The 56,222-nt window shown below is 68.4% G+C and carries 55 protein-coding genes and 1 tRNA gene (2 of these 56 only partly in view); 36 read left to right on the top strand and 20 right to left on the bottom strand.

What is annotated here, in order from left to right; genetic code table 11:
* The 7 genes from BC358_RS03005 to BC358_RS02975 all read left to right on the top strand — a co-directional run.
* Positions 1–1,193, top strand: partial view of a nucleobase:cation symporter-2 family protein gene (locus tag BC358_RS03005; protein WP_066160676.1) — the 3' portion only. 295 nt of this gene lie to the left of the window's left edge; 1,193 of the gene's 1,488 nt are visible here — the last part of the coding sequence; its start codon lies beyond the left edge, outside the window; the stop codon is at positions 1,191–1,193.
* Between the two features lie 255 nt (positions 1,194–1,448).
* On the top strand, positions 1,449–2,480 hold the full coding sequence (locus BC358_RS03000; protein ID WP_079364590.1) for an ABC transporter substrate-binding protein: 1,032 nt from the start codon (positions 1,449–1,451) through the stop codon (positions 2,478–2,480).
* Entirely contained in the window at positions 2,480–3,316 is an 837-nt protein-coding gene (locus BC358_RS02995) for an ABC transporter ATP-binding protein (RefSeq protein ID WP_079364589.1), read from the top strand. Before BC358_RS03000 ends, BC358_RS02995 begins: the two co-directional genes overlap by 1 nt.
* 10 nt (positions 3,317–3,326) lie before the next feature.
* A complete protein-coding gene (locus tag BC358_RS02990; protein ID WP_079364588.1) occupies positions 3,327–4,091 on the top strand; it encodes an ABC transporter permease in 765 nt (254 codons plus the stop codon).
* Positions 4,091–4,567 carry a nucleoside deaminase gene (locus BC358_RS02985; protein WP_079364587.1) on the top strand — a complete coding sequence of 159 codons (477 nt, stop codon included), beginning with the start codon at positions 4,091–4,093 and terminating at the stop codon, positions 4,565–4,567. The genes BC358_RS02990 and BC358_RS02985 overlap by 1 nt, the downstream gene beginning before the upstream one ends.
* A gap of 24 nt (positions 4,568–4,591) precedes the next feature.
* Entirely contained in the window at positions 4,592–5,422 is an 831-nt protein-coding gene (locus BC358_RS02980; RefSeq protein WP_079364586.1) for an urease accessory protein UreD, read from the top strand.
* A gap of 140 nt (positions 5,423–5,562) precedes the next feature.
* Positions 5,563–7,248 (top strand): response regulator, encoded by a 1,686-nt coding sequence (locus tag BC358_RS02975; protein ID WP_079364585.1) that lies wholly within the window; start codon positions 5,563–5,565, stop codon positions 7,246–7,248.
* Positions 7,249–7,278: 30 nt separating this feature from the next.
* On the opposite strand, the gene urtE is transcribed toward BC358_RS02975, so the two are convergent.
* From urtE to BC358_RS02945, 6 genes are all read right to left on the bottom strand, one after another.
* On the bottom strand, positions 7,279–7,977 hold the full coding sequence (gene urtE, locus BC358_RS02970) for an urea ABC transporter ATP-binding subunit UrtE (protein ID WP_079364584.1): 699 nt from the start codon (positions 7,975–7,977) through the stop codon (positions 7,279–7,281).
* A 10-nt stretch (positions 7,978–7,987) separates the two neighbouring features.
* Positions 7,988–8,863, bottom strand: coding sequence for an urea ABC transporter ATP-binding protein UrtD (gene urtD, locus BC358_RS02965; protein WP_079364583.1), 876 nt, complete (start codon positions 8,861–8,863; stop codon positions 7,988–7,990).
* Positions 8,860–9,969, bottom strand: coding sequence for an urea ABC transporter permease subunit UrtC (urtC, locus tag BC358_RS02960; protein ID WP_079364582.1), 1,110 nt, complete (start codon positions 9,967–9,969; stop codon positions 8,860–8,862). The genes urtD and urtC overlap by 4 nt, the downstream gene beginning before the upstream one ends.
* Positions 9,966–11,555, bottom strand: coding sequence for an urea ABC transporter permease subunit UrtB (gene urtB / locus BC358_RS02955; RefSeq protein WP_079364581.1), 1,590 nt, complete (start codon positions 11,553–11,555; stop codon positions 9,966–9,968). The genes urtC and urtB overlap by 4 nt, the downstream gene beginning before the upstream one ends.
* Before the next feature lie 12 nt (positions 11,556–11,567).
* Positions 11,568–12,845 carry an urea ABC transporter substrate-binding protein gene (gene urtA, locus BC358_RS02950; RefSeq protein ID WP_079364580.1) on the bottom strand — a complete coding sequence of 426 codons (1,278 nt, stop codon included), beginning with the start codon at positions 12,843–12,845 and terminating at the stop codon, positions 11,568–11,570.
* A gap of 143 nt (positions 12,846–12,988) precedes the next feature.
* Complete coding sequence (locus BC358_RS02945) at positions 12,989–13,375, bottom strand: DUF3237 domain-containing protein (protein ID WP_256861404.1); 387 nt, start codon at positions 13,373–13,375, stop codon at positions 12,989–12,991.
* On the opposite strand from BC358_RS02945, the gene BC358_RS02940 reads away from it, so the two are divergent.
* A complete protein-coding gene (locus BC358_RS02940) occupies positions 13,295–14,119 on the top strand; it encodes a LysR family transcriptional regulator (protein WP_079364579.1) in 825 nt (274 codons plus the stop codon). The genes BC358_RS02945 and BC358_RS02940 overlap by 81 nt on opposite strands.
* Here BC358_RS02940 and BC358_RS02935 read toward each other — a convergent pair.
* From BC358_RS02935 to BC358_RS02925, 3 genes are read right to left on the bottom strand one after another with little or no spacing between them, the layout of a single operon-like run.
* Positions 14,086–15,054 (bottom strand): DMT family transporter, encoded by a 969-nt coding sequence (locus tag BC358_RS02935; protein WP_079364764.1) that lies wholly within the window; start codon positions 15,052–15,054, stop codon positions 14,086–14,088. The two genes, BC358_RS02940 and BC358_RS02935, sit on opposite strands and share 34 nt — an antisense overlap.
* Entirely contained in the window at positions 15,048–16,520 is a 1,473-nt protein-coding gene (locus BC358_RS02930) for an aldehyde dehydrogenase (NADP(+)) (protein ID WP_079364578.1), read from the bottom strand. The genes BC358_RS02935 and BC358_RS02930 overlap by 7 nt, the downstream gene beginning before the upstream one ends.
* Positions 16,521–16,528: 8 nt before the next feature.
* Positions 16,529–17,296, bottom strand: coding sequence for a FadR/GntR family transcriptional regulator (locus BC358_RS02925; protein ID WP_079364577.1), 768 nt, complete (start codon positions 17,294–17,296; stop codon positions 16,529–16,531).
* A 144-nt stretch (positions 17,297–17,440) separates the two neighbouring features.
* Between BC358_RS02925 and BC358_RS02920 the strand changes: the two genes are divergently transcribed.
* The 14 genes from BC358_RS02920 to BC358_RS02855 all read left to right on the top strand — a co-directional run bounded on the left by BC358_RS02920 (position 17,441) and on the right by BC358_RS02855 (position 32,750).
* Positions 17,441–18,259 carry an NAD(P)-dependent oxidoreductase gene (locus BC358_RS02920; RefSeq protein WP_079364576.1) on the top strand — a complete coding sequence of 273 codons (819 nt, stop codon included), beginning with the start codon at positions 17,441–17,443 and terminating at the stop codon, positions 18,257–18,259.
* Between the two features lie 9 nt (positions 18,260–18,268).
* The gene (locus BC358_RS02915) at positions 18,269–19,171 is read left to right on the top strand and encodes an SMP-30/gluconolactonase/LRE family protein (protein ID WP_079364575.1); all 903 of its coding nucleotides are present in this window, start codon (positions 18,269–18,271) and stop codon (positions 19,169–19,171) included.
* Positions 19,172–19,233: 62 nt separating this feature from the next.
* A complete protein-coding gene (locus BC358_RS02910) occupies positions 19,234–20,208 on the top strand; it encodes a TRAP transporter substrate-binding protein (protein ID WP_066160616.1) in 975 nt (324 codons plus the stop codon).
* A 133-nt stretch (positions 20,209–20,341) separates the two neighbouring features.
* Entirely contained in the window at positions 20,342–20,890 is a 549-nt protein-coding gene (locus BC358_RS02905) for a TRAP transporter small permease (protein WP_066160613.1), read from the top strand.
* A complete protein-coding gene (locus BC358_RS02900) occupies positions 20,890–22,170 on the top strand; it encodes a TRAP transporter large permease (RefSeq protein WP_079364574.1) in 1,281 nt (426 codons plus the stop codon). The genes BC358_RS02905 and BC358_RS02900 overlap by 1 nt, the downstream gene beginning before the upstream one ends.
* Before the next feature lie 10 nt (positions 22,171–22,180).
* Entirely contained in the window at positions 22,181–23,473 is a 1,293-nt protein-coding gene (locus tag BC358_RS02895; protein ID WP_079364573.1) for a glucarate dehydratase family protein, read from the top strand.
* A 143-nt stretch (positions 23,474–23,616) separates the two neighbouring features.
* Positions 23,617–24,534 carry a 5-dehydro-4-deoxyglucarate dehydratase gene (kdgD, locus tag BC358_RS02890; RefSeq protein ID WP_066160604.1) on the top strand — a complete coding sequence of 306 codons (918 nt, stop codon included), beginning with the start codon at positions 23,617–23,619 and terminating at the stop codon, positions 24,532–24,534.
* Positions 24,535–24,667: 133 nt separating this feature from the next.
* Positions 24,668–25,645, top strand: coding sequence for a tripartite tricarboxylate transporter substrate binding protein (locus BC358_RS02885; protein WP_079364572.1), 978 nt, complete (start codon positions 24,668–24,670; stop codon positions 25,643–25,645).
* 17 nt (positions 25,646–25,662) lie between these two features.
* Positions 25,663–26,619: a tripartite tricarboxylate transporter substrate binding protein gene (locus BC358_RS02880; protein ID WP_079364571.1), complete on the top strand. Its 957-nt coding sequence runs from the start codon at positions 25,663–25,665 to the stop codon at positions 26,617–26,619.
* A gap of 7 nt (positions 26,620–26,626) precedes the next feature.
* On the top strand, positions 26,627–27,952 hold the full coding sequence (gene gudD, locus BC358_RS02875; protein WP_079364570.1) for a glucarate dehydratase: 1,326 nt from the start codon (positions 26,627–26,629) through the stop codon (positions 27,950–27,952).
* 38 nt (positions 27,953–27,990) lie between these two features.
* Positions 27,991–29,103, top strand: a complete 1,113-nt coding sequence (locus tag BC358_RS02870; protein ID WP_066160591.1) for an SMP-30/gluconolactonase/LRE family protein — start codon at positions 27,991–27,993, stop codon at positions 29,101–29,103.
* Between the two features lie 35 nt (positions 29,104–29,138).
* Positions 29,139–30,095, top strand: a complete 957-nt coding sequence (locus BC358_RS02865) for a 2-hydroxyacid dehydrogenase (RefSeq protein ID WP_079364569.1) — start codon at positions 29,139–29,141, stop codon at positions 30,093–30,095.
* 31 nt (positions 30,096–30,126) lie between these two features.
* Positions 30,127–31,674: a galactarate dehydratase gene (gene garD, locus BC358_RS02860; protein ID WP_079364568.1), complete on the top strand. Its 1,548-nt coding sequence runs from the start codon at positions 30,127–30,129 to the stop codon at positions 31,672–31,674.
* A gap of 23 nt (positions 31,675–31,697) precedes the next feature.
* The gene (locus BC358_RS02855; protein ID WP_079364567.1) at positions 31,698–32,750 is read left to right on the top strand and encodes an aldose epimerase family protein; all 1,053 of its coding nucleotides are present in this window, start codon (positions 31,698–31,700) and stop codon (positions 32,748–32,750) included.
* A gap of 5 nt (positions 32,751–32,755) precedes the next feature.
* Here BC358_RS02855 and BC358_RS02850 read toward each other — a convergent pair whose 3' ends face one another.
* On the bottom strand, positions 32,756–33,793 hold the full coding sequence (locus tag BC358_RS02850) for a response regulator transcription factor (RefSeq protein ID WP_079364566.1): 1,038 nt from the start codon (positions 33,791–33,793) through the stop codon (positions 32,756–32,758).
* A complete protein-coding gene (locus BC358_RS02845) occupies positions 33,790–37,254 on the bottom strand; it encodes an ATP-binding protein (RefSeq protein WP_079364763.1) in 3,465 nt (1,154 codons plus the stop codon). The genes BC358_RS02850 and BC358_RS02845 overlap by 4 nt, the downstream gene beginning before the upstream one ends.
* A 168-nt stretch (positions 37,255–37,422) precedes the next feature.
* Between BC358_RS02845 and BC358_RS02840 the strand changes: the two genes are divergently transcribed.
* Genes BC358_RS02840 through BC358_RS02830 form a run of 3 tightly spaced genes read left to right on the top strand, consistent with a single transcriptional unit; the run spans position 37,423 to position 38,654 of the window.
* Entirely contained in the window at positions 37,423–37,725 is a 303-nt protein-coding gene (locus tag BC358_RS02840) for an urease subunit gamma (RefSeq protein ID WP_066160574.1), read from the top strand.
* A gap of 19 nt (positions 37,726–37,744) precedes the next feature.
* A complete protein-coding gene (locus tag BC358_RS02835) occupies positions 37,745–38,335 on the top strand; it encodes a HupE/UreJ family protein (protein WP_079364565.1) in 591 nt (196 codons plus the stop codon).
* A gap of 10 nt (positions 38,336–38,345) precedes the next feature.
* Positions 38,346–38,654, top strand: a complete 309-nt coding sequence (locus BC358_RS02830; RefSeq protein WP_079364564.1) for an urease subunit beta — start codon at positions 38,346–38,348, stop codon at positions 38,652–38,654.
* A 3-nt stretch (positions 38,655–38,657) separates the two neighbouring features.
* Here BC358_RS02830 and BC358_RS02825 read toward each other — a convergent pair whose 3' ends face one another.
* On the bottom strand, positions 38,658–39,650 hold the full coding sequence (locus BC358_RS02825; protein ID WP_206610751.1) for a hypothetical protein: 993 nt from the start codon (positions 39,648–39,650) through the stop codon (positions 38,658–38,660).
* Between the two features lie 354 nt (positions 39,651–40,004).
* Between BC358_RS02825 and ureC the strand changes: the two genes are divergently transcribed.
* From ureC to BC358_RS02795, 6 genes are all read left to right on the top strand, one after another.
* Entirely contained in the window at positions 40,005–41,723 is a 1,719-nt protein-coding gene (gene ureC / locus BC358_RS02820; RefSeq protein ID WP_079364562.1) for an urease subunit alpha, read from the top strand.
* Positions 41,724–41,743: 20 nt separating this feature from the next.
* Positions 41,744–42,331, top strand: coding sequence for an urease accessory protein UreE (gene ureE / locus BC358_RS02815; protein ID WP_079364561.1), 588 nt, complete (start codon positions 41,744–41,746; stop codon positions 42,329–42,331).
* Positions 42,288–43,028, top strand: coding sequence for an urease accessory protein UreF (locus BC358_RS02810; RefSeq protein WP_373270129.1), 741 nt, complete (start codon positions 42,288–42,290; stop codon positions 43,026–43,028). Before ureE ends, BC358_RS02810 begins: the two co-directional genes overlap by 44 nt.
* Before the next feature lie 11 nt (positions 43,029–43,039).
* Complete coding sequence (ureG, locus tag BC358_RS02805) at positions 43,040–43,708, top strand: urease accessory protein UreG (protein ID WP_066158501.1); 669 nt, start codon at positions 43,040–43,042, stop codon at positions 43,706–43,708.
* A gap of 31 nt (positions 43,709–43,739) precedes the next feature.
* Positions 43,740–43,827, top strand: a tRNA-Ser gene (locus BC358_RS02800).
* Between the two features lie 252 nt (positions 43,828–44,079).
* On the top strand, positions 44,080–45,672 hold the full coding sequence (locus tag BC358_RS02795) for a glycosyltransferase family 39 protein (RefSeq protein ID WP_079364560.1): 1,593 nt from the start codon (positions 44,080–44,082) through the stop codon (positions 45,670–45,672).
* Positions 45,673–45,679: 7 nt separating this feature from the next.
* Here BC358_RS02795 and hemW read toward each other — a convergent pair whose 3' ends face one another.
* Genes hemW through BC358_RS02770 form a run of 5 tightly spaced genes read right to left on the bottom strand, consistent with a single transcriptional unit; the run spans position 45,680 to position 50,143 of the window.
* Positions 45,680–46,900: a radical SAM family heme chaperone HemW gene (gene hemW / locus BC358_RS02790; RefSeq protein ID WP_079364559.1), complete on the bottom strand. Its 1,221-nt coding sequence runs from the start codon at positions 46,898–46,900 to the stop codon at positions 45,680–45,682.
* Complete coding sequence (rdgB, locus tag BC358_RS02785; RefSeq protein WP_079364558.1) at positions 46,897–47,505, bottom strand: RdgB/HAM1 family non-canonical purine NTP pyrophosphatase; 609 nt, start codon at positions 47,503–47,505, stop codon at positions 46,897–46,899. Before rdgB ends, hemW begins: the two co-directional genes overlap by 4 nt.
* Positions 47,502–48,230, bottom strand: coding sequence for a ribonuclease PH (rph, locus tag BC358_RS02780; RefSeq protein WP_079364557.1), 729 nt, complete (start codon positions 48,228–48,230; stop codon positions 47,502–47,504). The genes rdgB and rph overlap by 4 nt, the downstream gene beginning before the upstream one ends.
* 9 nt (positions 48,231–48,239) lie before the next feature.
* The gene (locus BC358_RS02775) at positions 48,240–49,139 is read right to left on the bottom strand and encodes a PP2C family serine/threonine-protein phosphatase (protein ID WP_079364556.1); all 900 of its coding nucleotides are present in this window, start codon (positions 49,137–49,139) and stop codon (positions 48,240–48,242) included.
* Positions 49,136–50,143, bottom strand: a complete 1,008-nt coding sequence (locus BC358_RS02770; RefSeq protein ID WP_066158518.1) for a serine/threonine-protein kinase — start codon at positions 50,141–50,143, stop codon at positions 49,136–49,138. Before BC358_RS02770 ends, BC358_RS02775 begins: the two co-directional genes overlap by 4 nt.
* A 61-nt stretch (positions 50,144–50,204) precedes the next feature.
* Between BC358_RS02770 and BC358_RS02765 the strand changes: the two genes are divergently transcribed.
* From BC358_RS02765 to rpoZ, 3 genes are read left to right on the top strand one after another with little or no spacing between them, the layout of a single operon-like run.
* On the top strand, positions 50,205–51,122 hold the full coding sequence (locus tag BC358_RS02765; protein ID WP_079364555.1) for a YicC/YloC family endoribonuclease: 918 nt from the start codon (positions 50,205–50,207) through the stop codon (positions 51,120–51,122).
* 4 nt (positions 51,123–51,126) lie between these two features.
* Positions 51,127–51,747: a guanylate kinase gene (gmk, locus tag BC358_RS02760; protein WP_079364554.1), complete on the top strand. Its 621-nt coding sequence runs from the start codon at positions 51,127–51,129 to the stop codon at positions 51,745–51,747.
* 28 nt (positions 51,748–51,775) lie between these two features.
* A complete protein-coding gene (rpoZ, locus tag BC358_RS02755; RefSeq protein ID WP_066158523.1) occupies positions 51,776–51,979 on the top strand; it encodes a DNA-directed RNA polymerase subunit omega in 204 nt (67 codons plus the stop codon).
* 78 nt (positions 51,980–52,057) lie between these two features.
* Here rpoZ and nadA read toward each other — a convergent pair whose 3' ends face one another.
* Positions 52,058–53,161, bottom strand: a complete 1,104-nt coding sequence (gene nadA / locus BC358_RS02750) for a quinolinate synthase NadA (RefSeq protein ID WP_079364761.1) — start codon at positions 53,159–53,161, stop codon at positions 52,058–52,060.
* 8 nt (positions 53,162–53,169) lie between these two features.
* A complete protein-coding gene (gene nadC / locus BC358_RS02745) occupies positions 53,170–54,033 on the bottom strand; it encodes a carboxylating nicotinate-nucleotide diphosphorylase (RefSeq protein ID WP_079364553.1) in 864 nt (287 codons plus the stop codon).
* Positions 54,034–54,114: 81 nt separating this feature from the next.
* On the opposite strand from nadC, the gene panB reads away from it, so the two are divergent.
* Both panB and panC read left to right on the top strand, forming a co-directional pair.
* A complete protein-coding gene (gene panB / locus BC358_RS02740) occupies positions 54,115–55,005 on the top strand; it encodes a 3-methyl-2-oxobutanoate hydroxymethyltransferase (RefSeq protein ID WP_079364552.1) in 891 nt (296 codons plus the stop codon).
* A gap of 42 nt (positions 55,006–55,047) precedes the next feature.
* The gene (panC, locus tag BC358_RS02735) at positions 55,048–55,914 is read left to right on the top strand and encodes a pantoate--beta-alanine ligase (protein WP_079364551.1); all 867 of its coding nucleotides are present in this window, start codon (positions 55,048–55,050) and stop codon (positions 55,912–55,914) included.
* Here the strand turns inward: panC and BC358_RS02730 are convergent.
* On the bottom strand, positions 55,911–56,222 hold the 3' end of the coding sequence (locus tag BC358_RS02730; protein WP_079364550.1) for an NAD(P)H-dependent glycerol-3-phosphate dehydrogenase. The gene runs 711 nt beyond the window's last position; only the last 312 of its 1,023 coding nucleotides appear in the window; the start codon falls outside the window, past its right edge; its stop codon occupies positions 55,911–55,913. The two genes, panC and BC358_RS02730, sit on opposite strands and share 4 nt — an antisense overlap.

Raw genomic sequence — 56,222 nt, 5'->3', positions numbered from 1 at the left:
ACACCACCCCCGGCACCGACGGCGCGCGCATGCTGTTCGGCGCCATCATCGGCGCGGGGGTCATCTCCATCGTGATCGCGCCGATGGTCAGCCGCCTGCTGCGCTTCTTTCCGCCGGTGGTCACCGGCACCATCATCGCCGTCATCGGCATCAACCTGATGCGCGTAGGCATCAACTGGATCTTCGGCAACCCGGTGGGCCCCACCGCGCCGTCGGTGGTGCCGCCGGAGCACAGCGAGTGGCTGAGCACGCTGCGCAGCGCCGCGGCCGCCGGCACCCCCGGCTACCCGCCTGTGCCGCAGGGCCTGACCCTGGCACCCACCGAGCCCAACCCGCGCTACGCCGCCCTGCCGGGCATCGCGGTGTCGGCCGTGGTGCTGGCCACCATCCTGCTGGTGGCCCGGTTTGCCAAAGGCTTCCTGGCCAACATCTCGGTGCTGATCGGCATCGTGGTCGGCGGGGTCATGGCGACGATGATGGGCATGATGCATTTCGACAAGGTCGGCCAGGCCAAGTGGGTGGACGTGGTGCTGCCCTTCCACTTCGGCATCCCCATCTTCGACCCGGTCATGGTGCTGACCATGACGCTGGTGATGATCGTGGTGATGATCGAATCCACCGGCATGTTCCTGGCCCTGGGCGAGATGACGGACCGCAAGATCGACCAGCCGGCGCTGGCCCGCGGTCTGCGCACCGACGGCCTGGGCACCCTCATCGGCGGCATCTTCAACACCTTCCCCTACACCAGCTTCTCGCAGAACGTGGGCCTGGTCGCGGTCACCGGCGTCAAGAGCCGCTTCGTCTGCGTGGCCGCCGGCGTCATCCTGCTGGTGCTGGGCCTGCTGCCCAAGATGGCGGCGCTGGTGGAGTCGCTGCCCACCGTGGTGCTGGGCGGTGCGGGTCTGGTGATGTTCGGCATGGTGGCGGCCACCGGCATCCGCATCCTGGGTGGCGTGGACTTCAAGACCCAGCGCAACAACGCCCTGATCGTGGCGATTTCCATCGGCGTGGGCATGATCCCGCTGATCGCGCCCAAGTACTCGCAGTGGATGCCGCACGCCATCCACCCGCTGATCGAGTCGGGCATCCTGCTGGCGTCGATCAGCGCCGTGCTGCTGAACCTGTTCTTCAACGGCGGCAAGGCCGATGAAGCCGCCGCCATCCACGCGGCAAAACAGGCCGAGGCGCACTGAACCGGGCCCCACGCTCCAGCGCTGGATTCACGTCCCCCAAGCTCCGCAGGGGCCCCACACGGGGCCCCTTTTTTGTGCACGCCGCACCAACACAGGGTTAGTCAGGATGACGCCTCCAGCGGGAGCCCCAAGAATCTGTATACACCTTCTGTGTTCAATGCACAGGCTGCGCCCGCGCCTGGCATCGAAATTGCTGACCCGCTTTCAGCACCCTTCCGCTTCCCTGAGCGCCCCACCCCGACGGAGACCCTCGCCATGAACAAACGCCACCTTCTCAAGTTCACCGCCGCCCTGGCCGCCGCAGCCGCTTTCGGCAGCGCCTCCGCCCAGACGCCCATCAAGTTCCAGCTCGACTGGCGCTTCGAAGGCCCCGCCGCGCTGTTCCTGCAGTCGGAAGCCAAGGGCTACTACAAGGCCGCCGGCCTGAACGTCACCATCGACGCCGGCAACGGCTCCGGCGGCACCGTCACCCGTGTGGCCTCCGGCACCTACGACATGGGTTTTGCCGACATGGCCGCGCTGATGGAATTCCACGCCAACAACCCGGACGCGCCCAACAAGCCGGTGGCCGTGATGATGGTCTACAACAACACGCCCGCCGCCGTGCTGGCCCTCAAGAAGAGCGGCATCACCAAGCCCGCCGACCTGAATGGCAAGAAGCTCGGCGCCCCGGTGTTCGACGCCGGTCGCAAGGCCTTCCCGATCTTCCAGAAGGCCAACGGCGTCGGCAATGTGACCTGGACCTCGATGGACCCGCCGCTGCGCGAAACCATGCTGGTGCGCGGCGACATCGACGCCATCACCGGCTTCTCCTTCACCTCGCTGCTCAACCTGGAAGCGCGCGGTGTGAAGACCGAGGACGTGGTCATCCTGCCCTATGCCGACCATGGCGTGAAGCTGTACGGCAACGTGGTGATCGCCAGCCCCAAGCTGATCAAGGAGAACCCGGCCGCGGTCAAGGCATTCCTCGCGGCCTTCGCCAAGGGCGCCAAGGAAGTCATGGCCAACCCGGCCGCCACCATCGGGACCGTCAAGGCACGCGATGGCATCATCAACGTGGCCCTGGAAACCCGCCGCCTGCAGCTGGCGGTGGACTCGGTGATCGCCAGTCCCGATGCGCGCAAGGAAGGCTTCGGCCAGATCGTGCCCGGCCGCATGGCGCTGATGGCCTCGCAGGTGTCCGACGCCTACGGCACCAAGAACCGCGTCGACGTGGCGCAGGTGTGGAACGGTTCCATGCTGCCGTCGGCGGCCGAACTCAACGTGCTGCCCCCGGCCAAGAAGTGATGCCCGCTGCACCCTCCGGGGCCGACCAGGCCTTCGTCCATTTCGACGGGGTCTGGCTGGCCTACAACGACGACCTGCTGGCGAAGAACATCTTCGCCGTCGAGGACATCAACCTGAAGGTGCGGCGAGGCGAGTTCATCGCCATCGTCGGGCCTTCGGGCTGTGGCAAGTCCACCTTCATGAAGCTCACCACCGGGCTGAAGATGCCCAGCATGGGCAAGATCACCATCGACGGCCAGCCCGTCAACGGCCCGCTGAAAATTTCGGGCATGGCCTTCCAGGCGCCGAGCCTGCTGCCCTGGCGCACGACGCTGGACAACGTGCTGCTGCCGCTGGAGATCGTCGAACCCTTCCGGCACCAGTTCAAGGACCGGCGCAAGGAGTTCGAGGAGCGGGCGAAGAAGCTGCTGGCCAGCGTGGGCCTGGGCGGCATGGAGAAGAAGTTTCCCTGGGAACTCTCGGGCGGCATGCAGCAGCGCGCCAGCATCTGCCGCGCGCTCATTCACGAACCCAAGATGCTGCTGCTGGACGAGCCCTTCGGCGCGCTCGATGCCTTCACCCGCGAGGAGCTGTGGTGCACGCTGCGCGACCTGTGGGAAGCGCAGCAGTTCAACGTCATCCTGGTCACGCACGACCTGCGCGAGAGCGTGTTCCTGGCCGACACGGTGTACTGCATGAGCAAGAGCCCGGGCCGCTTCGTGGTGCAGCGCGAGATCCCGATTCCGCGCACCCGCGACCTGGAAGTGACCTACACGCCCGAGTTCACCGACATCGTCCATGAACTCAGAGGGCACATCGGTGCGATGCGCAAGGCCGGCGCGACGATCAACCAGTGAAAGCCATCGCATGAACAAAAAGCAAGTCGAGCGCTGGTCGCCTTTTCTGCTGCTGGTCGCGATCATCGTGATCTGGGAAGTGATCTGCAGCGGCTTCCAGGTCTCGGAGTTCATCTTCCCCAGCCCCTCGCGCATCTGGGAACAGACGGTGGAGTTCAAGGAGGTGATCCTGGGCCACGCCTGGCGCACCTTCTGGGTCACCATGGCCGGGTTCGCCATCGCCATCGTGGTGGGCGTGCTGCTCGGCTTCCTGATCGGTTCGTCGCGCATCGCCTATGCGGCGGTCTATCCGCTGATGACGGCCTTCAATGCCCTGCCCAAGGCGGCCTTCGTGCCCATCCTGGTGGTGTGGTTCGGCATCGGCGCGGGGCCGGCCATCCTCACGGCCTTCCTCATCAGCTTCTTCCCCATCATGGTCAACATCGCCACCGGCCTGGCCACGCTGGAGCCCGAGCTGGAAGACGTGCTGCGGGTGCTCGGTGCCCGGCGCTGGGACGTGCTGGTCAAGGTGGGCCTGCCACGCTCCATGCCCTACTTCTACGGTTCGCTCAAGGTCGCCATCACACTGGCCTTCGTGGGCACCACGGTGTCGGAGATGACCGCCGCCAACGAAGGCATCGGCTACCTGCTGATCTCGGCCGGCAGCTCGATGCAGATGGGCCTGGCGTTCAGCGGCCTGCTGGTGGTCGGCATCATGGCCATGGTGATGTACGAGCTGTTCAGCTTCATCGAGAAGCACACCACCGGCTGGGCGCACCGCGGGAGCCAGGGCTGATGACCGACGACCAGATCGCGCGGCACCTGCGCCGCGCCAACGACGTGGCCCTGCGCGCGATGCAGATGGGCCGCCACCCCTTCGGTGCGCTGCTGGTGGCGCCCGACGGCGAGACGGTGCTGGCCGAGCAGGGCAACATCGACACCGTGCACCACGCCGAGGCCACGCTGGCGCGCACCGCATCGCTCAACTACCCGGCGGGCTTCCTCTGGAACTGCAGCCTGGTGACCACCTTCGAGCCCTGCGCCATGTGCGCCGGCACCGTCTACTGGGCCAACATCGGCCGCATCGTCTACGGCGCCAGCGAAGAGGCCCTGCTCGCGCTCACCGGCAACCACGCCGAGAACCCCACGCTGTCCCTGCCCTGCCGCGAGCTGATCGCGCGCGGGCAGAAAGCGATCGAGGTCATCGGCCCCGTCCCGGCGCTGGAGGCCGAGATGGTCGAACCCCACCGCAGTTTCTGGTCCCAGCGCTGACCGGGCGCCGCCTACACTCGCCCGATGCCCTGGCACGCCCGTCTTTCCCTCGACTACCAGCGACACGGTGAACGCACCGTCCTGCAGCACTCGCACGACGGCCCGCTGCGCATCTTCAAGAGCCTCTACCCCGAGGGCTACGCGGTCTGCCACAACGTGATCGTGCACCCGCCGGGCGGTCTGGTCGGCGGGGACGTGCTGGACATCGGCGTGCAGGTCGGCGCCGGCGCCCATGCCCTGGTCAGCACCCCGGGCGCCACCCGCTTCTACGCCAGCGACGAGGCCTTCGCCACACAACAGGTGCGGCTGCAGCTGGACGCGGGCGCGCGGCTGGAGTGGCTGCCGCTGGAGACCATCGCCTACCCCGGCTGCCGGGCCGACAACCGCTGGAGCGCCACCCTGGCCGAGGGCGCCGAGCTGATGGCCTGGGACGTCACCGCGCTGGGCCTGCCCGGTGCGGCCCAGCCCTACGAGCAGGGCGAGTTCCGGCAGCGGCTGGAGATTCCCGGCTGCTGGCTGGAGCAGGCGCGCATCGCCGCGCACGACCGGCGCCTGCTGGACTCACCCCTCGGTCTGGGCGGCCACCGCTGCCTGGGCACGCTGGTGTTCGCCACCGGCAGCCCGCTGGCGCGCGAGCGGCGCGAGCACCTGCTGGAGGTGGCGCGCGAAGCCCTGCAGCAAGCCCCGGCCGGGGTGGTGGCCGGCGCCACCTGCCCCAACGACCGGGTGCTGGCGGTGCGGGCCGTGGCGCCGCTGGTGGAGCCGCTGATGGCCGGCCTGCAGGCCGTATGGGCGGCGCTGCGCCCGGCGGCCTGGGGCCTGCCGGGCGACGCCCCCCGCATCTGGCGGGTCTGATCCTCCGTCGAACTGCCCGGGTTTTGCGGCGTTGTTCGGCCGATCGGGCCTGGGCCTGCCTGCACAGAATCGGGGCAGGATCCACCACGACCATCACCACCCCGGCCGCGCCCCCGCCCCCGCCCCCGCCCCCGCCCACCATGTCTGCCCCGCTCCATGACGCCAAAGCGCTCGTCATCGACGGCAACCCGCTGTCGCGGTCGATCATCGTCGGGCAGCTGCGGGACGCCGGCGTGGGAACCATCGTGCAGTGCCCCCGCGTCGCGGACGCCCGCACCAAACTGGAGACTTGGCCCTTCGACGTCGTGATCTGCGAGCAGTATTTCGACCGCGAGGCCACCACCGGGCAGGAACTGCTGGACGACCTGCGCCGCAACCAGTTGCTGCCGTTCTACACGGTGTTCGTGATGGTGACGTCCGAAGCCTCGTACAGCAAGGTGGCCGAGGCCGCCGAATCGGCCCTGGACGCCTACCTGCTCAAACCCCACACGGCCGCGGGCCTGGTGGAGCGCATCGTGCAGGCGCGCGACCGCAAGGACGCGCTCAGGCACATCTTCACCGCCATCGACGAGCAGCGGTTCGACGAGGCCGCGCAGATGTGCAAGGCGCACTTCGAGCAGCGCAAACCCTACTACCTCTACGCAGCCCGCATCGGGGCCGAACTGATGCTGCGCGGCGGCCACCTGCACGAGGCCGAGATGTTCTACGAGGCCGTCATCGCGGCCAAGACTCTGCCCTGGGCCAGGCTGGGCGTGGCCCGTGCGCAGGTCGAGGGCGGCTTCCAGCAGCGCGCCGTGACCACGCTGGAGAGCCTGATCGAGACCGACCCGGGCTACACCGACGCCTACGACATCATGGGCCGCGCCCAGTTCGAGCTGGGCAACTTCCAGGCCGCGCTCGCCACCTTCAAGCGCTCCACCATGCTCACGCCCTCGTCGGTCAACCGGCTGCTCAAGCACGGCATGATGGCCTGGTACGCCGGCGAGCGCGAGGAAGGGATCGAGATGCTCGACCGCGCCACCCGCCTCGGCCTGGACTCCAAGCTCTACGACCCCCAGGCCCTGGTGCTGCTCGCGTTCGCCCGCCTGGACAACGCCGAACACAAGGGCCTGCAGCGCTGCCGCGAGCAGATGGAACGCATCCGCGACCGGTACCCCGACAACCCGCGCCCGCTGCGGCTGCTGGAGGTGATCGAGGCGCTGGTCGCGATCCAGGACTACCAGACCGCGCAGGCGCTGGACGACGTGCGGCGTATGGCCAAGACCATCCACCAGCCGGCGTTCGATGTCGAGTCGGCCTGCAACCTGCTGGCGCTGATGACGCGGCTGGCGATGCGCTCGATCCAGCTCTACGAAGTCGACGCCGCGGTGGACACCATGGCACTGCGCTTCTGCACCAGCCGGGCGCTTACCGAGCTGCTGGTCTGCGCCGCCACGGGCCGCCAGGACTTCATCAACCGCGTGCGCAGCGGCCACGCCCACATCCTCAAGCAGACCGAAGAGGCCATGTCCCTGAGCCTCAAGGGCGATCCGCAGGCCGCGGTGGTCAAGCTGCTGAACGACGGGGAGCAGACGCTCAACGCCAAGATCATCGAGTCGGCCCACCTGGTGCTGCAGCGCTACGAGGCGCGCATCCCCGACCACGAAGAACTGCAAAAGAAGGCGCAGGCCATGCGCGAGCGCTACCGCACCACCGACATCCACGCCGGCCTGGGCGAACAGGCGCACACCGGCCGTGCGGCGGGCGGCATGTCCCTGTCGTCGGGCTACAAGCCGCCCCAGAAGAACGAAGGCCTGCTGGCCAACGTGAACGCTGTGGGGGCCTGACGATCCGGCGCAGCGGCGGAGCGTGGGGGCCTAGATCGCCACCAGCTGGCGGATGTTCTTCGCCTGCATTTCAGAGCCCGGCCCACTGGCGATCACCTCGCCGCGCTCCATCACCACGTACTGGTCGGCCAGTTCTTCCGCGAAGTCGTAGTACTGCTCCACCAGCACGATGGCCATGTTGCCGCGGTCGGCCAGCATGCGGATGACCTTGCCGATGTCCTTGATGATGTTCGGCTGGATGCCCTCGGTAGGTTCATCGAGAACCAGCAGCTTGGGGCCAGCCGCCAGCGCCCTTGCAATCGCCAGCTGTTGCTGCTGCCCGCCCGAGAGGTCGCCGCCGCGCCGTCCCAGCATCTGCTTGAGCACCGGGAACAACTCGAACAGCTCGGCCGGGATGGGCGTGCCGCCGGATTTGTAGGCCAGGCCCATCTGCAGGTTCTCCTGCACCGTCAGGCGGCCGAAGATCTCGCGGCCCTGGGGCACGAAGCCGATGCCGGCACGCGCCCGCTCGTAGGGCGTGGCCTTGTCGATGGCTTTGCCGTCGAAGGTGATGGCGCCGCTCTTGATCGGCACCAGGCCCATGAGCGATTTGAGCAGCGTGGTCTTGCCCACGCCGTTGCGGCCCAGCACCACCGTCACCTGGCCCAGCTCGGCCGTGAGGCTGACGTTGCGCAGGATGTGGCTGCCACCGTAGTACTGGTTGACGTCCTTGACTTCCAGAAGGCTCATGGCGGGTTCCTCAGCGGCCCAAATAGACTTCGATCACGCGCTCGTCGGCCTGCACCTCGTCGAGCGTGCCTTCGGCCAGCACCGAGCCGTCGCACAGCACCGTGACCTTCTCCGAGATCGCGCGGATGAAGCTCATGTCGTGCTCCACCACCATCAGCGAATGTTTGCCCTTCAGGGACAGGAACAGCTCGGCCGTGCGCGCCGTCTCCTCGTCCGTCATGCCGGCCACCGGCTCGTCCAGCAGCAGCAGCTTGGGGTCCTGCATCAGCAGCATGCCGATCTCCAGCCACTGCTTCTGGCCGTGGCTGAGCAGGCCGGCCTGTCGGCGCGCGCTGTCGGCCAGGTGGATGGTGCTCAGCACCTCGGCCAGGCGGTCCTTCTCTTCACCGGTGAGCGAGAACACCATGCTGCGTCCCACGCGCTTGTCGGTGGCCAGCGCCAGCTCCAGGTTTTCAAACACGGAGAGTTGCTCGAACACCGTGGGCTTCTGGAACTTGCGGCCGATGCCCAGCGCGGCGATCTCGGGCTCGCGGTAGCGCAGCAGGTCGATGGTGCTGCCGAAGAACACCGTGCCGCTGTCGGGCCGGGTCTTGCCGGTGATGATGTCCATCATCGTGGTCTTGCCAGCGCCGTTGGGGCCGATGATGCAGCGCAGCTCGCCGGGCGCGATGTCCAGGTTCAGCCCGTTGATGGCCTTGAAGCCGTCGAAGGACACGTGCACGTCTTCGAGGTAGAGGATGCGGCCGTGCGTGGTGTCCACCTCGCCCGCCTTCGCAACGCGGCCATAACCCGCGCTGCGGCCGCCCGATTCGGTCTGGCCTTGCAAGGCCGCGGTGTGCAGTTTTTCGTAGCGCTGCGCACCCGCTTCCATCAGGTCCGGGGTCATTTCCCTGCTCCCTTGAACTTCTTCACCAGCCCCACCACGCCCTGCGGCATCCACAGCGTCACGGCGATGAACAGCACGCCCAGGAAGTAGAGCCAGAACTCGGGGAAGGCCACGGTCAGCCAGCTCTTGGCGCCGTTGACCAGGAAGGCGCCGACGATGGGGCCGACCAGGGTGGCGCGGCCGCCGACCGCCGTCCACACCGCGATCTCGATGCTGGCCGCGGTGCTCATCTCGCCCGGGTTGATGATGCCCACCTGCGGCACGTAGAGCGCGCCGGCGATGCCGCACATCACGGCCGAAATGGTCCAGATGGTGAGCTTGTAGGGCAGCGGGTTGTAGCCGCAGAACATGACACGGCTCTCGGCATCGCGGATGGCCTGCAGCACGCGGCCGAACTTGCTGGCCACCAGCCAGCGCGCGAACACATAGAAGCCCAGCAGCGCCAGACCCGTGATGACGAACAGCGTCATGCGCATCTCCTGCGTCGCCAGTGGCATGCCGAGGATGCGCTTGAAGTCGGTGAAGCCGTTGTTGCCGCCCATGCCGGTCTCGTTGCGGAAGAACAGCAACAGCGCGGCGAAGGTCAGGGCCTGCGTGATGATGGAGAAGTACACACCCTTGATGCGCGAGCGGAAGGCGAAGTAGCCGAACACAAAGGCCACCAGGCCTGGCACCAGCACGATCAGCAGCAGCGTGGCGATGAAGCTGTCGCTCAGCGCCCAGTGCCAGGGCAGTTCCTTCCAGTCCAGGAAGACCATGAAGTCCGGCAGGTCGCTGCCGTAGTTTCCGTCGCGACCGATCTGGCGCATCAGGTACATGCCCATCACGTAGCCACCGAGCGCGAAGAACAGGCCGTGGCCCAGCGAGAGGATGCCGGTGTAGCCCCAGATCAGGTCCATGGCCAGCGCGCAGATGGCGTAGCACATGATCTTGCCCAGCAGGCCGACCATGTAGTCCGACAGGTGGAACACGCTGTCCGCCGGCACCAGCAGGTTGAGCACGGGCGCCAGGGCGCACACCACCAGCAGCGCGACCATGACACCGCTGAAGGCGCCACGCGTGAGCAGCGGGCCGGGGGTGGGGAGAGAGATCGAAGCGGTGCTCATGCTTCCCTGCCTTTGAAAGCGAAGATGCCCTGCGGACGTTTCTGGATGAAGACGATGATGAAGACCAGCACCGCGATCTTGGCCAGCACGGCGCCGGCCCAGCCTTCGAGGAACTTGTTCAGCAGGCCCAGGCCCAGCGCGGCGTAGACCGTGCCGGCGAGCTGGCCCACGCCGCCGAGCACCACCACCATGAAGCTGTCGACGATGTAGCTCTGGCCCAGGTCGGGGCCGACATTGCCGATCTGGCTCAGCGCGCAACCGGCGAGACCGGCGATGCCCGAACCCAGCGCGAAGGCGTAGGTGTCGATGCGCGCGGTGTTCACGCCCATGCAGCTGGCGATCGGGCGGTTCTGCGTCACGCCGCGCACGAACAGGCCCAGGCGCGTCTTCGAGATCAGCAGGGTCACGCCGATCAGCACGGCGGCCGCGAAGGCGATGATGAGGATGCGGTTCCAAGGCAGCGTGAGGTTGCCCAGCAGCGTGACGCTGCCGCTCATCCAGCTGGGGTTCTCCACGCCCACGTTCTGCGCGCCGAACAGGCTGCGCACGCCCTGCATCAACACCAGGCTGATGCCCCAGGTGGCCAGCAGCGTTTCCAGCGGCCGGCCGTAGAGGAAGCGGATCACGCTGCGTTCCATCGCTGCGCCCACCAGGGCCGAGGCGATGAAGGCCACCGGCATGGCGGCCAGCAGGTACCAGTCGAACCAGTCGGGCAGCGTGCTCTTGAAGAAGGCCTGCACCAGCCAGGTGGCGTAGGCGCCGATCATGATCAGTTCGCCGTGGGCCATGTTGATCACGCCCATCAGCCCGTAGGTGATGGCCAGGCCCAGCGCGGCCAGCAGCAGGATGCTGGCCAGGCTGATGCCGGTGAAGGCCTGCGAGAGGCCGCTGCTGATCGCCAGCGAGCGGTCGAGTGCCGACATCGCGGCGCCCAGCGCGGTCTTGACCGTGGCGTTCTCCTCGGCCTCCAGCCGGGCGGCCAGCAGGGGCTTGAGCGCCGGGTCGCCCATGCCGCCCAGCGCCTGCGCGGCGGCCAGGCGCTGCGCCTCGTCGTCGCTGGCCAGCTGCAGAGCGGCGCGCGCCCGCTCCAGGCTGGTGCGCGCCTTCGCATCGAGGGCGGTGTTGGCCAGCGCCTTGTCCACCAGGGGCAGCTGCGCGGCGTCGGGTTCGTCGAACGCAGCCTTCTGCAGCAGTTCCGCGGCAGCCTGCTGGGCGGGAGCATCGCTGCCGAACAGGTCGCGCACCGACAGCGCGGCTTCGAGTGCGCCGCGCAGCCGGTTGTTGACCATGGAATCTTCGGCCTCGTCGGCCAGGGTGACCGCGGCGCCGGTCACGGCGTCGGTCGCACTGCCGTCGTCGGCAATCAGCAGCACCTGCTCACCCTGCACCTTGACCGCGCCGTTGCCCAGCGCCTGCAGCAGCGCGAGCGTGCGCTCGTCGGGTTCGGCCGCCAGCCGGTTGATGGCGGCGATGCGGTCGTCGCTGTCGCCCACGGCCAGCGCCAGGGCGTCGGCCGGGGTGAGGGCATGGGCACTGGCTGCGCCGATCAGGCACAACAACGCAAGAAAGAAACGCAGCCAGCGCATCAGGACCCCCGCTTACTTCTTCTCGGGAACGTTCTTCTTGCCCTTGTTCTCGGCGATGTAGTCGCTCCACGGATCGGCCACGACCGGACCCGGGGTCTTCCACACCACGTTGAACTGGCCGTCGGCCTTCACTTCGCCGATGAACACCGGCTTGTGCAGGTGGTGGTTTTCCTTGTCCATCGTGCTGGTGAAGCCGCCCGGTGCCTTGAAGGTCTGGCCGGCCATGGCGGCGATGACCTTGTCGGTGTCGGTGGACTTGGCCTTCTCGACGGCCTGCGCCCACATGTTGATGCCGATGTAGGTGGCTTCCATCGGGTCGTTGGTCAGCGGCTTGTCCTTGTGGCCGGCGATGTTCTTGGCCTTGGCGTACGCGCTCCACTTCTTCACGAACTCGGCGTTGGCCGGGTTCTTGATGCTCATGAAGTAGTTCCAGGCGGCCAGGTGGCCCACCAGCGGCTTGGTGTCGACACCGCGCAGCTCTTCTTCACCCACCGAGAAGGCCACCACGGGCACATCCTTGGCGGACAGGCCGGCGTTGCCCAGTTCCTTGTAGAACGGCACGTTGGAGTCGCCGTTGATGGTGGAGACCACGGCCGTCTTCTTGCCGGCGGACGCGAACTTCTTGATGTTGGCAATGATGGTCTGGTAGTCGGAGTGACCGAAGGGGGTGTACTCCTCCATGATGTCCTCGTCCTTCACGCCCTTGGACTTCAGGAAGGCGCGCAGGATCTTGTTGGTGGTGCGGGGGTACACGTAGTCGGTGCCCAGCAGCACCCAGCGCTTGGCGCTGCCGCCGTCCTTGCTCATCAGGTATTCGACGGCGGGGATGGCCTGCTGGTTGGGCGCAGCGCCGGTGTAGAACACGTTCTTGCTCAGCTCTTCGCCTTCGTACTGCACCGGGTAGAACAGCAGGCTGTTCTTTTCTTCGAACACCGGCAGCACCGACTTGCGCGAGACGGACGTCCAGCAGCCGAACACGGCGGCGACCTTGTCCTGGTCGATCAGCTGCTTGGCCTTCTCGGCGAACAGCGGCCAGTTGGAGGCCGGGTCGACCACCACGGGCTCGAGCTTCTTGCCCAGCACGCCGCCCTTGGCGTTGATCTCGTCGATGGTCATCAGGGCCACGTCCTTGAGGACGGTCTCGGAGATCGCCATCGTGCCCGACAGCGAGTGCAGCACACCGACCTTGATGGTGTCGGCGGCGTGGGCGGTGAGGCCGAAGGCGCCCAGGGCGGTGGCGACCGTCAGGGCTTTGAGGGTGAATCGACGCGAGTTCTGACGTTGTTGCATGGCGCTTCTCCAGGGTTCAAAAACATCCGTTGGTGGGTCTGACTTTCGCCACCGCCAAGGCCTCGAAGGGCTTTGTGGTGGTGTCGGACGGATGCTAGGGAAGACCCTGAAAAGCGTCTGTACGCCGGGTGGCGTACGCGGGCTCAGGCTAGTTCGTACACGCGGATGCACACCGCCGCACGCGCCGGGCGCAGGCTGTGCAGGGTGCCCACGAAGACGCGGCGGTTGAGCCAGTCGTGCGGCCCGGCGGGCGCGCTGAGCTGCAGCACGCTGCGGGCGTAGCGCCCGGGGGTGGCGCTCTCGTCGATGAGCACGCGGTTGCGCACGGTGATGACGGCGCCGTCGTCGGTCTGCAGTTCGTACAGCGCATCCAGCTCCTTCACGCCGTCGGCGCGCAGCAGCTGGCGGTCGGCGCCGCCGGGCAGCACGGTGCCGCGCAGGCGCGGGCCATGGGGATGACGCAGCCGGCAGTCACCCTGCTGCTGGCCGACCTGGAGCGGCTGATGGAGGCGCCGCTGTTCGTGCGCCACGCGCGCGGCGTCACGCCCACGCCGCTGGCGCGCGAGCTGCTGCCGCTGGTGCGCCAGATGCTGGGCCGGCTGGAGGAAAGCGCCGAGCTGGTGGCCAGCCGGCTCGACCACCAGCAGGGCACGGTGCGCGTGGCCACCACCGCCGCTGGCGCCAACGGCCTGCTGGCGCAGGTGCTGCCGGGCTTCCTGGCGGCGCACCCGCAGGTGCAGGTGCTGGTGAACGAGGTGGACATCCTGGCGGTGTCGGCCTCCATCGACACTGGCTCGGCCGACCTGGTGTTCTGCCGCCAGCCCGCCGTGGTGCCGCAGGGCTGGCGCTTCGAGCCTTGCCAGGACGACCGCTTCGTGGTGGCCTGTGGCCTGCATCACCCGCTGGCGCGGCGCAAGCGGCTGGCGCTGGCCGATCTGGAACACGCCACCTGGCTGCCCAACGCCATGGGCAGCGCCGCGCGCGACCGCTACGAACAGCTGCTGCAGCAGCAGGGCTGGACCCCGCGCACCTGCCAGATCGTCACCCGCATCTCGCCCCTGACCTGGACGCTGCTGGACACCCGGCCCCTGCTGGCGCTCGTGCCGTTCAGCGTGCTGCGGCCTTGGGTGGAGCGCGGCCAGCTGAAGGTGCTGCCGCTGCCGCTGGACCTGCCCTTCGAGCCGCTGGGCGTGCTGCGGCCCGCTGAAGGCCTGGGGCCGGCGGGGGAGCGGCTGGTGGCTTATGTGCTGGAGGAAACGGGCCGGGGCGCCTGAGCCTCCGTCGTCACCAGCCAGATCCCCCCGCACACCATCACCAGCGCGGCCAGGTTGCGCCACTCCAGCACCGCCTCACCGAGGAACAGGGCCGAGAGCAGCGCGCCGAACACCGGGATGAGGAAGTTGAACACCGTCACCTGGCCCACGCGGTTGTGCTTGAGCAGCGCGGCCCAGAGCGTGAACGCCACCGCCGACAGCACGGCCATGTAGCCCAGCAGGGCCAGCGAGCCGGCGCTCCAGCCGCGGATGTCGCCGCCACCGGCCAGACCACCGAGCAGCAGCACCAGCCCGCCGATGCCCAGCTGCCAACCGGTCATCACCATCGGGTCGATGCGCTGCGACAGGCGCTTGCCGTAGATGCTGGCGGCCGAGAGCACGAAGGCGGCGATGACGATGAAGCCTTCGCCCAGCAGGGTGAAGCCGGCATCCAGCCCCTGCGTGCCGCCGCGCAGATTGACCACCATCACGCCCGCGAAGCCCACCGCGCAGCCGAGTGCCTTGCGCCGGCTCAGCCGGTCGTTGGCGTAGAGGAAGTGCGCCAGCAGCACGGAAAAGAAGGTGCCGGTGGCGTTGAGGATGGAGCCCTTCACGCCGGTGGTGTTCGCCAGCCCGACATAGAAGAACACGTACTGCAGCGCCGTCTGCGCCAGCCCCAGCAGGCCCAGCTGGGCCCACTGCACCGGCGCCAGCGCCCAGACGCGCCGGCCCGTCAGCTGCGCCATGACCAGCAGCAGGGCGCCCGCGAGCAGGAAGCGCCAGCCCGCGAACACCAGCTGCGCCGCCGTGTCGCTGCGCGCGATGCCCAGCAGCGCGTAACCGCCCTTGATGGCCGGGTAGGCGCTGCCCCAGAGCAGGCAGCACAGGGTGGCCAGCAGGATGAGGTAACGCGGGCGGCTGAAAACGCTGGTGGGGAGGCCGGTACCGCTCAGCACGGCACGCCGCCGCGCGCCAGCAGCCAGGCCGGTGCATCCTGCAAACACACCGGGCGCAGGAAGCGTTCCAGCGCGGCGTCACCGACCGAGGTGGTCATCGGCGCGGTGCTCGATGGCCAGGGGCCGCCGTGCTGCTGCGCGGCCGTCACGGCGACACCCGTGGGCACGCCCGCGAACAGCACGCGGCCGGCGATCTGCGTGGCGCCGCGCACGATGGCGCGGTTCTCGGCCGTGTCTTCATCGGCCCCCCAGACCGTCACGGTCAGGCTGCCGCCGACGGCGGCGAGCACGGCGTTCACCTCGGCCAGGCTGGCGCAGCGCACGATCAGGCTGCTGGGGCCGAACACCTCGTCGCGCAGTTCGTGGCGCTCGATGAAGCGCTGCGCGCTCACCTGCAGCAGCTGCGGGCCGGGCGCGGGCGCCACGCCCTGGCCCTGCAGCAGCGACCGCGCGCCCGCGTCCATGAAGCCTTTGATGCCGGCGTCGAAGGCCTTGCGCATGCCGGCGGTCAGCATGGGGTGGGGCTGCTGCCTGGCCAGCGCCTCGACCAGTTGCGGGATGAAGGCCTCGGTCTCAGGCCCGTCCACCAGCACCAGCAGGCCGGGGTTGGTGCAGAACTGGCCGCAGCCCAGGGTGATGGAGCCGGCCAGTGTGGTCGCCAGCTCGGCGCCCTTGGCGGCCAGGGCGGCGGGCAGCGCGATCAGCGGGTTGATGGAGCCGAGTTCGCCGTAGAACGGGATGGGGCGCGGGCGCGCGTTGGCCTCGGCCTGCAGCGCGGCGCCGCCGCGGGTGGAGCCGGTGAAGGCGCCGGCGGCGATCAGCGGGTGGCGGATCAGGCCGACACCGACCTCGACGCCTGCGCCCTGCACCAGGCCGATCAGGCCGGCGGGCAGCCCCTGCGCTTTGAGCACGCGCTGGATGATGGCGAACACCTGCTGCGACAGGACCGGGTGACCGGGGTGTGCCTTGACGACCACCGGGCAGCCAGCGGCCAGCGCCGAGGCGGTGTCGCCCCCCAGCACCGAGAAGGCGAACGGGAAGTTGCTGGCCGCGAACATGGCCACCGGGCCCAGCGGCATGCGCTGGCGCACCATGGCCGGGTGCCCGGCGGGCGGGCCACCGGCGACGGCGGGGTCGTCCAGCGATTCGAACGGAACGCCGCGCTGCGCGATGTCGGCGAAGCGGCGCAACTGGAAGGTGGTGCGGTCGAGTTCACCGTTCAGGCGCACCGGGCCCAGCGCGGTTTCCAGGTCGGCACAGGCGACCAGCTGCTCGCGCTCGGCCTCCAGGCCGTCGGCCAGCGCGCGCAGCAGGGCCGCGCGCTGTTCGCCGCTGCTGCGGGCCCAGTCGCCGAAGGCCGCGTGCGCGTCGGTGGCGGCGCGGTCGATGTCCTGTTCGGTGGACGGGGCCAGGGCGGCGCCGTGGGCTTCGCCGGTGCGGGCGTTGAAGGATTGCAGGGTGCTCATGGGTTCGTTCAGGCTTCGGGTTGTGCGCGGCGCAGGCGCTCGCGGCTGTTGGAGAGGTGGGTGCGCATGGCGGCGCGCGCAGCCTCGGGGTCCTGGCGCCGGATGGCGTCGAGGATGTTTTCGTGTTCGTGGTGCACGCGTTCCAGATACGGCAGCCGGCCCTCGGGGGCGCTGGCCGCGGTCTTGAGCCGGGTGCGCGGGATGATCATGGTGCCCAGGTAGGTCATCAGCTCGGCGAAGTGCCGGTTGCCGGTGGCGCGCGCCACCTCCACATGGAAATGGAAGTCGGACGGCACGGCGTCGGAGTCGGCGTGGATGGCGACGTTGAACGAGGCCAGCGCCGCCGCCATGGCCGAGAGGCTCTCGGGCGAGCGGCGCTGCGCCGCCAGCGCGGCCGCCTCGCTCTCCAGGCTGATCCGCAGCTCCAGCAGCTCGATCACGTCCGCGGCGGTGGCCACGTCTTCGGGCGCGATGCGGAAGGTCGGTTCGACAGCGCGCGGCTCGATCACGAAAGTGCCGATGCCGTGACGCGTCTCGACCAGACCGGAGGCCTGCAGGCGCGAGATGGCCTCGCGCACCACGGTGCGGCTGACGTCGAAGCGCGCCACCAGCTCCGACTCGCTCGGCAGCTTCTGGCCCGGGACCATCCGCCCCTCGCGGATGTCCGCCTCCAGCGAGGCCACGATCTCGGACACCAGGCCGCGGGGCCGGCGCATGCGCACGGGAGCTGCGGCTCCGGCGGGGGTCTCCTCACCTAGGGTTTTCACGGGGTCCATGGTTTTTTCCTTGACAGCCGGGGCGCGGATTTTCAAAATGGCGCCCACTTGTCTGACAACACACAACTGACATTCCAGACACGGTTGAACTGTAGCAAAGGCCCGCTGTTCTGTGCAACCGAATCGGAAAAAGCACCCAATATCATGGTTAACCCTAGGAAAACACACCACCGCATCCTCCTGACCGGCGCCGCCGGCGGCCTGGGCACCGCCCTGCGTTCCCGGCTGCTCGCGAACTGCGAGGTACTCAGGTTGTCTGACAAGATGGGCCTGGGTGAGGCGCAAGCCGGCGAAGAGACCGCACAGGCCGATCTGGCCGATGCGGCGGCGGTGGACGCGGCCGTGGCCGGCTGCGATGCCATCGTGCACCTGGGCGGCATCTCGGTCGAGGCGCCGTTCGAGGCCATCCTCCAGGCCAACATCCTGGGCGTCTATCACCTCTATGAGTCGGCGCGCCGACACGGCGTCAAGCGCGTGGTGTTCGCCAGCTCCAACCACGTCACCGGCTTCTACAAGCAGAGCGAGACCATCACCGCCGACCACCCGGCCCGCCCCGACAGCTACTACGGCGTCAGCAAGGCCTTCGGCGAGGACTTCTCGCGCTTCTACTTCGACCGCTACGGCATCGAGACCGCCTGCGTGCGCATCGGCTCCTCCTTCCCCGAGCCGAAGGACCGCCGCATGCTGGCCACGTGGCTGAGCTTCGACGACCTGCACCGCCTCATCAGCGCCTGCCTGTCCACACCGGTGCTGGGCCACAGCATCGTGTTCGGCATGTCCGACAACGCCGTGACCTGGTGGGACAACAGCCGCGCGAAGCACATCGGCTACGTACCGCAGGACAGCTCGGACGTGTTCCACGACGCGGTGTTCGCGCGCACATCCACCCCGGACCTGAACGACCCGGCCGCCATTTACCAGGGCGGTGGTTTCGTCAAGGCGGACCCCGTCAAGAAAGCCTGAGTGCGCGCCATGAGCGATCAAGCCGAGCTGCTGCTGGACGCCCGCAACGGCGTGGGCGAGAGCCCCGTCTGGGACGCTGCGCGCCAGTGCCTGTGGTGGGTGGACATTCCTGGCAAGCAGCTCTGGTGCTGGAGCGTCGCCAGCGGCCGCGCGCTGCAGTGGCCCACGCCCGAGCAGACCGGCTGCATCGCGCTGGCGGCCGGCAGCGAGGCCCTGCCCCACGGCCAGTGGATCGCGGCCATGGAAACCGGCGTTGCGCGCCTGACGCCGCAGACCGACGGCACGATGGACTGCGCGTGGATCACCCGCATCGACCAGCCCGAGGCCGGCATGCGCTTCAACGACGGCCGCTGCGATCGCCAGGGCCGCCTGCGCGCCGGCACCATGGTGATGGACATGTCGCTCGCGCGCGCCTCGGGCAGCCTCTACGGCCTCGACGGGACGCGGCTGCACGCACTGCTGGACGGCTTCATCACCCCCAACGGCATGGCCTTCAGCCCCGACGGCCGGACCATGTACCTCTCGGACTCGCACCCCGACGTGCAGACCGTCTGGGCCTTCGACTACGACACCGACACCGGCACGCCGCGCGACCGGCGCGTGTTCATCGACTTCAAGCCCCTGCCCGGCCGCCCCGACGGCGCCGCGGTGGACGAAGGCGGCTGCTACTGGATCTGCGGCAACGACGCCGGCCTGGTGCACCGCTTCACCCCCGACGGCCGGCTCGACCGCTCGCTGCCGGTGCCGGTGAAGAAGCCGGCCATGTGCGCCTTCGGCGGCGCCGGGCTCGACACCCTGTTCGTCACGTCCATCCGGCCCGGCGGTGATTTGTCCGATCAGCCGCTGGCCGGTGGCGTTTTTGCACTGCGTCCGGGCGTGAGGGGCCTGGACGAGCCGCGCTGCGTCCCCTGAACCCACCAACGCGCCGGCACGGTTTTCTTCACCTCAACCCAACCACCACAACGGAGACTTTGATGAAACTGCAACGCCGACTGATCGCCAGCATGGTGCTGGCCGCCCTGCTGCCCCTGACCGCACAGGCCCAGACCGTGCTGAAGTCGCACGACACCCACCCCGCCGGCTATCCCACCGTGGTCGCCGTCGAGAACATGGGCAAGAAACTCGAAGCCGCCACGCAAGGCCGCATCAAGGTGCAGATGTTCCCCGGCGCCGTGCTGGGCCAGGAAAAAGAAGCCGTGGAGCAGGTGCAGCTGGGCGCGATCCAGATGGCCCGCATCTCGCTGGGCGTGATCGGCCCGGTGGTGCCCGAGGTGGACGTGTTCAACATGCCCTTCGTGTTCCGCGACATCAAGCACATGCGCGCCGTGATCGACGGCGCCGTGGGCGACGAGCTGCTGGCCAAGGTGACCGCCAGCCCGGCGCGCCTGGTCGGCCTGGGCTGGATGGACGGCGGCGCGCGCAGCCTCTACACCAAGAAGCCGGTGCGCACACCCGCCGACCTCAAGGGCCAGAAGGTCCGCATGATGGGCAACCCCCTGTTCGTGGACACCATGAACGCCATGGGCGGCAACGGCATTGCCATGGCCTACGGCGAGGTCTTCACCTCGCTGCAGACCGGCGTGATCGACGGCGCGGAAAACAACCCACCGAGCTACTTCACCGCCAACCACTACAACACGCCGGCCAAGTACTACAGCCAGACCAACCACCTGATCATTCCCGAGATCCTGGTGATGTCCAAGGTGGCCTGGGACAAGCTCAGCCCGGCCGACCAGGCCCTGGTGAAGAAGCTGGCCCGCGAGGCCCAGCTGGAGCAGCGCCAGCTCTGGGACAAGAGCGTGGAGGAGTACTCGGCCAAGCTCAAGGCGGCCGGCGTCGAGTTCATCAACATCGACAACAAGCCCTTCTACGACGCCACCGAGCCGGTGCGCGCCAAGTACGGAGCGAAGTTCCAGGACCTGATGCAGCGCATCGCCGCTGTGAAGTAAGTCCCCCCCTGCGCCGCTTCGCGGCTTCCCCCCAGGGGGACACACCTGAGGCCCGGCGAAGCCGGTTCCTCGGTGTGTGCTGGACGCGCTCGCCCTGCCACTTCTCTTTCCCCTCCCTCTCTCCGAGGCTCTCATGAGTCACCACCCTTCCAGCGGACATCCCGTCTCGCGCTTCCTGGACCTGGTCTACCTGGCCTGCATCTGGATCGCCGGGGCGTGCATCTTCTTCATGTCCCTTTTCATTCCATGGGGCATCTTCTCGCGCTACGTGCTGGGCACGGGCGCGCAGTGGCCCGAGCCGATCTCCATCCTGCTGATGGTGGTGTTCACCTTTCTCGGCGCGGCCTGCAGCTACCGCGCGGGCGGCCACATCGCCGTCGAAATGGTCACGCAGCGCCTGCCGTCGTCGGTGCAGCGTCCGCTGCGCGGCGTGGTGCACCTGCTGATGCTGGCCGTCTCGCTGTTCATGCTCTGGTACGGCATCCAGCTGTGCATCGGCACCTGGGGCCAGTCGATTCCCGAGCTGCCCTGGATGCCCGTGGGCTTCACCTACCTGCCGGTGCCCGTCGGCGGCGCCGTGACCGCGCTGTTCGTGCTCGAACACATCGTCCTGGGCGACCAGCGCCACAACGCTGTCGTCACCTTTGACCACGAACCGGCCCAGGCCGAAGGAGCCGCGTGATGGAAGCCTGGGTCCTGCTCGGCAGTTTCTTCGTGCTGATCCTGATCGGCACCCCCGTGGCCTACGCCATGGGCATCGCGGCGCTGATCGGCGCCTGGTGGATCGAGATCCCGCTGGACGCGGTGATGATCGCGATCGCCAACGGCGTCAACAAGTTCTCGCTGCTGGCCATTCCGTTCTTCGTGCTGGCTGGCGCCATCATGGCCGAGGGCGGCATGGCGCGGCGCCTGGTGGCGTTTGCCAACGTGCTGGTGGGTTTCATCCGCGGCGGCCTGTCGCTGGTGAACATCCTGGCCTCCACCTTCTTCGGCGCCATCTCGGGTTCGTCCATGGCCGACACGGCCTCGGTCGGCACCGTCCTGATTCCCGAGATGGAGAAGAAGGGCTACCCGCGCGACTTCGCCACCGCCGTCACGGTCTCGGGTTCGGTGCAGGCCATCCTGATCCCGCCCAGCCACAACGCGGTCATCTACTCGCTGGCCGCGGGCGGCACGGTGTCCATCGCCGCGCTGTTCATCGCCGGTGTGCTGCCGGGCCTGCTGCTGGGCGCCACGTTGGCCGTGCTGTGCCTGTGGACCGCGAAGAAGAAGAACTACCCCAAGGGCGAAGTGATCCCGATGAAGCAGGCGCTGAAGATCTGCGCCGACGCGCTCTGGGGCCTGATGACCATGGTGATCATCCTCGGCGGCATCCTGAGCGGCGTGTTCACGCCCACCGAGTCGGCCTCCATCGCGGTGCTGTGGGCCTTCTTCGTCACGATGTTCGTCTACCGCGACTACAAATGGGCCGAGACGCCGAAGCTGGTGCACCGCACGGTGAAGACGCTGTCGATCGTGATGATCCTGATCGCGTTTGCCGCAAGCTTCGGCTACATCATGACCCTGATGCAGATCCCGCTGCAGATCACCACCGCGCTGACCACGCTGTCGGACAACCGCTACGTGATCCTGGCGCTGATCAACCTGCTGCTGCTGGCGCTGGGCACGCTGATGGACATGGCGCCGCTGATCCTGATCCTCACGCCCATCCTGCTGCCCGTCATCAAGAGCATCGGCGTGGACCCGGTGCACTTCGGAATGATCATGATGGTGAACCTGGGCATCGGCCTGATCACCCCGCCGGTGGGCGGCGTGCTCTTCGTCGGTGCGGCCGTGGCCAAGCTGCCGATGGAGCAGGTGGTCAAGGCCCTGCTGCCCTTCTTCGGAGCCCTGCTGCTGGTGCTGATCGCGGTCACCTACATCCCCGCGCTGTCGCTGTGGCTGCCCGGCCTGCTGCTGTGAGGACCGCGGCATGACCTCGCACGCCATCCGCCACGTCCGCGTGACGCCCATCGCGTTCCGCGACCCGCCGCTGCTCAACGCGGCGGGCATCCACGAGCCCTGGGCCCTGCGCTCGATCATCGAGATCGAGACCGACTCGGGCCTGGTCGGCATCAACGAAAGCTACGGCGACCTGCCCATGCTGGAGGCGCTGGCCAAGGCCGCGCCCGCGCTGACCGGGCTCTCGCCCTGGGCGCTCAACGAGATGGACACCCGCGTGGCCGCGCTGGTGGCCCCCAGGCAGATGTCCGCCTCGGAGTTCCTGGGCCAGCAGGTCTCGCTGGCTCCGGGCACGCACGTGTCCAAGACGGTGGCCAAGGTCATCAGCGCCTTCGAGGTGGCGATGATGGACCTGCAGGGCCAGCTGGCGAACGCGCCGGTGGTGGACCTGCTGGGCGGTGCCGCACGCCCGGCCGTGCCCTTCAGCGCCTACCTGTTCTTCAAGTACGCCGAGCACATCGACAAGCCCTACGCACCCGACCCGTTCGGCGAAGGCATCACGCCCGGGCAGATGGTGGCGCAGGCGCGCCGCATGATCGACCAGTACGGCTTCAAGAGCATCAAGCTCAAGGCCGGTGCCCTGCCGCCCGAGCAGGAAGTGGCCGCGATGCGGGCGCTGGCCCAGGCCTTCCCCGGCGCGCCGCTGCGCATCGACCCCAACGCCAACTGGACCGTGGCCACCAGCCTGCAGGTGGTGGAGCAGCTGCGCGGCGTGCTGGAGTACTACGAAGACCCGGCCCCTGGGCTGGAGGGCATGGCCGCCGTGGCCGCCGCCTGCGACGTGCCGCTGGCCACCAACATGGTGGTCACCGACCTGAAGGAATTCCGCCGCAACGCCGAGATGGGCTGTCCGGTCAAGATCGTGCTGAGCGACCACCACTACTGGGGCGGCCTGCGCGCCACCCAGCGCCTGGCGCTGATGTGCGAGACCTTCGGCCTGGGCCTGTCGATGCACTCGAATTCGCACCTGGGCATCAGCCTGATGGCCATGACCCACCTGGCCGCCTCGGTGCCGCTGCTGTCCTATGCCTGCGACACGCACTACCCCTGGCAGGACGACGAGGTGGTGCAGGGCGGGCGCCTGCAGTTTGAAGACGGCAGCCTGCGGGTGACGAGCACACCGGGTCTGGGCGTGCAGATCGACCGCGAGGCCCTGGCCCGCCTGTACGACAACTACCTGAACACGGGCATCCGCAACCGGGACGACCTGGGGCAGATGCGCAAGTACGACCCGGGCTTCACCGGTCATCAGCCGCGCTTCTGACACGGGGGATAAGGGGTTTCCACATACGTGCACCGAAACCCTTGACGCCCTCCTCTCCACTTTCGCACAATCACGTCAGTTGTCTGACATCCTATAACTCAATCGCCGACACCACCTTCTCCACCCACCCAGGCTGAACCACCATGCAATACACCCCCCAAGACCTCAAACAAGTCATGTCCAGCGGCCTGCTGTCCTTCCCCGTGACGGACTTCGACGCCCAGGGCAACTTCAATGCCGCCTCCTACGCCGCCCGCCTGGAGTGGCTGACCCCGTACGGCGCCAGCGCGCTGTTCGCCGCCGGCGGGACGGGCGAGTACTTCTCGCTCTATGGCGAGGAATACGGCCAGATCATCAAGACCGCGGTGGACACCTGCCGCGGCAAGGTGCCCATCATTGCCGGCGCCGGTGGCCCCACCCGCACCGCCATCGCCCACGCGCAGGAAGCCGAGCGCCTGGGTGCCCACGGCATCCTGCTGCTGCCGCACTACCTGACCGAAGCCGGCCAGGAGGGCCTGATCGCCCACGTGGAGCAGGTCTGCAAGAGCGTGCAGTTCGGCGTCATCGTCTACAACCGCGACCGCACCCGGTTCACCCCCGAGTCGCTGGCCGTCCTGGCCGAGCGCTGCCCCAACCTGATCGGCTTCAAGGACGGCATGGGCAACATCGAAGTGATGTCCTCCATCTTCATGAAGATGGGCGACCGCTTCGCCTACCTGGGTGGCCTGCCCACCGCCGAGGTGTACGCCGCCGCCTACAAGGCGCTGGGCACGCCGGTGTACTCGTCCGCCGTCTTCAACTTCATCCCCAAGACCGCGGTGCAGTTCTACGAGGCCGTGCGCACCGACGACATGGCCACGCAGCACAAGCTGCTCAGGCAGTTCTTCATGCCCTACCTGAAGATCCGCAACCGCGTCGAAGGCTATGGCGTGAGCATCATCAAGGCGGGCGCCAAGCTGGTCGGCCACGACGCCGGCCCGGTGCGCGCGCCGCTGTCCGACCTGAAGCCCGGCGAGATGGACGAACTCAAGGCGCTGATCGACGCTTTGGGAGAGCAGTAACCCCCCCGCGCCGCCTGCGGCGTCACCCCCCAGGGGGCGGCGCTTGTGGCCCGGCAAAGCCGGTTCCACGGCGCCCTGGTCTGACTCCCCCGCCCTGGCCTGACTCCCCTTCACAACCACCAGTAGAGACATCATGAACAAACGCCATTTCCTGCTGACCGCTGCGGCGGCCGCCACCCTGGCCCTGGGCAGCACCGCCGCCCTGGCCCAGGCCTACCCGAACAAGCCCATCCGCATCGTCGTGCCCTTCCCGGCCAGCGGCACCTCCGACGTGCTGGCCCGCCTGGTCGGCCAGAAGATGAGCGAGAAGCTGGGCCAGCCCGTGGTGGTCGAGAACAAGGCAGGCAACGCCGGCAACATCGGCGCCGACCTGGTCGCCAAGTCGCCGGCCGACGGCTACACCTTCGTGCTGATGGATGTGGGCAACCTGACCATCAGCCCGGCGCTGTACAAGCTTCCGTTCGACGTGCAGAAGGACTTCGTGCCGGTGGCCATGGTCGGCTACTCGCCCCACCTGCTGGTGGTCAGCACCAAGGTGCCGGCCAACAACATCGCCGAGCTGGTGAAGTACGCCAAGGCCAACCCCGGCAAGCTGAACTTCGCCGCCGCCGCCGGCATCGGCAGCGCCACCCACCTGGCCGGCGTGCAGTTCGCGCGCCGCAACGGCATCCAGTGGAACTACGTGCCCTACAAGGGCGGCGCCCAGGCCATGACCGACCTGGTCGGCGGCCACATGGACGTCACCTTCAACGGCATGGTCGCCACCTACCCGCACGTCAAGGCCGGCAAGCTCAAGCTGCTGGCGGTGTCGTCGGCCAAGCGCTGGAGCGAACTGCCCGACACCCCGGCCGTGGCCGAGACCACGCCCAACTTCCTGACCGGCAGCTGGCAGGGCCTGCTGGCCCCGGCTGGCACACCCAAGGCCGTGGTGGACCTGGTGCACGCCGAGGTGCAGCGCATCACCGCCCTGCCCGACGTGAAGGAAAAGCTGCAGTCGCTGGGCCTGGAGCCCTCTGCAATGAGCAGCGCCGAGTTCGCCGCCTGGATCAAGTCCGAGCTGCCCGAAATGGCGCAGGTCGTGCGCGAAGAAAAGATCACCCTGGAAAACTGAACACCGAGACACCCATCATGAAAAAGTCCCTGATTGCCCTTGCCCTGGTGGCCACCAGCCTCTCCGCCTTCGCCTGGCCCGACAAGCCCATCACCCTGGTCGTGCCCTTCCCGCCCGGCGGCTCCACCGACCTGATCGCCCGCCAGCTCTCCGGCAAGATGGGCGAGAAGCTTGGCGGCGGCGCCACCGTGATCGTCGAGAACAAGGCCGGCGCCACCGGCACCATCGGCGCCACCTTCGTCGCCCGCGCCCCGGCCGATGGCCACACCTTCCTGGTGGCGTCGCTCGGCCCCTTCGTGATCGCGCCGCACCTGATCAAGGTGCAGTACGACGCGCTCAAGGACCTGGACCCGGTCACCGTGGTGGTGCAGGCGCCCAACGTGCTGGTGGTGCCCGCCGCCTCGGCCCACAAGTCGCTGGCCGACGTGATCGCCTACCAGAAGGCCAACCCCGGCAAGATGACCTTCGCCTCGTCCGGCAACGGCTCCAGCGACCACCTGACGGCCGAGCTGTTCTGGCAGCAGACCGGCACCAGCGGCGTGCACATCCCCTACAAGGGCGGCGGCCCGGTAATGAGCGACCTGCTGGGCAACCAGGTGGACTCGTCGTTCATGAACATCAACACCGCCATGCCGCAGATCAAGGTCGGCAAGCTGCGCGCCCTGGCCATCACCAGCGCCAAGCGCTCGCCCCTGCTGCCCGAGGTGCCCACGCTGGAAGAAAGCGGAGTGAAGGACGCCAACGTGCAGTCCTGGCAGGCCGTGGCCGCGCCCAAGGGTCTGCCCGCCGATGTGAAGAAGCGCGTGCACGAAGCCGTGGTGGCCTCGATCAACGACCCCGCCATCAAGCCCAAGCTGCTGGAACTGGGGTTCGAGGTCGTGCTGAACACGCCCGAGCAGTTCGCGGCCTTCCAGGCCAGCGAGTTCTCGCGCTGGCAGAAGCTCATCACCTCGCGTGGCATCAAAGCAGATTGACCTTCCCATGACCGCACCGATCGTCCAGTCGATGCGTGTCGTCCCGGTCGCCGGCCGGGACGGCATGCTGCTCAACCTCTCGGGTGCGCACGCGCCCTTCTTCACCCGCAACATCGTCATCGTCACCGACAACGCGGGCCACACCGGCCTGGGCGAGGTGCCGGGCGGCGAGAAGATCCGCCAGACGCTGGAGGACGCGCGGGCGCTGGTCGAAGGCCAGTCCATCGGCAACCTGCAGGCCATCCTGAACGCCATGCGCAGCCAGTTCGCCGACCGCGACAGCGGCGGCCGCGGCCTGCAGACCTTCGACCTGCGCACCACCATCCACGCCGTCACCGCTGTGGAATCGGCGCTGCTCGACCTGCAGGGCCAGCACCTGGACGTGCCGGTGGCGGCCCTGCTGGGCGAAGGCCAGCAGCGCGATGCGGTGCAGATGCTGGGCTACCTGTTCTTCGTCGGCGACCGCAACAAGACGGACCTGCCCTACGCGAGCGAACCCGACAACGCCGACGACTGGTGCCGCCTGCGCCACGAGGCCGCGATGACGCCCGAGGCCGTGGTGCGCCTGGCCGAGGCCGCGCAGAAGCGCTACGGCTTCCAGGACTTCAAGCTCAAGGGCGGCGTGCTCGCGGGCGACGCCGAGGTCGAGGCCGTGACCGCGCTGCACGAACGCTTCCCCGAGGCCCGCGTGACGCTGGACCCGAACGGCGGCTGGCTGCTCAAGGACGCGATCCGCCTGGGCGAGAAGATGCGTGGCGTGGTGGCCTATGCCGAAGACCCCTGCGGCGCCGAAGAAGGCTTCAGCGGCCGCGAGGTGATGGCCGAGTTCCGCCGCGCCACCGGCCTGCCCACCGCCACCAACATGGTCGCCACCGACTGGCGGCAGATGGCGCATTCGCTGGCGCTGCAGAGCGTGGACATCCCGCTGGCCGACCCGCACTTCTGGACCATGGCCGGCTCGGTGCGTGTGGCGCAGACCTGCCGCGACTGGGGCCTGACCTGGGGTTCGCACTCCAACAACCACTTCGACATCTCGCTGGCCATGTTCACCCACGTCGGCGCGGCCGCACCGGGCAAGGTCACGGCCATCGACACGCACTGGATCTGGCAGGACGGCCAGCGCCTGACCAAGGAGCCGATGAAGATCGAAGGTGGCTACGTGCAGGTGCCCAAGAAGCCGGGCCTGGGCATCGAGATCGATATGGCCGAGGTCGAGAAGGCCCACCAGCTCTACCTGCAGCACGGCCTGGGCGCGCGCGACGACGCCATCGCGATGCAGTACCTGATCCCGGGCTGGAAGTTCGACAACAAGAAACCTTGTCTCGTCCGCTGAAAGCGCGACAGGCACCCGAAGAACAAGAGGAGACACACATGATCAACAAAGCCCAAGACACCCGCCGCCAGTTCCTCAAGACCGCCGGCGCGGCCGGCCTGGCCGCCACCGGTGCGCCCGCCTTCGCGCAGGCCTTTGCCTTCGCGCCCAACCAGCGCTACCCCGACCCGTCGGTGCAGATCCTGGACCCGTCGTTCGCGAAGTACCGCATCTACAGCAGCACCATCGAACAGGTGGCGACCGGCATGCGCTGGGCCGAAGGGCCGGCCTACTTCCCGGGCGCGGACGGCGCGCCGGGTTACCTGCTGCTCAGCGACATTCCGAACAACCGCATCATGAAGTTCGACGAGAAGACCGGCGCCTTCTCCGTCTTCCGCGACAAGGCCAACTGGGCCAACGGCAACACCCGCGACCGCCAGGGCCGCCTGATCACCTGCGAACACTCGGTCACGCGCCGCGTGGTGCGCACCGAGACCAACGGCAAGCTCACCGTGCTGGCCGACAGCTTCGAGGGCAAGCGCCTGAACGCGCCCAACGACGTGGTGGTCAAGTCCGACGACAGCGTCTGGTTCACCGACCCGCTGTTCGGCATCAACGGGGAATGGGAAGGCTTCAAGGCCAAGCCCGAGCAGGCCAGCACCAACGTGTACCGCATCGCCGCCGACGGCAAGCTGACCGCTGTCATCACCGACCTGGTCAACCCCAACGGCCTGGCCTTCAGCCCGGACGAGAAGAAGCTCTACGTGGTGGAGTGGAAGGGCACGCCCAACCGCAGCATCTGGGCCTACGACGTCAACGCCGACGGCACGGTCGCCAACAAGAGCAAGCTGATCGACGCGGCCGACTTCGGCGCGCTCGACGGCTTCAAGGTCGACCGCGACGGCAACCTCTGGTGCGGCTGGGGCAGCAACGGCGCCCTGAACGCCGAGCCCAGCGACGTGGGCGGCCGCAAGGTCTACCAGCTCAGGGGCAAGCCCGAGGACCTGGACGGCGTGATGGTGTTCAGCCCCGCCGGCAAGCCGCTGGCCCACATCCGCCTGCCCGAGCGCTGCGCCAACCTCTGCTTCGGCGGCCCCAAGGGCAACCGCCTCTACATGGCCAGCTGCCATTCGCTGTACGCGCTCTACGTCGAGGCGCACGGCGCCGTCTGACGCGTTCTCATGTCACTGTCACTCAAACCCACCGCATGACCGCTGCCGCCCCCCGTTCCACCGTCCTGCAGGTCGGCCCGCTGATGCCGGCGCTGGAAGCCCGCCTGCGCGAACAACACACCGTGTTGAGCGCACAGGCCACCACCGCCGACGCGCCGCTGGCCGACCGCGCCGACGCCGCGCGCGTGGCGGCGGTCGTGACCTCGGCCCCGGTGGGGGTGCCGGCGGCCTGGCTGGCGCAGCTGCCCGCGCTCAAGGTGGTGTCGTCCTTCGGCGTCGGCCTGGACCGGCTGCCGCTGGACGCCGCGCGTGCGGCGGGCCTGCCGGTGGGCTACACGCCCGACGTGCTGAACGACTGCGTGGCCGACCTGGCCATGGGCCTGCTGATCGACGGCGCGCGCCGCATCGCCGCGGCCGACCGCTTCGTGCGGCGCGGCGACTGGCTGCAGGGCCGCTACCCCATGACCACGCGCGTCAGCGGCAAGCGCCTGGGCATCGTGGGCCTGGGCCGCATCGGCCAGGCCGTGGCGCGGCGCGCGGCCGGTTTCGACATGGACATCGCCTACTGCAACCGCGGCCCGGCCGAAGGCGTCGCCTGGCGCTACGAACCCTCCCTGATGGCGCTGGCGCAGTGGGCCGACTTCCTGGTGCTCACCGTGGCCGCCAGCCCGGCCACGCACCACCTGGTCAACGCCGAGGTGCTGCGCGCGCTGGGGCCGAAGGGCCTGCTGGTCAACGTGGCGCGCGGCAGCGTGGTGGACGAAGCCGCCCTGATTGCCAGCCTGCAGAGCGGCGAACTGGGCGGTGCGGCGCTGGACGTGTTCGACGACGAGCCCCGCGTGCCCGCTGCCCTGCTGGCGATGGAGCAGGTGGTGCTGGCGCCACACATGGCCAGCGGCACCCACGACACCCGCCAGGCCATGGCCGACCTCACCCTGGCCAACCTGCGCGCCGGCCTGGCCGGTGAACCCCTGCCCGACCGCGCGGCCTGACCCTTTTCCGCCTCCGACCCGCCTGCCGACCATGAACGCACCCGTGACCCCGCGCACCATCCGCATCCACACCGACGACAACGTGGCCGTGGTCGTCAACGACGGCGGCCTGCCCGCCGGCACCGCCCTGCCCGATGGCCCGACGCTCGTGCAGGCCGTGCCGCAGGGCCACAAGGTCGCGCTGGCCGACCTGCCCGCCGGCACCGCCGTGCGCCGCTACAACGTGGTCATCGGCCACACCGCGGTCGACATTCCCGCGGGCGGCTGGGTCAACGAGCAGCGGCTGGTGATGCCTGGCGCGCGCAGCTTCGACGACCTGCCCGCGCCGCAGCCGCCGGCCGAGCTGCCACCACTGGAAGGCCACAGCTTCCAGGGCTACCGCAACGCCGACGGCAGCGTGGGCACGCGCAACCTGCTGGCCGTGACGACCACGGTGCAGTGCGTGGCCGGGGTGCTGGAATTCGCGGTCGAGCGCATCAAGAAGGACCTGCTGCCCAAGTACCCCAACGTGGACGGCGTGGTGGGCCTGACACACAGCTACGGCTGTGGCGTGGCCATCGACGCGCCCGACGCCATCATCCCCATCCGCACGGTGCGCAACCTGGCGATGAACCCCAACTTCGGCGGCGAGGTGATGGTGCTCAGCCTGGGCTGCGAGAAGCTGCAGCCCGAGCGGCTGCTGCCGCCGGGCTCGATCCCGATCAGCGACGAGCGCCAGGGGCCTGACGTGGTCTGCCTTCAAGATGAAAAGCACGTCGGCTTCATGTCGATGATCGACAGCATCCTCACGCAGGCCAAGACCCATCTGGAGCGCCTGAACGCGCGCCAGCGCACCACCTGCCCGGTGAGCGAGCTGGTGGTGGGCGTGCAGTGCGGCGGCAGCGACGCCTTCTCCGGCATCACGGCCAACCCGGCGGTGGGCTTTGCCACCGACCTGCTGGTGCGCGCCGGCGCCACGGTGATGTTCAGCGAGAACACCGAGGTGCGCGACGCGGTGGACCAGCTCACGCGCCGCGCCGCGACGCAGGACGTGGCGGACGCCATCGTGCGCGAACTCGGCTGGTACGACGCCTACCTGGCGCGCGGCCAGGCCGACCGCAGCGCCAACACCACACCCGGCAACAAGAAGGGCGGGCTGTCCAACATCGTCGAGAAGGCCATGGGCTCCATCGTCAAGAGCGGCAACGGCCCGATCCACGGCGTGATCGCACCCGGCGAGAAGGTCAGGAAGAAGGGCCTGATCTTCGCCGCCACGCCGGCCAGCGACTTCATCTGCGGCACGCTGCAGCTGGCCGCCGGCATGAACCTGCACGTCTTCACCACCGGCCGCGGCACGCCCTACGGCCTGGCCGAGTGCCCGGTGATCAAGGTGGCCACGCGCAACGACCTGGCGCGCCGCTGGCACGACCTGATGGACATCAACGCCGGCCGCATCGCCAGCGGCGAAGCCACGATTGAAGAGCTGGGCTGGGAGCTGTTCCACCGCATGCTGGCCGTGGCCAGCGGCGAGAAGACCTGGGCCGAAAAGTGGGGCCTGAACAACGACCTGGTGCTGTTCAATCCGGCGCCGGTGACCTGAGCCAGACGAGCGCTGCCGACCGCATGAAGCACCCGCGACTCGACCCCGCCCGGTTCTTTGGCGAAGTCGGCGGCGAGCCGGTCGCCCTGTTCCGCCTGCGCCACGCCAGCGGCATGGAGGTGGCCGTCTGCAACCTCGGCGCCAAGGTGCTGCAGATCCTCGTGCCCGACCGCGACGGCGTGCGGGGCGACGTGGCCCTGGGCTACGACAGCCTGGCCGCGCTGCAGGCCGGCGCACCCTCCATGGGCGCCTTCATTGGCCGCGTCGCCGGCCGCATTGCTCAGGCGCGCTACACGCTGGACGGCGCGGCCTATGCGCTGGACGCCAACGCCGGCCCGCATTGCATCCACGGCGGCCCGCGCGGCTCGCGCCACCGCGTGTTCTCGGCCCACCAGGACGCGCCCGATGCACTCACGCTGCGCCTGCGCTTCGAGCCCTCGGTGGACCGGCACCCCGGCATCGTCGACCTCACGCTGAGCTACCGCCTCACCGACGGCCCCACCCTGGTGGTGGAGCACGAGGCGGTGGCGGTCTGCCCCGCCAGCCCGGCCTCGCCCGCCAGCTTCACGCCGCACATCTTCTTCAACCTCGACGGACCGGGCGAGCACCTCGTCGACGAGCACCGCCTGCAGGTGTTCGCCGACCGGCTGCTGGCCGCCGATGCGGACAACGTCGCCACGGGCGAACGCATGCTGCTGGACGGCCACGCGCTGGACCTGCGCCAGCCGCGACGGCTGTGCGACCTGCCCGACATCGACCTCGCCTACCAACTGGCCGGCCCACCGGACGGCGGCCTGCGGCACGTGGCCCAGGCCCACAGCCCGGCCTCGGGCCGCACGCTCGATGTGTGGACCACCGAACCGGTGATGCAGGTCTACACCGCGGGGGCGCTGGGCACGGGCGCCACGCCGGACATCGGCAAAGACGGCGTGGTGCACCGGCCGCGCGCGGGCCTGTGCCTGGAACCGCAGCAGTACCCCAACGCGGTGAACTGCCCGTCGTTCCCGCTCATGCGTGTGGCGGTGGGCCAGCCCTACCGGGCCCGCACCGAATACCGCTTCGGCACCCGCGACTGAACGGCTCAGCCGCCGCGTGGCTGGAGCAAAGGCACGCGGTTGATGGCCATGGCTGCGGCCGCGGTGCGCGTCTCCACCCCCAGCTTGGCGTGGATGCGTTCCAGGTGCTTCTTCACCGTCGCGGGGCTCGACCCGAGGATGTCGCCGATGTCGCGGTTGATCTTGCCCTTGACCACCCAGTACAGCACCTCGGCCTCGCGCGCGGTCAGGCCGAAGGCCTGGGCCAGCGCTTCGAGCACGGCGGCGTCCGAGGTCTCCTGCATCACGATCAGCCAGTCGCCCGGCTCCCCCTGGGCCTCGTCCTCGTCGCCGATCTGCTGGTGCAGGCGGAAGCTCAGGCGGCGCGGCCCCTGGTCGATGGTCAGGCGCGGCGGTTCGCGCAGCGGCTGGCCCGCCGCGGGCGGCGCCGCGAACTCCGGCAGCAGTCGCTCCAGCCACTGCAGCACCGGCGCAGGTGTCACCGGCGCCTCGGTGCCGAAGTAGCGCTGCAGCAGGTCGCGCGCCAGCGGCGTCTGCCACATCAGGCGGCCGTCGCGCGCGCGCACGGTGATGGTGGCGTAGCCGAAGGCGTCCAGCGCGTTGCGCGCCTGGCTGCGCTCCACCGCGCCCTGGCGGCTCTGGCGCGACTGCCGCAGGTGCACGCCCATGCGCGCCATCACCTCGCGCGGCTTGATCGGCTTGGTGACGTAGTCCACGCCGCCGGCCTCCAGCGCCGCCACCAGATGCTCGGTCTCGGTCAGGCCGGTCATGAACAGGATGGGGATGTGCGCCGTCGCCGGGTCGGCCTTGAGGCAGCGCGCCACCTCGAAGCCGTCCAGGCCAGGCATCACCGCGTCCAGCAGCACCACGTCGGGCAGGGCCTGGCGCGCACGGCGGATCGCGGCCTCGCCGTCCAGCGCCACCAGCACGGTGTAGCCCGCGTCGTCCAGCGCGTCGTGCAGCGGCGCCACGTTGTCGGGCACGTCGTCGACGATCAGCACCACCGCGCCGGGTTCGGCGGCCAGCGGGGCGTCGGGGGAGGGGTGGTCGGGCGAGCGGATCATGCGGTGCGGTCGGAGGAAGCCTGGCCCGCGCCCAGCGGCAGCAGGCGCTGTTCGATGGCCTCGAAGCGGAACTCGCGCGCCAGGGCGCGCAGCGCGTCGGCAAACGCCAGTTGGTCGGGGTGGTTGGCCACCCAGTCGTCGAGCCAGCGCATCACACCCTTGGCGTAGCCCAGGCGCACCAGCTCCAGCAGCGGCGAGAAGTCGTGTGCGGCGGGTGGCGGCGCCACGGCGGCCGGCGTGGTCGCTGCGGTGGCGGCCTCGGCGGCCACCGGCGCGTGCACCCAGCGCAGACCGAGCTGCTGCTGCAGCCAGCCCGTGAGGTCGTCGCGCCGCACCGGCTTGACGAAGAAGGCCTGGTCGGCCGGGCGACCGTCGGCGGCGTCGGCCTGCAGGCCCTTGTCGAAGGCGTTGGCCGACACCACCGCCATCGGTACCGACGACCAGCCCGCGGCGCGCAGCCGGCGCAGCGTTTCCCAGCCGTCGATGCCGGGCATGGCCAGGTCCATGAAGACCGCGTGCGGCGCCCGCTCGCCGCCCGGCGCCACGCCTTCGAGCAGGGCCAGCGCGTCGTGGCCGCTGGTGGCCATCAGCACCTCGAAGCCCAGCGGCTGCAGCCAGCGCGCGATCAGCTCGCGGTCGCTCTCTTCGTTGTCCACCACCAGCACGCGCCGGCGCGGGCCCTCGTAACCGGTCACCGGCGCCGCCACCGCGGCCGGGCGCGTGGCCGCGCCGTGCAGCGCCGGCAGGAACAGGCGCACGCTGAACACCGTGCCCTGGCCCGGCGCACTGCGCACCGTCATCTCGCCGCCCATCAGGTCGGTCAGCATCTTGGCAATCGTCAGGCCCAGACCGGTGCCGCCGCCCGCCGCCGCCGAGCCGCCCTCGGCCTGCTGCCCGCGCGCGAAGGGCTCGAACACGCGGTCCAGTTCGGCGGTGGTCATGCCCGGCCCGGTGTCGCTGACCTCGAACACCGCCATCTCGCGCGCATGGCTGACTTTCAGCCGCACCTCGCCCGCGCGCGTGAACTTCACCGCGTTGCCCAGCAGGTTGATGAGGATCTGGCGCAGCCGCTTCTCGTCGGCGCGCACCGCCTCGGGCAGGCGGGGCCCTGGCTCGAACACGAAGCGCAGGCCCTTGGCCGCGGCCTGCAGCTCAAACATGCTGGCCACCTCGCGCACGGTGTCGGCGAAGGCCATCGGCTTCACGTCGAGCTGGAGCTTGCCGGACTCGATGCGCGCGATGTCCAGCGTGCCCTCGATCAGCGAGAGCAGGTGTTCGCCACCGCGGTAGATCACGCGGATCGCCTGCGCGCGGTGCGGCGCCAGCTCGCGGTCTTCCTGCAGCAGCTGGGCGTAGCCCAGGATGCTGTTGAGCGGCGTGCGCAGCTCGTGGCTGATGGTGCTGATGTAGCGGCTCTTGGCCTGGTTGGCCTGATCGGCGATTTCGCGCGCGCGCTGCAGCTGCTCGTCGGTGCGGCGGTGCGATTCGATCTCCTGCATCAGCAGCCGCGTCTGGCGGTTGGACTCCTCCTGCGCCACCTCGCGGCTCTTGTGCGCCAGCACCAGCCACCAGGCCACCGTGGCCGCGATCAGCAGCAGCACCGCGTAGACGCGCAGAAAGCCCGAGCGCAGCGCCGCGTCGAGCAGGCCCACGTCGCCGACCGCGGCGACGCCCTGTCCCAGCCCCTCGACCTGCTGGCGGTAGAGCAGCCCGAGCACCGCCGCCAGCACCGGTGCGATCACCAGCATCAGCAACAGGTAATGGGCCAGCCCCGCCTCCAGGTAGGGCCAGACCCGCTGAGGCAGCACCGTGCGCAGCGCCGACTGCCACTGCACCGACAGCCGCGCCTGCGGCTTGCACAGGTCGCCGCAGCGCGCGTCCAGCGTGCAGCAGAGCGAGCAGATCGGCCCCTGGTAGGCGGGGCAGTGGGCCATGTCGGGGCCTTCGTAGTCGCGTTCACAGATCACACACTTGTGTGTACCCCCCGCGCCGCCTGCGGCGTCACCCCCCTGGAAGGGGGGCCACACCAGCGGCCCGGCGGAGCCGGTTCCGCGGTGTGTGCTGGACTGAGCAGCTCTGGCGATGTAGTAACGGCCCTTGGTCGCCCACGCGATCAGCGGCGAAGTGATCAGCGCCGTCACCATCGCGATCACGGCCGAGAAGGCCTGGGCGCCTGCGCCCATCAGGCCCATGTGCGCCGTGATCGACAGCACCGAGGCCAGGCCCATCGCGCCCACGCCGACCGGGTTGATGTCGTACAGGTGCGCGCGTTTGAACTCGATGCCCCTGGGGCTCCAGCCCAGTGGCTTGTTGATCACCAGGTCGGCCACCACCGCCATGATCCAGGCGATGGCGATGTTGCTGTAGAGACCGAGCACCTCGCCCAGCGCACGGAACACCTCCATCTCCATCAGCATGAAGGCGATCAGGGTGTTGAACACCACCCAGACCACGCGACCCGGGTGGCTGTGCGTCAGGCGCGAGAAGAAGTTGCTCCAGGCCAGCGAGCCGGCGTAGGCGTTGGTGACGTTGATCTTGAGCTGCGAGACCACGACGAACAGCGCCGTCGCCGCCACCGCCCAGCCGTAGTTGGGGAAGACGTATTCGTAGGCCGCCAGGTACATCTGGTTGGGGTCGACCGCGCGCTCGGTGGGCACCATGTGGCTGATGGCCAGGTAGGCCAGCAGCGCGCCGCCCAGCATCTTGAGCACGCCCAGCACCACCCAGCCCGGCCCGCCCGCCAGCACACCGGCCCACCAGCGCAGCGGCCGGCCCGCCTGCCGCGCGGGCATGAAGCGCAGGTAGTCGGCCTGCTCGCCCATCTGCGTGATGAGCGCGATGCCCACGGTCAATGCCGCACCAAACAGGTGCCAGTCAAATGCGATGCCCGCACCACTTTCGCCCCCGTAATGCACCACATTGGAAAACGCACCCGGATCGAGCGTCCAGACCGCCACGAAGGGCACGACCATCATCACCAGCCACAGCGGCTGGGTCCAGACCTGGAAGCGGCTGATGATGGACACGCCGTAGGTCACCAGGGGGATGACCACCAGGGCGCAGATCAGATAGCCCCAGGCCGGCGGGATGTCCAGCGCCAGGTCCAGGGCGTAGGCCATCACCGCCGCTTCGAGCGCGAAGAAGATGAAGGTGAAGCTGGCGTAGATCAGCGAGGTGATGGTGGAGCCGATGTAGCCAAAGCCGGCGCCGCGGGTGAGCAGGTCCATGTCGACGCCGTAGCGCGCGGCGTAGACGCTGATCGGCAGGCCGGCCAGAAAGATGATGAGGCCGGTGGCGAGGATGGCCCAGAAGGCGTTGACGAAGCCGACCTGCACCAGCAGCGTAGCGCCCACCGCTTCGAGAATCAGGAAAGAGGCCGCGCCAAACGCCGTGTTCGCCACCCGCCATTCGCTCCACTGGCGGAAACGCTGCGGCGTGAAACGCAGCGCGTAGTCCTCCATGGTCTCGCGGCCGACCCAGCTGTTGTAGTCGCGGCGCACCTTGATGATGCGTTGGGGTGGGGCTGGATCGGGCAGGACGTTCACCTGCAGGATTTCGCAGCTTTCATGCCACCAGCCGCCAGGGCACGGGATTTGCTCAACCCGCTTTCAGATCATCCGAGACCCACCATGGAACTGACCCCGAGAGAGAAAGACAAGCTGCTGATCTTCACCGCCGCCCTGCTGGCCGAGCGGCGCAAGGCGCGCGGCCTCAAGCTCAACTACCCGGAAGCCGTGGCCCTGATCAGCGCCGCCGTGATGGAAGGCGCCCGCGACGGCAAGTCCGTGGCCCAGCTGATGAGCGAAGGCCGCACCGTGCTCACGCGCGACGACGTGATGGAGGGCGTGCCCGAGATGATTCCCGACATCCAGGTCGAAGCCACCTTCCCGGACGGCACGAAACTGGTGACCGTTCACACTCCGATACCTTGACTCCACCGCAGAGGCACCCATGAAACGGCTCCCCAAATCCCTGTTCACCGCCGCACTGGCCACCACCGCCCTCGCCGCCCAGGCCCACACCGGCCACGGCACCCACAGCCTGATGGAAGGCCTGGTCCACCCCTTCGGCCTGGACCACCTGCTGGCCATGGTGGCCGTGGGCGTGTGGTCGGTCTCGGCCCTGCCGGCGGGCAAGGCCTGGCAAGGCCCCGCGACCTTCCTGCTGGCGCTGGTGCTCAGCGCCTTGGCCGGCACCATGGGCCTGACCCTGCCCTATCTGGAACAGGGCGTCGCGCTGTCGGTGGTGCTGTTCGGGCTGATGCTGGCCATCGCCACCCGGCCCCTGCCGCCGGCCCTGTGCCTGGGGCTGATCGCCATGGCGTCCGCGCTGCACGGCCTCGCCCACGGCTCGGAAACCCCCGCCACCGGCTTCGCCGGCTACGCCGCCGGCTTCCTGCTGACCACCGCCGCCCTGCACATCGGCGGCGTGGGTGTGGGCCTGGCCATCCGGCGCCTGCTCAGCGAACGCCGGGGCATGGCCCTGGGGGGGCTGGGCGCTGCGCTCGGCGGCGCTGGCCTGTACCTGTTTGCCCAACTCTGAGCACCGCGCCATGACCCCCGGCGAATACCTGATCGACGAGGGCGAACACGCCCTCAACCCCGGCCGCGCCACGCTGACCCTGGTGGTGCAGAACACCGCCAACCGCCCGGTGCAGGTCGGTTCGCACTACCACTTTGCCGAGACCAACGCGGCCCTGTCCTTCGACCGCGCCGCCGCGCAAGGCAAGCGCCTGAACATCGCCAGCGGCACCGCGGTGCGCTTCGAGCCCGGCCAGCAGCGCACGGTGGAGCTTGTGGACTTCGCGGGCGACCGAGTCGTGTACGGCTTCCGCGGTCTGACCCAGGGCCCCCTGGCCTGAGCCTCAGTGCGAAATGGTGGTGTTCGTCACCACCGGCTGGCCGGGCGCGGCCAGCACAAAGAAGCCCGGCAGCCCGGCGGTGCCGAAGCGTGTGGCCGGGTTGCGCACGAACACCGAGTTGGACAGCGTCATGAGGCCGCTGCGGTCGTTGCTCACATAGAACACCGCGCTGCCGCCCTCGACACCATAGTTGTCGCTGACCATGCTGCCGTAGACAGACAGCGTGAAGCTGTTGCCGTCGTTGTAGATGGCGCCGCCGCTGCCGCCGCCGGGGGTGCCTGCCCGGGCCGGGTTGGCGCCGTTGCCCACCGCCGAGTTGTGCGTGAGCAGGCTGTTGTAGACGCTGTAGGACACGCCGATGCTGCTGAGCGCCCCGCCGTTGGAGCAGCTGTTGCCCAGACCCAGCCCACCGCCGAAGGTGCTGCCCACCACATACACCGGCCGGTTCTGGTAGATGCTGAGCACCCGCACGGCGCCGCCGCCCATGTCGGGGCCGGTGGTCTCGCAGCGGTTGCGGGTGAAGACACTGTTGACGATCTTGAACTGCCCGCCGCGCACGAAGATCGCGCCACCGCCGCCCCCATCGGTGAGCTGGCCTGTGGAGTTGCCCTGCGTGAAGCCGATGTTCTGCACCGTCAGGCGGGGCGTCTCCTGGTTGTTGCAGTGCGAGGTGGTCCAGACCTGGGCCGGGTCGCAGGTGTTCTGGTAGAGGATGCGCACGCGGTCACCGCCGCTGAGCGTCACCAGACCGCCGCCGTCGAGCGTGACGTCGGGCCGGTTGTTGAAGACCTTGGCCGTGCTCGGCAGGGTGATGGTGACCGGGTTCGGCCCGCAGTTGAACCGGATCTTGCCGCCCAGGGCCACCGCATCCACCACCGCCTGCCCGGTGCAGCTGGCGGGCGTTCCGCTGCCGATCACGTGATCGGGCTGGCTGGTGTTGACCGGCTGTCCCGCCGCAGGCACCGCCACCCGGCCGCCCGGTGTTCCGGCCTGCACAGGCGCGCCAGTGGTCGCATCTCCACCGCCATCTCCTTCCCCGTCAGCGCCGCCCCCGCCACCACCACCGCATGCGGCAAGCAATACAGGCAGCGCCAGGGCGGCGGCCACAAAGGAAGCTGGAGCAGAAGTTCTCATCGGCAACCCGAAACGGAAAAAAGAGGGGAGAGGTGGGACCCGCCCCGCTGACGGACGCCCTGGCACGGTTCATGCACCGACCGGTGCACAGACGACTGTAAGCACCAGAAGCCTTCAGAGACAAGCAGACAAACGAAAAGACTGTGTGCGGTCGTTACTCGGCCGCGCTACCGCCACACCCCCGCTCCCACTCCAGCGAACCAAGCCCAAAAGATCATGGCCAGCATTCCCAAACGCGCCTATGCCGACATGTTCGGCCCCACCGTCGGCGACCGTGTGCGCCTGGCCGACACCGGCCTGCTGATCGAGGTCGAGAAGGACTTCACACTGGCCGCGGGCGGCTATGGCGAAGAGGTCAAGTTCGGTGGCGGCAAGACCATCCGCGACGGGATGGCGCAATCACAGAGAACACGAGCCGAAGGTGCCGTGGACACCGTCCTCACCAACGCGCTCCTCGTCGACCACTGGGGCATCGTCAAGGCCGACATCGGCCTTAAGGACGGCCGCATCGTGGCCATCGGCAAGGCCGGCAACCCGGACACCCAACCGGGCGTGGACATCGTCATCGGCGCGGGCACCGAGATCATCAGCTGCGAGGGAAACATCGTCACCGCCGGCGGCATCGACAGCCACATCCACTTCATCTGCCCGCAGCAGGTGGACGAGGCCCTGGCCTCGGGCGTGACCACCATGCTCGGCGGCGGCACCGGCCCGGCCACCGGCACCTTTGCCACCACCTGCACACCCGGCCCCTGGCACATCGAGCGCATGCTGCAGGCCGCCGATGGCCTGCCCATGAACATCGGCTTCCTGGGCAAGGGCAACGCCAGCCAGCCGGCGCCGCTGCGCGAGCAGATCGAGGCCGGCGTGATCGGCCTGAAGCTGCACGAAGACTGGGGCACCACGCCGAGTGCCATCAGCAACTGCCTGGACGTGGCCGAGGAGACCGACACCCAGGTCGCCATCCACTCCGACACGCTCAACGAATCGGGCTTTGTCGAAGACACCATCGCGGCGACCAAGGGCCGCACGCTGTGCGCCTTCCACACCGAAGGCGCGGGTGGCGGCCATGCGCCCGACATCATCCGCGTGGTCGGTGAGGCGAACTTCCTGCCCTCGTCCACCAACCCGACCATGCCCTATACCGTCAACACGCTCGACGAACACGTCGACATGCTGATGGTCTGCCACCACCTGGACGCGTCGATTCCGGAAGACCTGGCCTTCGCCGAAAGCCGCATCCGCCGCGAGACGATTGCGGCCGAGGACATCCTGCACGACCTCGGCGCGATCAGCATCATGAGCAGCGACAGCCAGGCCATGGGGCGCGTGGGCGAGGTGGTGATCCGCACCTGGCAGACGGCGGACAAGATGAAAGCGCAGCGCGGCTCGCTGCCCGAGGACAGCTCGCGCAACGACAACTTCCGCGTCAAACGCTACATCGCCAAGTACACGATCAACCCGGCCATCGCACACGGCATGTCGCACATCGTGGGTTCGCTCGAAGTCGGCAAATGGGCCGACCTGGTGATCTGGAAACCGGCCTTCTTCGGCGTCAAGCCGGCCCTGGTCCTCAAGGGTGGCAGCATTGCGCTGGCCGCCATGGGCGACCCCAACGCCTCCATCCCGACGCCGCAACCGGTGCACTACCGGCCGCAGTTCGGCGCTTTCGGCAGTGCGCTGGCCAGAGGCAGCTTCAGCTTCGTGTCTCAAGCGGCGCAGGCCGCAGGCGTGGCGCAGCGATACGGCCTGGCCAAGACCACGGTGGCGGTGCAGCACTGCCGCGGCGTCACCAAGGCCAGCATGGTGCACAACAGCTACCTGCCGAAGATGGAGATCGACCCGCAGCGCTACACCGTGCGCGCCGACGGCGTGCTGCTGACCTGCGAGCCCGCCAGCAAACTTCCCATGGCCCAGCGATACTTCCTGTTTTGATAGCAAAACAGGGAAGTTCCATGCTCCAAGTCTCCAAACTCGTCCCACAGGGCAAGGGCCTGGCGCCGGTGCTGGTGCGCCGCGCCGCCACCGTCACGCTCGACTGGGATGTGCGCCAGAAAAGCCGCTTCGACGCCGAGTCCTCGGACGGCCGCCGCGTCGGCGTGTTCCTGCCGCGCGGCACCGTGGTGCGTGGCTGTGACGTGCTGATCACGCAGGACGGTACGCTGCTGCGCGTGATCGCCGCGCCGCAGCCGGTGCTCAGGATCACCGCCTGCACCGACCACCAACACGGTCACGACCACGACCCCGCCTTCGACCTCATGCGCGCGGCCTACCACCTGGGCAACCGCCATGTGCCCATCGAGCTGCGGCCCGACCACCTGAAGATCGAGCCCGACCACGTGCTGGCCGACATGCTGCGCGCCATGCATCTGAACGTGGCCGAGGTGCGCGAGCCCTTCGAACCCGAGGGCGGTGCTTACGCCGCGGGCCATGGACACGGCCATCACCACGGTGGTGACCACGGCCACAGCCATGACCACGATCACCATGGGCACGACCATGGTCACGGTCACCACCCCGCGCATGCCCACGACCACGGCTGACGCCCCGGCCAGCGTGGCGGCGGGCCTGCTGCACACGCTCTGGCTCGCCTCGCCGGCCCTGCCGGTCGGCGGCTTCTCGTATTCCGAAGGGCTGGAGGCGGCGGTGGACGCCGGGCTCGTGCACGACGAGGCCAGCGCCGCCGGCTGGCTCACCGACCAGCTGCAGCTCTCGCTCGCGCGCAGCGACCTGGCGGTGGTGGCGCAGGCCATTCCCGCCTGGCAGGCCGATGACCTGGCCCGCATCCGTGCTCTCAATGAATGGGTGCTCAGCACCCGCGAGACCCAGGAGTTCCGCCTGCAGACCGAACAGATGGGGCGCTCGCTGCAGGCCTGGGCGCAGTCGCTCGGTGCGCTCGGCGGCGATGTGCTGCAGCGCCTGCAGGCCGCCGACCTGCAACCACCCACCTACCCGGTCGCCATGGCCTGCGCCGCCGCGGCCTCGGGCGCCGCCCTGGCCGACAGCCTGGCCGGCTTCGCCTTCGGCTGGGCCGAGAACATGGTGCAGGCCGCGATCAAGTCGGTGCCGCTGGGCCAGAGTGCGGGCCAGCGCATGCTGGCGCGACTGGTGGCGGACATACCCGCCGCCGTGGCCCACGCGATGTCGATGGGAGACGACGACCGGCAGGCCTTCACGCCCCTGCTCGCCATCCTGAGCGCCCGCCACGAAACCCAGTACTCACGGCTTTTCCGTTCCTGAAGACGCACACGATGACCGCCCTGCACCACATCCCCCACCGCACCAAGACCCTGCCCCCGCTGCGCGTGGGCATCGGCGGCCCCGTCGGCTCCGGCAAGACCACGCTGCTCGAAATGCTGTGCAAGACCATGCGCGAGCGCTACGACCTGGTCGCCATCACCAACGACATCTACACCAAGGAAGACCAGCGCCTGCTGACCGTCAGCGGCGCGCTGCCGGCCGAACGCATCATGGGCGTGGAGACCGGCGGCTGCCCGCACACCGCCATCCGCGAGGACTGTTCGATCAACCTCGAAGCCATCGACCGCATGCTCGGCGAGTTCCCGGACGCCGACATCGTGTTCGTGGAGTCCGGCGGCGACAACCTGGCCGCCACCTTCAGCCCCGAACTGAGCGACCTGACCATCTACGTGATCGACGTGGCCGCGGGCGAGAAGATCCCGCGCAAGGGCGGCCCCGGCATCACCAAGAGCGACCTGTTCGTCATCAACAAGACCGACCTGGCCCCGCACGTCGGTGCCGACCTGGAGGTGATGAAGCAGGACACCGCGCGCATGCGGCCGGACACGGCGCGCAAGCCCTGGGTGATGACCAACCTCAAGACCCTGGACGGCGTGCAGGATGTGGTGCGCTTCATCGAACAGCGCGGCATGCTGGCCCCGGCCGGCACCACGGACTGAGCACGCCGGCGGCTACAATGCCGCCCACTCCGGAGACGTGGGAGAGTGGTTTAATCCAGCGGTCTTGAAAACCGCCGACCCGCAAGGGTCCGTGAGTTCGAATCTCACCGTCTCCGCCAGGACATCAAGAAAGACGGGCCCTCGCGGCCCGTTTTCACTTTCTACCCATCACCCCACCCATCCCCGGTGGTGGCATCTTGTCACCACCGCCGACAGCGAAATGGCCCGCCGCCCCAGATTCAGGTTTTCCTTAAGAAAATCAAGGATCTCTTAAGTTCGCGTGCGTATAGTGCCGCCTCTGCGGAGCATGCCGTCGCCGCCACCGGCGCGGCGGGCATCGGCCCCGACACCAGACGAATCGGGGGAGATCCATGGCCACCACCGCACCAGCGACCACACACCGTTTGCCCGCCGTGCGGGACCTGCTGCGTTCGAACGGCCTGTGGCTCTGGCTGATCGTTGCCGCGGGCAGCACCCTGCGCCTGCAGCAGTTCATCTTCAACCGCTCCTTCTGGCACGACGAAACCCTGCTGGCGACGGCGTTCGTTGACCGGGGTTTTGCGCAACTGGTCTTTGAACCGCTGGCCAACAACCAGGCGGCCCCGGTGGGGTATCTGGTGCTGGTGAAACTGGTCACCGTCCTGCTGGGCACCCACGAATGGACGCTGCGCCTGGTGTCGCTGCTCAGTGGCCTGGCCACCCTGCCGCTGGCGCTGGCCGTGGCCCGGCTGAGCTTCTCTTCCTTTGTGGCCCGCGCCACGCTGGTGGGGCTGGTGGCGGTCTCGCCGGTGCTGGTGTACTACAGCACCGAGTTCAAGCAGTACCAGGGCGACGTGCTCGGCACCCTGCTCATCCTGTGGCTGACGCTGCGGTTCAGGCCCGACCACTGCCGCGAGGATGCGTTCTGGCTCGCGCTGGCGGGCGCGATCGGCATCTGGTGCTCCCACGCCATCGACTTCGTGCTCGCCGGCAGCGGGCTCGCGCTCTGGCTGGAGATGGCGCGGCGCCGGGATCTCAGGGCCTGGCTCGCGGTGAATGCCGTTGGCCTGGTCTGGCTGACCAGCTTCGTGGCCGACTACCTCGTGGCCCTCCGGTCGGTGCCGCACAACGCCTACCTCGCCGGCTTCTGGGCCACCAGCTTCGCCCCCATTCCCCCCACCACGCTGGCCGACCTCCACTGGTTCCGGGAAGCGGCCCTGGGCCTGGTGTACCTGGGCTTCCTGCAGATGGGCACGGCGTTCCGCGAGGTGCTGCCCGGCTGGTTCAGCGGTCCGGTGCACGAGCTGCTGGCCCTGACCGTGCTGGGCAGCGTGGCGCTGGCGTTCCAGCGGGTGCGGGCCGCCGCCATGGGCGCCGTCACGCTGATGGCGGTGCTGGGAGCCTCCGCGCTCCACCAGTACCCGTTCCGCGCCCGCCTGATCCTGTTTCTGGTGCCGTTCGTGTTCCTCGCTCTGGCGGCCCTGGTGCAGCAGCTGCACGAGCTGCCCCTTCGGCGGGCAGCCCCCTGGCTGGCGGCGGGCCTGGCCGCTGGCGTCTTGTGGATGCCCCTGCGTCTGAGCCTGCACTTCGTCCGGCACCCCCACAACTACCAGGACATCCGGGGCGCCTTGCAGTTCATCGCCGACCACCGCCAGCCCGGTGACCACGCCATGCTCGGCAGTTGGACCTACCCCGCCTACAGCTTCTACGCCCCCCGCACGGGGCTGGCCGACCTGCCCCGGTTCGTCTACCAGCCCACCATCAACGAGATCCACAACATCCGCTCCACGGTACGGCGCATCTGCCAGGACCCCGCCTCGGGCCGGACCTGGGTGCTGGCCACCAACCAGATCGTCGCGAACAACCAGGCATTCCTGGACGCGCTCAACAGCCTGTCCCCGCCCCTGCAAACCTACCCGTTGGAGGGGGGGGCCTTGTTCCTGCACGACTTCCGGCCCACCGGGTACTGCCAGCGCTACCGCTGAACCTGCGTCAGCCGGGCAGGAACAGCGACTGCAGGTCGCTCAGGAAATCGAAACCGCGTGTGGTGGGCGCCACCCACACACCGTCCTGCGCCAGCCAGCCCTTGGCCAGACCTTCGCGCAGCGCGCCATCGATGGCGGACAGCGGCAGACCGGTTCGGGCGCTGAAGTCCGTCAGGCTGAAGCCCTCGCGCAGTCGCAGCGCGTTGAGCATGTACTCGAACGGCAGGTCGCGCCGCGCGACCTCCTCCACGCCCACCACCGCGTCGCCCGCCATGGCCTTGTCCATGTACAGCCGCGGCTCGCGCGCCCGCACCTGTCGCACCACCCGGTGCGCGAAACTCAGCTTGCTGTGGGCACCCGCGCCGATGCCCAGGTAGTCGCCGAACTGCCAGTAGTTCTGGTTGTGCCGGCAGCGGTGGCCGCGCCGCGCATAGGCCGACACCTCGTAGCGATCCAGTCCCTCCGCGGTCGTCAGCTCGGTGATGCGGTCGAGCATCGCGTAGGCGTCGTCGTCCTCGGGCACCACCGGCGGGAATTTGGCGAACACCGTGTTGGGCTCGATGGTCAGGTGGTAGATCGAGATGTGCGGCGGGTTGAAGCCGAGCGCGGTGCGGATGTCTGTCTCGCACTGCGACAGGGTCTGGCCGGGCAGCGCGTACATGATGTCCAGGTTGAAGGTCTCGAACGCGCCCGCCGCCTCATCCACCGCCGCCAGCGCCTGCGCCCGGTCGTGCACACGGCCCAGGGCCTTCAGATGCGCGTCGTGGAAGCTCTGCACACCGATCGACAGGCGCGTCACGCCCGCCTGGCGGAAGGCCTTGAAGCGGTCTTTCTCGAAGGTGCCCGGGTTGGCTTCGAGCGTGATCTCGGCATCGGCGTCCAGCCGCGTCAGCGCCCGCACGTCGCCCAGCAGGCGGTCGATCGCCTCGGGCGAGAACAGGCTGGGTGTGCCACCACCGATGAACACGCTGTGGATGGGACGCCCCCAGATCAGCGGCAGTGCGGCCTCCAGGTCGGCCCGCAGCGCATCCAGGTACGGCTGCTCGGGCAGCGCCTGGCCCGGTGCCGAGGTCGCGCTCCATTCGTGCGAGTTGAAGTCGCAGTACGGGCACTTCTTCAGGCACCAGGGCAGGTGGATGTAGAGCGAGAGCGGCGGCAGCCCCTGCAGTTGCAGCGTGCCGGGGCGCATCCAGTGGCGGATGTCGCTCCAGTGCGGGGTCTCGTTCATGCTTGCGGGAACCAGCGCTCGCGCATCAGCGCCAGCATCTGTTGCGCGGCTTTTCCACGGTGGCTGTTGGCGTTCTTCACCTCGGCGGGCAGCTGGGCAAAGGTCTTGCCGAACGGGGGCAGCAGCAATACGGGGTCGAAGCCGAAGCCCTGGTCGCCGATGGGCTCCTGCGTGATCAGTCCCGCCGCACGGCCCGTGGCCACCAGCGGCTCCGGGTCGTCGGCGCTGCGCAGCGCCACCAGCGTGCTCACCAGCGCGGCGCGGCGGTCGGTGATGCCCCGCATCTGCTCCAGCAGCGCCCGCACGTTGTTGTCGTCGCCCTTCTCGTAACCGAACTGCGTGGCGTAGAAGGCCGTGTCCACGCCCGGCAGGCCGCCAAAGGCCTCGACGCACAGGCCCGCGTCGTCGGCCAGGGCCGGCAGGCCGCTCACCTGCGACGCGTGGCGCGCCTTGGCCAGCGCGTTCTCGATGAAGGTCCTGTGCGGCTCGGGCGCCTCGGGAATGCCCAGATCGGCCTGGCGCACCAGTTCCACGCCCAGCGGCGCGAACAGGGCCTGCAGCTCGGCCAGCTTGCCCTTGTTGTTGGAGGCGAGGACCAGTCTCATTCGCCGAGCGACTTCTTCTGCGCCACGATCAGCTCACCGATGCCCTTGTCGGCCAGCGCCAGCAGCGCGTCCATTTCCTTGCGTGTGAAGGCAGCGCCTTCGGCCGTGCCCTGCACCTCCACGTAGTGGCCGGCACCGGTCATCACCACGTTCATGTCGGTGTCGCAGGCCGAGTCTTCGACGTACTCCAGGTCCAGCAGCGGCTGGCCGTCCAGGATGCCGACCGAAATCGCAGCCACGTGGTCCTTGATCGGCGAAGCACCCAGCTTGCCTTCGGCGATCAGCTTGTTGACCGCATCCTGGGCCGCGACAAACGCACCGGTGATGCTCGCGGTGCGTGTGCCGCCATCGGCCTGCAGCACGTCGCAGTCCAGCGAGATCGTGCGCTCGCCCAGGGCCTTGAGGTCGAACACCGCACGCAGCGAGCGACCGATCAGGCGCTGGATCTCCTGCGTGCGCCCGCTCTGCTTGCCCTTGGCGGCCTCACGGCTGCTGCGGGTGTGGGTGGCGCGCGGCAGCATGCCGTACTCGGCCGTCACCCAGCCCTCGCCGCTGCCCTTCTTGTGCGGTGGCACCTTCTCCTCCACCGACGCGGTGCACAGCACCTTGGTGTGGCCGAATTCGATCAGCACCGAGCCTTCGGCATGCATGGTGTAGCCGCGGGTGATGCGCACCGGGCGCAACGAATCGTTGGCCCGCTGACCGGGCCGGCTGGAAATGCTCATGGGAAAACCTCAGGAATTGCGTTCGGCGGTGCGCCGGATCGCTTCATTGATCTCGGCAATCGAACGCTCGATCGCCTCGTCGTCCATGTCCTCGATCGTGGGATCGGGCACACCGGACTGGATGGTGGACGCAAAGACACCCTCTTCGATCTCTTCGGTGGAAATGCGCGTGGTCTGGTACTCGTCCGGCGTCTCCCACTCCATCGCCAGCACCGTCACGTTGTCGCAGCGCGGGCCGCCGCGCTTGAGCGCCATCTCGACCAGCTCGGGCACCGCCTGCTCCAGCGGCTGCGACGCCATTTCGGAGGCGATCTCGAAGTCCTTGACCGTGCCCCAGAGCCCGTCGGAGCACAGCAGCACGCGGTCGCCCTGCTGCAGTTGCACCGGCCCGGAGAGATCGAACACCGGCTTGGCCGGCGACCCCAGACAGGTGAACAGGATGTTGCGGTTGATGTGCGAAGTGGCACGCCCCAGGTGCGCCTGCTGCTCCATATAGGAGTGGTCGCGCGTACGTGTGAGCAACTCGCCGTTGCGGATCAGGTAGAGACGCGAGTCGCCGCAGTGCACCCAGTGCATGGAGCCGCGCTCCATCACCGCCGCCACCAGCGTGGTGCGCGGCGTGTCCAGCATGCCTTTTTCGGCGGCGTAGCGGATGATCTGGTGGTGCGCCGCCATCAGTGCGCTGGAGAGAAACTCTGGCACTTCCTTGACCGTCGGGTTGGCGGCCTTCTGGAAGTAGGCCGACAGCGTCTGCAGAGCCAGCTGGGCGGCCATGGCGCCTTCAGGATGCCCACCCATGCCGTCGGCCAGCACGAACAGGCCGGACTCACGCGTGTAGGCGTAGCCCATCCGGTCTTCGTTGCGCTCCCGACCGCCCTGACGGCTGATCTGGTAGACCGAGAACTTCATTTGAACTTGGTTCCGCCAGCGGTGGTCTTGCGGGTCGACTTCTTGTTGTCCGAGACAATGTTGTCGAACTGCAGGCGCATCTTCTCTGCCACCGTCAGCTTGGTGTAGCTGCGTTCGGTCTCACGGCTGAGCTCCTTCTGCAGGGCGAACACCGATTGCGGGCGGGACAGCGGATCGAGCGACATGCACCATTCGACCACCTCGATCAGGTTGTCGGAGTACACACCGCGCAGACGGGACAACGCCAGCGACAGGCGGTCTTTCTCCAGCCGCTGCGGCGCGTCGTTGGGCGGATAGCCCTGCATGCTGGCATAGATGCAGGCGCCGATGGCGTAGATGTCGGTCCACGGCCCCATGCTCGAATCGCGGCGGTACATCTCGGGCGCGGCAAAGCCGGGCGTGTACATCGGGCGGATGAAGTTGCCTTCCTTGCTCAGCACCTCGCGCGCGGCGCCGAAATCGATCAGCACCGCCCGGTTGTCGTCGGTGATGAATATGTTGGCCGGCTTGATGTCCAGGTGCAGCATCTTGTGCTGGTGCACGATCCGCAGGCCGCGCAGCACCTCGTCGTAGAGCGAACGGATGGTGGACTCGCGGAACACCTTCTGCTTTTTCAGCTCGCGTGCGGTGATGATGAACTCCTGCAGGGACGAGCCCTCCAGGTAGTTCATGACCATGTACACGGTCTCGTTCTCGCGGAAGAAATTCAGCACGCTCACCACCGACTGGTGGGAGATCTGGGCCAGCGCGCGGCCTTCCTCGAAGAAGCTCTTGAGGCCCAGGCGGTACAGCGACAGCTTTTCGGGCTGGACCTGCGGCAACAGTTCGCCCGGAGCCCGGGAGGCCAGCGACGACGGCAGGTATTCCTTGACGGCCACCTGCTGACCTTCGGTGTCGACAGCCAGGTAAACGACGCCAAAACCGCCCGCAGCCAGCTTGCGAACGATCCGGTAACCACCGATCACCGTGTCCGGTGGCAAGGAAGCTGGTTTGACCTTTGACATAATTCGGGAGGAGTCCGGAACGCCTCGTTGTGGACCATTCAACCGGATCGGACCCAGTCTCATGGCAGTTTACAGCATGACCGGCTATGCCACGGCCCAGTACAACGGGCCTGCGGACGAGACCGGCCGGGAGGCCATGCCCGTGCTGGGCATGGAGATTCGATCGGTCAACAGCCGCTTCTTGGATCTGGCCTTCAAGATGTCCGACGAGCTGCGCGGCACTGAGCCCGCACTGCGGGAACTGCTCGGCGCACGCCTCAAACGCGGCAAGGTCGAGGTCCGCGCCTGGATCGAAGGTCGCACGGAAAGCGGGCTGCGCACCCCCTCACCCGCCGAGCTGCAGCGTCTGGTCGGTCTGCAGGACAGCATCGTCGCCTGGCACCCCAAAGCCACCCCGCTGTCGGTCGCCGAACTCATCCAGCTGACCTCCCGCCAGCAGGCACTGCCCAGCGGTCTGCACGACCACCTGCTCACCCTCGCCCAGACCGTGCTGGACAGCTTTGTGGGTGCGCGCGAACGCGAAGGCAAACGGCTGGCCGACATGCTGCTGGACCGCCTGAAGCAATTGCGCCAGCTCGCCCGCGAAGCCCAACCGCTGATCCCTGAACTGGTGGCCCAGCAGCGCCAGCGCTTCATCGACCGCTGGAACGAGGCGCTCGGTGCGGGCAACGCGGCCGGCACGCCAAACCTGTCCACCGACGCCGTGCAGGAGCGCGCCCTGGCCGAGGCCACCGCCTTCGCCATCCGAATCGACGTCGCCGAAGAACTGACCCGGCTGGACTCCCACCTGGTGGAGATCGAGCGGCTCATCAAGAAGGGCGGCGACGTGGGCAAACGCCTGGATTTCCTGATCCAGGAACTGCACCGCGAAGCCAACACCCTCGGCTCCAAGTCCTCCAGCCTCGAACTCACCCGCATTTCGGTGGACATGAAGGTGCTGATCGAACAAATGCGTGAACAGGTCCAGAACCTGGAATGAACTGATGCAATACCCGGGAAACCTGTTTGTCGTTGCGGCCCCCAGCGGGGCCGGCAAATCCAGCCTGGTCAAGGCCCTGATGGAACTGGACCAGCGCGTCTCGCCGTCCATTTCGCACACCACCCGGGCGCCACGTGGCCAGGAGGTGCATGGCCGGGAGTACTACTTCGTCAGCCACGAAACCTTCGACCAGATGGTCGCTCAGGATGCGTTCCTGGAGTGGGCGCATGTGCATGGCAATCGCTACGGCACCTCCAAGCACGCGATCGAGCAGCGCATGGCCCAGGGAGCCGACGTGGTGCTGGAGATCGACTTCCAGGGAGCCATCCAGGTCAAGCGCATCTTTCCGAACGCCGTGCTGGTCTTCATCCTGCCGCCCAGCTGGGAAGAACTGCGCTCGCGCCTGGAGCGGCGCGCCGAGGACAGTGCCGACGTGATCGAGGTGCGCCTCAAGAACGCCGCCCACGAGATGGCGCACGCCAAGGAATTCGATTTCGTTATAATCAACGAGTTGTTTGAGCGCGCCTTGTTCGACCTCAAGGCCATCGTCCACGCGCAGCGCCTGCGATTTACCGCCCAGCGCATCGCCCGCAGCGACACCTTCCAGGCGCTCAACATCTCCTGATACCCCGCTTTCCTACCGAGGCCCGCTCATGGCACGCATCACCGTCGAAGACTGTCTGGAAAAGATCCCCAACCGCTTTCAGCTGGTGCTGGCGGCCACCTACCGTGCCCGCATGCTCAGCCAGGGTCATGCACCGAAAATCGAAAGCAAGAACAAGCCGGGCGTGACCGCCCTGCGCGAGATCGCCGAAGGCAAGGTTGGCCTGGAGATGCTCAAGAAAGTGCCGACCTGATCAATCAAGATCGGATCTGCCCCACAGAAAAAGCCCGCTGATCAGCGGGCTTTTTCTTTGGCCTGGAGGGTCGCCCGATCAGGCCGCTCCGATGTTGGGAACCAGCGCACCCGCGTCCTCACCGGCCTTGTGCGCAGCCGTGAAGGCCAGCATGCGGTCGATGGGCAGGCGCGCGCGCGGGATCAGCGCCGGGTCGACGTGAATCTGGTTCTCACCCGTCTCCAGCACGCGGGCCACGCCCGCCAGGCCGTTCATGGCCATCCAGGGGCAGTGTGCGCAGCTCTTGCAGGTGGCGCTGTTGCCGGCCGTGGGCGCCTCGATGAAAACCTTGCCCGGGTTTTGCTGGCGCAGCATGTGCATCATGCCGTTGTCGGTGGCCACGATGAATTCCGGTGCGTCCATCTCGTGCGCCGCCTTCAGGATGCCGGAGGTCGAGCCCACCGCATCGGCGAGCTTCACCACCTCGGCCGGGCTTTCCGGGTGCACCAGCACCTTGGCCTTGGGGTGTTCCATCTTGAGCGCCTCCAGCTCGAAGGCCTTGAACTCATCGTGCACGATGCAGGAACCGGTCCACATCAGCATGTCAGCGCCGGTTTCGCGCTGGATGTAGCCGCCCAGGTGTTTGTCGGGCGCCCACAGGATCTTGTGGCCCTTGTCCTTGAGTGCGCGAACGATGTCCAGCGCGCAGCTGGAGGTGACCAGCCAGTCCGAGCGCGCCTTCACAGCGGCGCTGGTGTTGGCGTAGACCACCACCGTCCGGTCCGGATGCTGGTCGCAAAAGGCGCTGAACTCGTCGATCGGGCAGCCCAGATCGAGCGAGCAGTTGGCGTCCAGATCCGGCATCAGCACGGTCTTTTCGGGCGAGAGGATCTTGGCTGTCTCGCCCATGAAACGAACCCCCGACACGACCAGCGTCTGCGCCGCGTGGTCGCGGCCGAAACGCGCCATCTCCAGCGAGTCGCTGACGATCCCCCCGGTTTCGACGGCCAGATCCTGCAGGTCCGGGTGCACGTAGTAGTGCGAGACCATGACCGCATTGCGCTCCTTGAGCAGTCGGCGGATGCGCTCCTTGAGTTCGGTGCGCTGGCTGGCCGTGGGCTCGGCTGGCACCCGAGCCCAGGCGTGTTTCGTCGGACAGGCCGGCTGTTCGTACTCGACGTCGATGATGGCGTTGGCGGTCATGGTGGTGCTCACAGGGTTTCGAAGCGCATGGAGAAGTCGGTGGCCTTGACGTCCTTGGTCAGGGCCCCGATGGAGATGCGGTCCACACCGGTTTCCGCAAGGGCACGCACCGTGTCCAGGTTCACGCCGCCGGAAATTTCCAGGATCGCCCGGCCGGCGTTGCGGCGCACCGCCTCCTGCAGGGTCGGGATGTCCATGTTGTCCAGCAGCACCATGGTCGCGCCGCAGGCCAGGGCCTCATCCAGCTGCCCCAGCGTTTCGACCTCGATTTCGACGAAACGCGCCTGAGGGGCTGTTTCCTGCACCCGCTTGAGCACCGCGGCCACGCCGCCCGCCGCAGCGATGTGGTTTTCCTTGATCAGCACCGCGTCGTACAGGCCGATGCGGTGGTTCACGCCGCCGCCAGTCTTGACGGCGTACTTCTGCGCCAGGCGCAGGCCGGGGATGGTCTTGCGCGTGTCGACGATGGCCGCGCGCGTGCCCTTCACAGCGTCCACGAACACCGACGTCTTGGTCGCCACCCCGGACAGCAGTTGCAGGAAGTTGAGCGCGGTGCGTTCGGCAGTCAGCAGGGCCTGGGCGTTGCCCTCGATGTGCAGGACCACCTGGTCGGCGGCACAGCGCCCACCTTCCTCCACCTGCCAGCTCAGGCGCGCCGACGGATCGCAGGCCCGCACCGCCGCCTCTACCCAGGGGCGACCGCAGATCACCGCGGTTTCGCGGGCCAGGATGCGGGCCCGGGCCGGACGGCGGGCATCGACCAGCGCGGCGGTCAGGTCACCCGCGCCGACGTCCTCGACCAGCGCGCGCGCGACGTCGGCGCGCGCCAGTTCGGCCAGGTCCGAGACATCGAATTCAGAGAGGTGTTTCATGGGGCGGAGCATAACGGGAACGAATGGGCGGGATGGACTATAGTGCGCCCCAAATCGACCACCCGCCGAGGGGACATCACCATGAGCCAGACCGCCTCCCAAGCACCCGCCACCGGCACACCCTACGGCACCCTGCCCTCGGCGTCTCCGCTGCCGCAGCGCAAGCCGGTCAGCCTGCCCCGGCTGCAGGAAATGCGCGACCGCGGCGAAAAAATCACCATGCTCACCGCCTACGACGCCACCTTCGCGGCGGTGGCGGACGCCGCCGGTGTGGAGTGCATCCTGATCGGCGACTCACTGGGCATGGTCTGTCAGGGGCTGTCGAGCACCGCCGGCGTCACGCTGGAGACCATGGTCTACCACACCGAAAGCGTGGTGCGTGGCCTGCGCCGGGTGCAGGGCACCGCCTGGGTCATCGGCGATCTGCCGTTTGGCAGCTACCACGAGTCGAAGGAACAGGCCATGCGCAGCGCGGCGCAGCTGCTGCACGCGGGCGCCCACATGATCAAACTCGAAGGTGGTGGCTGGACCGCCGACACCGTCCGTTTTCTGGTCGAACGCGGCGTCCCGGTCTGCGCCCACCTGGGCCTGACGCCCCAGACCGTTCACTCGCTCGGCGGCTACCGCGTGCAAGGCCGCGACGAAGCCGCGGCGCGCACCCTGCGGACGCAAGCGCTGGAGCTGCAGGACGCCGGCGCCACCATGCTGGTGCTGGAGATGGTGCCGGCAGCCCTGTCCGCCGAGATCACGGCGGCGCTGCCCACCTGCCACACCATCGGCATCGGCGCCGGCAAAGGCACGGCTGGCCAGGTGCTGGTGATGCACGACATGCTGGGCATCAACCTGGGCAAGAACCCCAAATTCGTTCGCAACTTCATGGATGGCGCCGCCAGCGTGCGCGATGCCATGGCCGCCTATGTCGTCGCCGTGAAGGACGGCAGCTTCCCGGACGACAAGCTACACGCCTGGTGAATCCTCCCCCGCGGCACCACCCGACCCACCCCGCCCCCTCACATGCAACTCGTCCACACCATTGCCGACCTGCGCGACGCGCTGGCCCCCTTCCAGTCCCCCGCCTTCGTGCCCACCATGGGCAACCTCCACGATGGCCACCTCGACCTGGTCCGCCAGGCACAACCACTGGGCGACGTGACGGTGTCCAGCATCTTCGTCAACCGGCTGCAGTTCGCCCCGCACGAGGACTTCGACACCTACCCACGCACCCTGCAGGCCGACTGTGCCCGGCTGGAACAGGCCGGCTGCGACATCGTCTTCGCGCCGCCCGAGAAGGAGCTGTACCCGGAGCCACAGGGCTACAAGATCCAGCCGCCCGCGGATCTGGCGGACATTCTGGAAGGCCATTTCCGGCCCGGCTTCTTCATCGGCGTCTGCACCGTGGTGATGAAGCTGTTCCAGTGCGTCTTCTCGGAAGCCAAAGGCCCGCGCTACGCCCTGTTCGGCAAGAAGGACTACCAGCAGCAGATGGTGATCCGCCGCATGGTGCAGCAGTTCTGCATGCCGATCCAGGTTCTGGCCGGTGAAACGCAGCGGGCCGCCGACGGCCTGGCGCTCAGCTCGCGCAACGGCTACCTGAGCGAGGCCGAGCGCGCCGAGGCGGTGCAGCTGTCGATGTCGCTGCGCGCGCTGGCGCGCGACGCGCTGGCTGCGACGGGCTCTCTGCCTGAGAAGCGCGAGGCGCTGGAAGCGCAGGCCATGCGCGCGCTGGCCCTGCGCGGCTGGCAACCCGACTACCTGACGGTGCGGCGCCGCGCCGACCTGCAGCCCCCGCGCGCGGAAGACGCGCTGACGCCACAGTCGATGGTGGTGCTGGGTGCCGCCCGACTGGGGCGCACCCGCCTCATCGACAACTTCGAAATCTAGAGGGTTTCTTCCTTGGGGTCGCGCCCCATCAAGGCCGCGACCGCCTGGGCGGGCAACAATCGCCCGTCGAGCAAGGCCACCACGCCCTCGCTGATCGGCATGTCGACGCCGAGCATCCGGGCGCGCTGCACCACGGTGCGGGCGCTGTAGACGCCTTCCGCCACGTGCCCCAGCGAATCCACCGCCTGCTGCAGACTCAGCCCCTGCGCGAGCAGCTGGCCCACCTTGCGGTTGCGTGAAAGGTCGCCGGTCGCAGTCAGCACCAGATCCCCGAGACCCGAAAGCCCCATGAAGGTGTCGGCGCGCGC

Origin of the sequence: Hydrogenophaga sp. H7, from assembly GCF_002025745.1 — a bacterium.
GTDB lineage: Bacteria > Pseudomonadota > Gammaproteobacteria > Burkholderiales > Burkholderiaceae_C > Hydrogenophaga > Hydrogenophaga pseudoflava.
The sequence above is the reverse complement of the archived record's forward strand: the minus strand, read 5'-3'. Positions and strand labels throughout refer to the sequence as shown.

Bases quoted from the DNA above. Each gene is read 5' to 3' on its own strand.
- BC358_RS03000 (WP_079364590.1), top strand. From the start codon at position 1,449: ATGAACAAACGCCACCTTCTCAAGTTCACCGCCGCCCTGGCCGCCGCA.
- BC358_RS02995 (WP_079364589.1), top strand. From the start codon at position 2,480: ATGCCCGCTGCACCCTCCGGGGCCGACCAGGCCTTCGTCCATTTCGAC.
- BC358_RS02990 (WP_079364588.1), top strand. From the start codon at position 3,327: ATGAACAAAAAGCAAGTCGAGCGCTGGTCGCCTTTTCTGCTGCTGGTC.
- BC358_RS02985 (WP_079364587.1), top strand. From the start codon at position 4,091: ATGACCGACGACCAGATCGCGCGGCACCTGCGCCGCGCCAACGACGTG.
- BC358_RS02980 (WP_079364586.1), top strand. From the start codon at position 4,592: ATGCCCTGGCACGCCCGTCTTTCCCTCGACTACCAGCGACACGGTGAA.
- BC358_RS02975 (WP_079364585.1), top strand. From the start codon at position 5,563: ATGTCTGCCCCGCTCCATGACGCCAAAGCGCTCGTCATCGACGGCAAC.
- urtE (WP_079364584.1), bottom strand. From the start codon at position 7,977: ATGAGCCTTCTGGAAGTCAAGGACGTCAACCAGTACTACGGTGGCAGC.
- urtD (WP_079364583.1), bottom strand. From the start codon at position 8,863: ATGACCCCGGACCTGATGGAAGCGGGTGCGCAGCGCTACGAAAAACTG.
- urtC (WP_079364582.1), bottom strand. From the start codon at position 9,969: ATGAGCACCGCTTCGATCTCTCTCCCCACCCCCGGCCCGCTGCTCACG.
- urtB (WP_079364581.1), bottom strand. From the start codon at position 11,555: ATGCGCTGGCTGCGTTTCTTTCTTGCGTTGTTGTGCCTGATCGGCGCA.
- urtA (WP_079364580.1), bottom strand. From the start codon at position 12,845: ATGCAACAACGTCAGAACTCGCGTCGATTCACCCTCAAAGCCCTGACG.
- BC358_RS02940 (WP_079364579.1), top strand. From the start codon at position 13,295: ATGGGGATGACGCAGCCGGCAGTCACCCTGCTGCTGGCCGACCTGGAG.
- BC358_RS02930 (WP_079364578.1), bottom strand. From the start codon at position 16,520: ATGAGCACCCTGCAATCCTTCAACGCCCGCACCGGCGAAGCCCACGGC.
- BC358_RS02925 (WP_079364577.1), bottom strand. From the start codon at position 17,296: ATGGACCCCGTGAAAACCCTAGGTGAGGAGACCCCCGCCGGAGCCGCA.
- BC358_RS02920 (WP_079364576.1), top strand. From the start codon at position 17,441: ATGGTTAACCCTAGGAAAACACACCACCGCATCCTCCTGACCGGCGCC.
- BC358_RS02915 (WP_079364575.1), top strand. From the start codon at position 18,269: ATGAGCGATCAAGCCGAGCTGCTGCTGGACGCCCGCAACGGCGTGGGC.
- BC358_RS02910 (WP_066160616.1), top strand. From the start codon at position 19,234: ATGAAACTGCAACGCCGACTGATCGCCAGCATGGTGCTGGCCGCCCTG.
- BC358_RS02905 (WP_066160613.1), top strand. From the start codon at position 20,342: ATGAGTCACCACCCTTCCAGCGGACATCCCGTCTCGCGCTTCCTGGAC.
- BC358_RS02900 (WP_079364574.1), top strand. From the start codon at position 20,890: ATGGAAGCCTGGGTCCTGCTCGGCAGTTTCTTCGTGCTGATCCTGATC.
- BC358_RS02895 (WP_079364573.1), top strand. From the start codon at position 22,181: ATGACCTCGCACGCCATCCGCCACGTCCGCGTGACGCCCATCGCGTTC.
- kdgD (WP_066160604.1), top strand. From the start codon at position 23,617: ATGCAATACACCCCCCAAGACCTCAAACAAGTCATGTCCAGCGGCCTG.
- BC358_RS02885 (WP_079364572.1), top strand. From the start codon at position 24,668: ATGAACAAACGCCATTTCCTGCTGACCGCTGCGGCGGCCGCCACCCTG.
- BC358_RS02880 (WP_079364571.1), top strand. From the start codon at position 25,663: ATGAAAAAGTCCCTGATTGCCCTTGCCCTGGTGGCCACCAGCCTCTCC.
- gudD (WP_079364570.1), top strand. From the start codon at position 26,627: ATGACCGCACCGATCGTCCAGTCGATGCGTGTCGTCCCGGTCGCCGGC.
- BC358_RS02870 (WP_066160591.1), top strand. From the start codon at position 27,991: ATGATCAACAAAGCCCAAGACACCCGCCGCCAGTTCCTCAAGACCGCC.
- BC358_RS02865 (WP_079364569.1), top strand. From the start codon at position 29,139: ATGACCGCTGCCGCCCCCCGTTCCACCGTCCTGCAGGTCGGCCCGCTG.
- garD (WP_079364568.1), top strand. From the start codon at position 30,127: ATGAACGCACCCGTGACCCCGCGCACCATCCGCATCCACACCGACGAC.
- BC358_RS02855 (WP_079364567.1), top strand. From the start codon at position 31,698: ATGAAGCACCCGCGACTCGACCCCGCCCGGTTCTTTGGCGAAGTCGGC.
- BC358_RS02850 (WP_079364566.1), bottom strand. From the start codon at position 33,793: ATGATCCGCTCGCCCGACCACCCCTCCCCCGACGCCCCGCTGGCCGCC.
- BC358_RS02845 (WP_079364763.1), bottom strand. From the start codon at position 37,254: ATGGAGGACTACGCGCTGCGTTTCACGCCGCAGCGTTTCCGCCAGTGG.
- BC358_RS02840 (WP_066160574.1), top strand. From the start codon at position 37,423: ATGGAACTGACCCCGAGAGAGAAAGACAAGCTGCTGATCTTCACCGCC.
- BC358_RS02835 (WP_079364565.1), top strand. From the start codon at position 37,745: ATGAAACGGCTCCCCAAATCCCTGTTCACCGCCGCACTGGCCACCACC.
- BC358_RS02830 (WP_079364564.1), top strand. From the start codon at position 38,346: ATGACCCCCGGCGAATACCTGATCGACGAGGGCGAACACGCCCTCAAC.
- ureC (WP_079364562.1), top strand. From the start codon at position 40,005: ATGGCCAGCATTCCCAAACGCGCCTATGCCGACATGTTCGGCCCCACC.
- ureE (WP_079364561.1), top strand. From the start codon at position 41,744: ATGCTCCAAGTCTCCAAACTCGTCCCACAGGGCAAGGGCCTGGCGCCG.
- BC358_RS02810 (WP_373270129.1), top strand. From the start codon at position 42,288: ATGGTCACGGTCACCACCCCGCGCATGCCCACGACCACGGCTGACGCC.
- ureG (WP_066158501.1), top strand. From the start codon at position 43,040: ATGACCGCCCTGCACCACATCCCCCACCGCACCAAGACCCTGCCCCCG.
- BC358_RS02795 (WP_079364560.1), top strand. From the start codon at position 44,080: ATGGCCACCACCGCACCAGCGACCACACACCGTTTGCCCGCCGTGCGG.
- hemW (WP_079364559.1), bottom strand. From the start codon at position 46,900: ATGAACGAGACCCCGCACTGGAGCGACATCCGCCACTGGATGCGCCCC.
- rdgB (WP_079364558.1), bottom strand. From the start codon at position 47,505: ATGAGACTGGTCCTCGCCTCCAACAACAAGGGCAAGCTGGCCGAGCTG.
- rph (WP_079364557.1), bottom strand. From the start codon at position 48,230: ATGAGCATTTCCAGCCGGCCCGGTCAGCGGGCCAACGATTCGTTGCGC.
- BC358_RS02775 (WP_079364556.1), bottom strand. From the start codon at position 49,139: ATGAAGTTCTCGGTCTACCAGATCAGCCGTCAGGGCGGTCGGGAGCGC.
- BC358_RS02770 (WP_066158518.1), bottom strand. From the start codon at position 50,143: ATGTCAAAGGTCAAACCAGCTTCCTTGCCACCGGACACGGTGATCGGT.
- BC358_RS02765 (WP_079364555.1), top strand. From the start codon at position 50,205: ATGGCAGTTTACAGCATGACCGGCTATGCCACGGCCCAGTACAACGGG.
- gmk (WP_079364554.1), top strand. From the start codon at position 51,127: ATGCAATACCCGGGAAACCTGTTTGTCGTTGCGGCCCCCAGCGGGGCC.
- rpoZ (WP_066158523.1), top strand. From the start codon at position 51,776: ATGGCACGCATCACCGTCGAAGACTGTCTGGAAAAGATCCCCAACCGC.
- nadA (WP_079364761.1), bottom strand. From the start codon at position 53,161: ATGACCGCCAACGCCATCATCGACGTCGAGTACGAACAGCCGGCCTGT.
- nadC (WP_079364553.1), bottom strand. From the start codon at position 54,033: ATGAAACACCTCTCTGAATTCGATGTCTCGGACCTGGCCGAACTGGCG.
- panB (WP_079364552.1), top strand. From the start codon at position 54,115: ATGAGCCAGACCGCCTCCCAAGCACCCGCCACCGGCACACCCTACGGC.
- panC (WP_079364551.1), top strand. From the start codon at position 55,048: ATGCAACTCGTCCACACCATTGCCGACCTGCGCGACGCGCTGGCCCCC.